Source organism: Sinorhizobium sp. NFACC03 (assembly GCF_900103435.1).
Taxonomy (GTDB): domain Bacteria; phylum Pseudomonadota; class Alphaproteobacteria; order Rhizobiales; family Rhizobiaceae; genus Ensifer.
The window spans coordinates 111,477-155,321 of the sequence record NZ_FMXF01000017.1 but is presented as its reverse complement, the minus strand read 5'-3'; the positions used below and the strand labels follow the sequence as shown (position 1 = coordinate 155,321).

At 62.8% G+C, this 43,845-nt stretch carries 51 protein-coding genes and 1 pseudogene (1 of these 52 cut by a window edge); 29 read left to right on the top strand and 23 right to left on the bottom strand.

Features of this window, described 5'->3' with window-relative positions; translation table 11 throughout:
- Window positions 1-229: 229 nt before the first annotated feature.
- From BLU35_RS21180 to BLU35_RS21160, 5 genes are all read left to right on the top strand, one after another.
- Window positions 230-988, top strand: a complete 759-nt coding sequence (locus tag BLU35_RS21180; protein WP_093234368.1) for an alpha/beta fold hydrolase — start codon at window positions 230-232, stop codon at window positions 986-988.
- A 156-nt stretch (window positions 989-1,144) separates the two neighbouring features.
- The gene (locus tag BLU35_RS21175) at window positions 1,145-1,474 is read left to right on the top strand and encodes an ArsR/SmtB family transcription factor (protein ID WP_057248239.1); all 330 of its coding nucleotides are present in this window, start codon (window positions 1,145-1,147) and stop codon (window positions 1,472-1,474) included.
- Window positions 1,471-1,938 carry an SRPBCC family protein gene (locus BLU35_RS21170; RefSeq protein WP_058324578.1) on the top strand — a complete coding sequence of 156 codons (468 nt, stop codon included), beginning with the start codon at window positions 1,471-1,473 and terminating at the stop codon, window positions 1,936-1,938. Before BLU35_RS21175 ends, BLU35_RS21170 begins: the two co-directional genes overlap by 4 nt.
- 123 nt (window positions 1,939-2,061) lie before the next feature.
- A complete protein-coding gene (locus BLU35_RS21165; protein ID WP_093234367.1) occupies window positions 2,062-2,475 on the top strand; it encodes a GFA family protein in 414 nt (137 codons plus the stop codon).
- A gap of 214 nt (window positions 2,476-2,689) precedes the next feature.
- Window positions 2,690-3,601: an alpha/beta fold hydrolase gene (locus BLU35_RS21160; protein WP_093234366.1), complete on the top strand. Its 912-nt coding sequence runs from the start codon at window positions 2,690-2,692 to the stop codon at window positions 3,599-3,601.
- Window positions 3,602-3,706: 105 nt separating this feature from the next.
- Here the strand turns inward: BLU35_RS21160 and BLU35_RS21155 are convergent, their stop codons facing one another.
- Window positions 3,707-4,333: a glutathione S-transferase family protein gene (locus tag BLU35_RS21155; RefSeq protein WP_093234365.1), complete on the bottom strand. Its 627-nt coding sequence runs from the start codon at window positions 4,331-4,333 to the stop codon at window positions 3,707-3,709.
- 172 nt (window positions 4,334-4,505) lie between these two features.
- Here BLU35_RS21155 and BLU35_RS21150 point away from each other — a divergent pair, with 172 nt between their 5' ends.
- Window positions 4,506-5,564, top strand: a complete 1,059-nt coding sequence (locus BLU35_RS21150; RefSeq protein WP_093234364.1) for a succinylglutamate desuccinylase/aspartoacylase family protein — start codon at window positions 4,506-4,508, stop codon at window positions 5,562-5,564.
- Window positions 5,565-5,605: 41 nt separating this feature from the next.
- On the opposite strand, the gene BLU35_RS21145 is transcribed toward BLU35_RS21150, so the two are convergent.
- Complete coding sequence (locus BLU35_RS21145) at window positions 5,606-6,088, bottom strand: Lrp/AsnC family transcriptional regulator (RefSeq protein WP_093234363.1); 483 nt, start codon at window positions 6,086-6,088, stop codon at window positions 5,606-5,608.
- Window positions 6,089-6,297: 209 nt separating this feature from the next.
- Here BLU35_RS21145 and tatA point away from each other — a divergent pair, with 209 nt between their 5' ends.
- From tatA to BLU35_RS21120, 5 genes are all read left to right on the top strand, one after another.
- Window positions 6,298-7,467 carry a tyrosine aminotransferase gene (tatA, locus tag BLU35_RS21140; RefSeq protein WP_093234362.1) on the top strand — a complete coding sequence of 390 codons (1,170 nt, stop codon included), beginning with the start codon at window positions 6,298-6,300 and terminating at the stop codon, window positions 7,465-7,467.
- Between the two features lie 7 nt (window positions 7,468-7,474).
- Window positions 7,475-8,107 (top strand): YitT family protein, encoded by a 633-nt coding sequence (locus tag BLU35_RS21135; RefSeq protein WP_093234361.1) that lies wholly within the window; start codon window positions 7,475-7,477, stop codon window positions 8,105-8,107.
- Between the two features lie 123 nt (window positions 8,108-8,230).
- Window positions 8,231-8,575, top strand: a complete 345-nt coding sequence (locus BLU35_RS21130) for an ArsC family reductase (protein ID WP_093234360.1) — start codon at window positions 8,231-8,233, stop codon at window positions 8,573-8,575.
- A gap of 21 nt (window positions 8,576-8,596) precedes the next feature.
- Window positions 8,597-9,070, top strand: a complete 474-nt coding sequence (ybaK, locus tag BLU35_RS21125) for a Cys-tRNA(Pro) deacylase (protein ID WP_093234359.1) — start codon at window positions 8,597-8,599, stop codon at window positions 9,068-9,070.
- 126 nt (window positions 9,071-9,196) lie between these two features.
- A complete protein-coding gene (locus BLU35_RS21120; protein ID WP_093234358.1) occupies window positions 9,197-9,784 on the top strand; it encodes a dual specificity protein phosphatase family protein in 588 nt (195 codons plus the stop codon).
- Window positions 9,785-10,070: 286 nt separating this feature from the next.
- Here BLU35_RS21120 and BLU35_RS21115 read toward each other — a convergent pair whose 3' ends face one another.
- A complete protein-coding gene (locus BLU35_RS21115) occupies window positions 10,071-10,526 on the bottom strand; it encodes a MarR family winged helix-turn-helix transcriptional regulator (RefSeq protein ID WP_286161577.1) in 456 nt (151 codons plus the stop codon).
- A gap of 82 nt (window positions 10,527-10,608) precedes the next feature.
- On the opposite strand from BLU35_RS21115, the gene BLU35_RS21110 reads away from it, so the two are divergent.
- The 3 genes from BLU35_RS21110 (at window position 10,609) to BLU35_RS21100 (ending at window position 13,593) form a co-directional block, all read left to right on the top strand.
- Entirely contained in the window at window positions 10,609-11,280 is a 672-nt protein-coding gene (locus BLU35_RS21110) for a glutathione S-transferase family protein (protein ID WP_093234356.1), read from the top strand.
- 93 nt (window positions 11,281-11,373) lie between these two features.
- On the top strand, window positions 11,374-12,252 hold the full coding sequence (locus tag BLU35_RS21105; RefSeq protein ID WP_176907348.1) for an MBL fold metallo-hydrolase: 879 nt from the start codon (window positions 11,374-11,376) through the stop codon (window positions 12,250-12,252).
- A gap of 87 nt (window positions 12,253-12,339) precedes the next feature.
- Window positions 12,340-13,593, top strand: coding sequence for an aminopeptidase (locus BLU35_RS21100; protein WP_093234354.1), 1,254 nt, complete (start codon window positions 12,340-12,342; stop codon window positions 13,591-13,593).
- Window positions 13,594-13,788: 195 nt separating this feature from the next.
- Here the strand turns inward: BLU35_RS21100 and BLU35_RS21095 are convergent, their stop codons facing one another.
- From BLU35_RS21095 to BLU35_RS21085, 4 genes are all read right to left on the bottom strand, one after another.
- Window positions 13,789-14,076, bottom strand: coding sequence for a VOC family protein (locus BLU35_RS21095; RefSeq protein ID WP_286161576.1), 288 nt, complete (start codon window positions 14,074-14,076; stop codon window positions 13,789-13,791).
- Window positions 14,077-14,097: 21 nt separating this feature from the next.
- Window positions 14,098-14,412 carry a hypothetical protein gene (locus BLU35_RS36210; RefSeq protein WP_286161575.1) on the bottom strand — a complete coding sequence of 105 codons (315 nt, stop codon included), beginning with the start codon at window positions 14,410-14,412 and terminating at the stop codon, window positions 14,098-14,100.
- 38 nt (window positions 14,413-14,450) lie between these two features.
- Complete coding sequence (locus BLU35_RS36205) at window positions 14,451-14,729, bottom strand: sigma factor (protein WP_244495499.1); 279 nt, start codon at window positions 14,727-14,729, stop codon at window positions 14,451-14,453.
- A 64-nt stretch (window positions 14,730-14,793) separates the two neighbouring features.
- Window positions 14,794-15,672 (bottom strand): EamA family transporter, encoded by an 879-nt coding sequence (locus BLU35_RS21085; RefSeq protein WP_093234353.1) that lies wholly within the window; start codon window positions 15,670-15,672, stop codon window positions 14,794-14,796.
- 101 nt (window positions 15,673-15,773) lie between these two features.
- On the opposite strand from BLU35_RS21085, the gene BLU35_RS21080 reads away from it, so the two are divergent.
- Window positions 15,774-16,256, top strand: a complete 483-nt coding sequence (locus BLU35_RS21080) for a MarR family winged helix-turn-helix transcriptional regulator (RefSeq protein WP_058324561.1) — start codon at window positions 15,774-15,776, stop codon at window positions 16,254-16,256.
- Between the two features lie 6 nt (window positions 16,257-16,262).
- Here BLU35_RS21080 and BLU35_RS21075 read toward each other — a convergent pair.
- The 4 genes and pseudogenes from BLU35_RS21075 to BLU35_RS21060 all read right to left on the bottom strand — a co-directional run bounded on the left by BLU35_RS21075 (window position 16,263) and on the right by BLU35_RS21060 (window position 21,104).
- A pseudogene (locus tag BLU35_RS21075) lies at window positions 16,263-16,853 on the bottom strand (NAD(P)H-dependent oxidoreductase).
- A gap of 101 nt (window positions 16,854-16,954) precedes the next feature.
- Window positions 16,955-17,488 (bottom strand): chloramphenicol phosphotransferase CPT family protein, encoded by a 534-nt coding sequence (locus BLU35_RS21070; protein WP_093234351.1) that lies wholly within the window; start codon window positions 17,486-17,488, stop codon window positions 16,955-16,957.
- A gap of 113 nt (window positions 17,489-17,601) precedes the next feature.
- Complete coding sequence (xseA, locus tag BLU35_RS21065) at window positions 17,602-19,206, bottom strand: exodeoxyribonuclease VII large subunit (protein ID WP_093234377.1); 1,605 nt, start codon at window positions 19,204-19,206, stop codon at window positions 17,602-17,604.
- Window positions 19,207-19,283: 77 nt separating this feature from the next.
- Entirely contained in the window at window positions 19,284-21,104 is a 1,821-nt protein-coding gene (locus tag BLU35_RS21060; protein WP_286161574.1) for a hypothetical protein, read from the bottom strand.
- Between the two features lie 149 nt (window positions 21,105-21,253).
- Between BLU35_RS21060 and BLU35_RS21055 the strand changes: the two genes are divergently transcribed.
- From BLU35_RS21055 to BLU35_RS21040, 4 genes are read left to right on the top strand one after another with little or no spacing between them, the layout of a single operon-like run.
- Window positions 21,254-22,294, top strand: a complete 1,041-nt coding sequence (locus BLU35_RS21055; protein WP_286161573.1) for a glycosyltransferase family 2 protein — start codon at window positions 21,254-21,256, stop codon at window positions 22,292-22,294.
- Window positions 22,291-22,995: a class I SAM-dependent methyltransferase gene (locus BLU35_RS21050; RefSeq protein ID WP_057247883.1), complete on the top strand. Its 705-nt coding sequence runs from the start codon at window positions 22,291-22,293 to the stop codon at window positions 22,993-22,995. Before BLU35_RS21055 ends, BLU35_RS21050 begins: the two co-directional genes overlap by 4 nt.
- Window positions 22,996-23,004: 9 nt before the next feature.
- Window positions 23,005-23,367 (top strand): DMT family transporter, encoded by a 363-nt coding sequence (locus tag BLU35_RS21045; protein WP_093234349.1) that lies wholly within the window; start codon window positions 23,005-23,007, stop codon window positions 23,365-23,367.
- A gap of 14 nt (window positions 23,368-23,381) precedes the next feature.
- Window positions 23,382-23,594 carry a hypothetical protein gene (locus tag BLU35_RS21040; protein ID WP_057247881.1) on the top strand — a complete coding sequence of 71 codons (213 nt, stop codon included), beginning with the start codon at window positions 23,382-23,384 and terminating at the stop codon, window positions 23,592-23,594.
- 43 nt (window positions 23,595-23,637) lie between these two features.
- Here BLU35_RS21040 and BLU35_RS21035 read toward each other — a convergent pair whose 3' ends face one another.
- Window positions 23,638-24,417 (bottom strand): helix-turn-helix domain-containing protein, encoded by a 780-nt coding sequence (locus tag BLU35_RS21035; RefSeq protein WP_093234348.1) that lies wholly within the window; start codon window positions 24,415-24,417, stop codon window positions 23,638-23,640.
- A gap of 17 nt (window positions 24,418-24,434) precedes the next feature.
- Here BLU35_RS21035 and BLU35_RS21030 point away from each other — a divergent pair, with 17 nt between their 5' ends.
- Entirely contained in the window at window positions 24,435-24,962 is a 528-nt protein-coding gene (locus BLU35_RS21030; RefSeq protein ID WP_286161572.1) for a hypothetical protein, read from the top strand.
- Between the two features lie 74 nt (window positions 24,963-25,036).
- Here BLU35_RS21030 and BLU35_RS21025 read toward each other — a convergent pair whose 3' ends face one another.
- Window positions 25,037-26,023, bottom strand: coding sequence for a Gfo/Idh/MocA family protein (locus BLU35_RS21025; protein ID WP_093234347.1), 987 nt, complete (start codon window positions 26,021-26,023; stop codon window positions 25,037-25,039).
- 200 nt (window positions 26,024-26,223) lie between these two features.
- Here BLU35_RS21025 and BLU35_RS21020 point away from each other — a divergent pair, with 200 nt between their 5' ends.
- Both BLU35_RS21020 and BLU35_RS21015 read left to right on the top strand, forming a co-directional pair.
- Window positions 26,224-27,174 (top strand): aldo/keto reductase, encoded by a 951-nt coding sequence (locus BLU35_RS21020; protein ID WP_058326223.1) that lies wholly within the window; start codon window positions 26,224-26,226, stop codon window positions 27,172-27,174.
- Window positions 27,175-27,193: 19 nt separating this feature from the next.
- A complete protein-coding gene (locus BLU35_RS21015; protein WP_093234374.1) occupies window positions 27,194-27,667 on the top strand; it encodes a GNAT family N-acetyltransferase in 474 nt (157 codons plus the stop codon).
- Here the strand turns inward: BLU35_RS21015 and BLU35_RS21010 are convergent.
- Window positions 27,619-28,254: a hypothetical protein gene (locus BLU35_RS21010; RefSeq protein WP_057247876.1), complete on the bottom strand. Its 636-nt coding sequence runs from the start codon at window positions 28,252-28,254 to the stop codon at window positions 27,619-27,621. The two genes, BLU35_RS21015 and BLU35_RS21010, sit on opposite strands and share 49 nt — an antisense overlap.
- 89 nt (window positions 28,255-28,343) lie before the next feature.
- The gene (locus tag BLU35_RS21005) at window positions 28,344-29,234 is read right to left on the bottom strand and encodes a LysR family transcriptional regulator (RefSeq protein WP_057247875.1); all 891 of its coding nucleotides are present in this window, start codon (window positions 29,232-29,234) and stop codon (window positions 28,344-28,346) included.
- 246 nt (window positions 29,235-29,480) lie between these two features.
- Between BLU35_RS21005 and BLU35_RS21000 the strand changes: the two genes are divergently transcribed.
- The 3 genes from BLU35_RS21000 to BLU35_RS20990 all read left to right on the top strand — a co-directional run bounded on the left by BLU35_RS21000 (window position 29,481) and on the right by BLU35_RS20990 (window position 31,441).
- Entirely contained in the window at window positions 29,481-30,476 is a 996-nt protein-coding gene (locus BLU35_RS21000) for an aldo/keto reductase (protein ID WP_093234346.1), read from the top strand.
- Window positions 30,477-30,683: 207 nt separating this feature from the next.
- Window positions 30,684-31,043, top strand: coding sequence for a nuclear transport factor 2 family protein (locus BLU35_RS20995; protein ID WP_057247873.1), 360 nt, complete (start codon window positions 30,684-30,686; stop codon window positions 31,041-31,043).
- The gene (locus BLU35_RS20990) at window positions 31,043-31,441 is read left to right on the top strand and encodes a VOC family protein (RefSeq protein WP_093234345.1); all 399 of its coding nucleotides are present in this window, start codon (window positions 31,043-31,045) and stop codon (window positions 31,439-31,441) included. The genes BLU35_RS20995 and BLU35_RS20990 overlap by 1 nt, the downstream gene beginning before the upstream one ends.
- Window positions 31,442-31,505: 64 nt before the next feature.
- Here the strand turns inward: BLU35_RS20990 and pheT are convergent, their stop codons facing one another.
- The 5 genes from pheT to infC form a co-directional block, all read right to left on the bottom strand.
- Window positions 31,506-33,932, bottom strand: coding sequence for a phenylalanine--tRNA ligase subunit beta (gene pheT / locus BLU35_RS20985; protein ID WP_093234344.1), 2,427 nt, complete (start codon window positions 33,930-33,932; stop codon window positions 31,506-31,508).
- 132 nt (window positions 33,933-34,064) lie between these two features.
- Window positions 34,065-35,147, bottom strand: a complete 1,083-nt coding sequence (gene pheS, locus BLU35_RS20980; RefSeq protein ID WP_057247870.1) for a phenylalanine--tRNA ligase subunit alpha — start codon at window positions 35,145-35,147, stop codon at window positions 34,065-34,067.
- A 272-nt stretch (window positions 35,148-35,419) separates the two neighbouring features.
- Window positions 35,420-35,824: a 50S ribosomal protein L20 gene (rplT, locus tag BLU35_RS20975; protein WP_025425551.1), complete on the bottom strand. Its 405-nt coding sequence runs from the start codon at window positions 35,822-35,824 to the stop codon at window positions 35,420-35,422.
- Window positions 35,825-35,863: 39 nt separating this feature from the next.
- A complete protein-coding gene (gene rpmI / locus BLU35_RS20970; protein ID WP_025425550.1) occupies window positions 35,864-36,067 on the bottom strand; it encodes a 50S ribosomal protein L35 in 204 nt (67 codons plus the stop codon).
- Window positions 36,068-36,385: 318 nt separating this feature from the next.
- Complete coding sequence (infC, locus tag BLU35_RS20965; protein ID WP_057247869.1) at window positions 36,386-36,922, bottom strand: translation initiation factor IF-3; 537 nt, start codon at window positions 36,920-36,922, stop codon at window positions 36,386-36,388.
- Between the two features lie 219 nt (window positions 36,923-37,141).
- On the opposite strand from infC, the gene BLU35_RS20960 reads away from it, so the two are divergent.
- A complete protein-coding gene (locus tag BLU35_RS20960; protein ID WP_093234343.1) occupies window positions 37,142-37,942 on the top strand; it encodes an alpha/beta hydrolase in 801 nt (266 codons plus the stop codon).
- Window positions 37,943-38,230: 288 nt separating this feature from the next.
- Window positions 38,231-38,851, top strand: coding sequence for a transglutaminase-like cysteine peptidase (locus BLU35_RS20955; protein WP_058326218.1), 621 nt, complete (start codon window positions 38,231-38,233; stop codon window positions 38,849-38,851).
- Between the two features lie 71 nt (window positions 38,852-38,922).
- Here BLU35_RS20955 and mbfA read toward each other — a convergent pair whose 3' ends face one another.
- A complete protein-coding gene (gene mbfA, locus BLU35_RS20950; protein ID WP_093234342.1) occupies window positions 38,923-39,906 on the bottom strand; it encodes an iron exporter MbfA in 984 nt (327 codons plus the stop codon).
- Window positions 39,907-40,069: 163 nt separating this feature from the next.
- Between mbfA and BLU35_RS20945 the strand changes: the two genes are divergently transcribed.
- Window positions 40,070-40,900 (top strand): C40 family peptidase, encoded by an 831-nt coding sequence (locus BLU35_RS20945; RefSeq protein WP_057247865.1) that lies wholly within the window; start codon window positions 40,070-40,072, stop codon window positions 40,898-40,900.
- Here the strand turns inward: BLU35_RS20945 and BLU35_RS20940 are convergent.
- Window positions 40,890-42,131, bottom strand: a complete 1,242-nt coding sequence (locus tag BLU35_RS20940) for an SAM-dependent methyltransferase (RefSeq protein WP_093234341.1) — start codon at window positions 42,129-42,131, stop codon at window positions 40,890-40,892. The two genes, BLU35_RS20945 and BLU35_RS20940, sit on opposite strands and share 11 nt — an antisense overlap.
- Window positions 42,132-42,296: 165 nt before the next feature.
- Window positions 42,297-42,866 carry an elongation factor P gene (efp, locus tag BLU35_RS20935; RefSeq protein WP_057247863.1) on the bottom strand — a complete coding sequence of 190 codons (570 nt, stop codon included), beginning with the start codon at window positions 42,864-42,866 and terminating at the stop codon, window positions 42,297-42,299.
- 160 nt (window positions 42,867-43,026) lie between these two features.
- Here efp and epmA point away from each other — a divergent pair, with 160 nt between their 5' ends.
- Window positions 43,027-43,845, top strand: partial view of an EF-P lysine aminoacylase EpmA gene (gene epmA / locus BLU35_RS20930; RefSeq protein WP_093234340.1) — the 5' portion only. 234 nt of this gene lie beyond the right edge of the window; the window shows 819 of its 1,053 coding nt (coding positions 1-819); it begins with the start codon at window positions 43,027-43,029; its stop codon lies beyond the right edge, outside the window.

Genomic DNA, 43,845 nt, shown 5'->3' with positions numbered 1-43,845 from the left:
ACAGGCTGGAAGCGTGACTGTCCCTCGATCATCACCTGCATCTCAGTGATCCGTTCTCTCAGTGGGCGGGCGCTCTTTCATGCCACCTCCTTGGCGCAGTTCGAACCTTGTGTTGCGAAAATCAATATCGCGATAAAAAGTATCTTTACAACGAAATCGAGTCGGCGTATACGATGATTATCGCGATAACGATTTTCGCGGAAACAAACTCAACCAAGGAGACCCGAAAATGATCAAGTCCATCATCACCGCCGCGGCTTTCGCCCTCTCCGCAAGCGCGCTGACGCCGGCTGAGGCCGCCCCCGCCACCAAGAATGTCGTGCTCGTTCACGGCGGCTTCGTCGATGGCTCCGGCTGGCAGGGCGTCTACAACATCCTCAAGAAGGACGGCTACAACGTCACCATCGTCCAGAACCCGACCCTGTCGCTTGCCGATGACGTCGCCGTCACCAAGCGCGCGATCGCCGCACAGGACGGCCCGGTCGTACTCGTCGGCCACTCCTATGGCGGCGTGGTCGTTTCCGAAGCCGGCACCGACGAAAAGGTGAAGGCCGTCGTCTATATCGCCGCCTTCGCGCCGGATAAGGGCGAGTCCGTTTCCACGCTGATCGCCAACCCGCCGGCCGGCGCCTCCGTTCCGCCGATCCTGCCGCCGGTCGTTGGTTTCCTGGCACTCGACAAGGCGAAATTCGCCGCCGCCTTCGCGGCCGACGTCGATCCCGAGATTGCAGCCTTCATGGCCGACTCCCAGGTGCCGTGGGGCGTGGAAGCGGCAGCCGGTGCCGTCACCGCGCCGGCCTGGAAGGAAAAGCCGAGCTTCTATCTGGTCGCCACCGACGACCACATGATCCCGCCGGCCGCCCAGCGCCAGATGGCAAAACGCGCCGGCTCCACCGTCGTCGAAACATCCGGCAGCCACGCCGTCTACGTCTCGAAGCCCGATGCCGTCGCAGCGCTTATCGAACAGGCCGCTCAAGCCAGCGAATAAGCAACCTCAACCGACAACAATACAAAGGGGGCGCACCTTGGGTGGCGCCCCGCGTCTCGAACCCAAACTCGGACGACAGCCTTATCGTTTCAGGAGCGCCGGGCGAAACAAATAGTGTTGACTAATCAATCAGCCTACACTAATGATTTAGCCATGATGATTGAAACCGCCCCCATCACCGCCGTCATGCGCGCCCTTGCCGACCCGACAAGGCGCGCCGTCTTCGAGCGCATCGCCAATGCCGAGGAAATCACCGTGGTCGAGCTCACCCGCGGCAGCGGCGTGACGCAGGGCGCGATTTCCCAGCACCTCAAATCGCTGAAGCAGGCGGGTCTCGTCGCCGAGCGTCCGGAGGGCCGCAACGTCTATTACCGCGCCGAGCCCGAAGGCCTGGCGCCGCTCGTCGACTGGATGAGCCACTACGGCACCTTCTGGCGCGAGCGCTTTGCCGACCTACGCACACTTCTCAAGGAGATTGATCCATGACCGACGCAGCAGTTCTGAAGTCCGAGACGCAAGACATCGTCGTCGACGAGGTGTTTCCGCATACGCCCGAGACGATCTGGAAGACGCTGACCAACGGCGACCTGATGGGCCGATGGATCATGCCGCCGACGGGCTTTCAACCCGTGGAGGGCACGCATTTCACCTTCCAGACGACGCCGGCCGGCGCCTGGGACGGGACGATCCGTTGCCAGGTGCTGGAGGTGCGTCCGCATGAGCGCTTCGTCTACTCCTGGCAGGGCGGGCACGAGGGCAATACCGGCTACGGCTCCCGCCTCGATACGGTCGTCACCTGGACGCTGGCAAAGGTCGACAACGGCACCCGTCTTCGCCTTGTGCATTCCGGCTTCGTCACGCCGAAGAACGACAGCGCCTACAAGAACATGAGCGAGGGCTGGACGAAGGTCCTGTCGCGCCTCGGCTCTGTCACCGACGAACAGCACTAAATGCTAAAGCCGGATCGTCACGGCGATCCGGCACCTCACCAACCCGAACGAGCAAAGAGAATGGTCGGCGTCGCCCTTACGGCCGCGCGCCAGGCTTTGCCGTGCCCGAAACAGGAGGAATGTATGAGCAAGTCCTATATCGGCGGATGCGCCTGCGGTGCGATCCGCTACGAAATCTCCGGAGAACCGGTTTTCTCCAACGACTGCCAGTGCCGCGACTGCCAGCAGGAGAGCGGAACCGGGCATGGTTCACATATGACGTTCCGCCGCGACGGGGTGAAGCTCGAAGGCGAAGCCACGCACTGGGACATGGTCGCCGAAAGCGGCCATGTGAAAACGCGCAGCTTCTGTCCCACCTGCGGCTCACCGGTCTACATGACCTTCTCGGCCATGCCCGAGTTCTTCACCATTCGCGCGGCAAGCCTCGACGATCCCAGCCGCTACAAGCCTCAGGTCGTGACCTACGGCATACGCGGCCATGACTGGGACCATCTCGACCCGGCCCTGACCAAATTCGAGAAGATGCCGCCGGCGTAGGACAGCCAATCGAAGGTTTCGCAGGGCGGGCCTTGGAGTGCCCGCCCACACCCATCTGGTCGCTACTCGCTGGGAACGAGGGCAAGACCGCACGGCGTTCGGCAAAGGCGAACAATAACTCCGCTTTTCGGCTACTAGTTCGAACAACGGCCCAATGTCATCTTCTGCTTATCGAAACGCCTCTTGGCACATACCGACAAACAGGAGAGACAGAATGCTCCGTTCCCTCATTGCCAGCACAGCCATCGCCCTTGCCGCCCCGGCCCTGGCCGACGTTCACCCCTACCCGGCGACCTTCACCACCGAGGACATCGCCACCAACGGTACCACCCTTCACGTCCGCATCGGCGGGTCCGGGCCAACCGTCGTGCTGCTGCACGGCTATGGCGAGACCGGCGACATGTGGGCGCCGCTTGCCGCCGAGCTTGCCCGCGACCACCGCGTCATCGTGCCCGACCTCAGGGGCATGGGGCTCTCTGAGAAACCGGCAACCGGCTACGACAAGAAGAACGAAGCAAAAGATATCGCCGGCGTGCTCGACGCCTTGAAGGCGGAAAAGGTCGACGTTGTCGCGCACGACATCGGCAACATGGTCGGCTACCAATTTGCCGCGCAGTACCCGTCCCGGACGACAAAACTTGTGCTCATGGATGCGCCGCTTCCCGGCATCGGCCCTTGGGAAGAGATCCTCAAAAACCCGCTGCTCTGGCACTTCCGTTTTGGCGGGCCTGACATGGAGCGCCTGGTTGCCGGCCGCGAGCGCATCTATCTCGATCGCTTCTGGAACGAATTCTCCGCCGACCCGAAGAAGTGGGACGAAGCATCGCGCGAACACTACGCCAAGCTCTATGCCCAGCCGGGGGCGATGCGCGCCGGTTTCGCCCAGTTCGCAGCCTTCGACCAGGACGCGACCGACAACCAGGCCCTCCTGAAGCAGGGCAAACTCGGCATGCCGGTTCTGGCCGTTGGCGGCGAAAAATCCTTCGGCCCCACGATGGCCGTCGTTGCCAGCGCGGCTGCCGAAAACGTCACGGGCGTGGTCATTCCGGCATCCGGCCACTGGCTGATGGAGGAGCAACCGGAAGCCACGGTGAAAGCGATCCGCAGCTTCCTCGACGCCGAGTAGCCGGAGCGCCTGAAGCCAGCCAGCATTGCCGATCGAGATCGCCGCGCGTCCTCTCCGACGCGCGGCATTGCTGCACTTTGCCGCTCGCCGGAGCGCGCTGAAGCCTCAAGCGGGCGGAATGAAAGGTTGGCTGATCGTCTGGAACACGGGGAGCGCTTCCAGCTTCTGCGCATGTGCCTGCAGATGAGGGTAGTTCGAGATCGCCACAAGATCGGTATGCACGTCGTTAAGGAACCGCAGGACGACCGCAACGGCGATATCGACATGACCGATGCGCTCCGAGAACCAGTATTCGCTCTGGCCTTGCGCACGGCTCGCCTCGAGCACGCCGAGCGTTTCCTCGATCTGGCGGCGGCAGCGATCGACCCAGAGCGCCGAGACTTCGCCATGCAGGCGTTTCTCGTAGAAAAGACTGACCGCCTTGTCGCCAAGGCCGGTCGCGAGCGTGGCGATCCGGAGTGCCCGATGTCGTGCCGGCTCGGTTCGCGGGAACATGACCTGATCGTCGGAAACGAGGCTATCGAGATAGTCGAGGATGATGTGGCTGTCGGTGAGCGCCAGCCCATCGTCCAGCACCAGGGTCGGCACGCGCGTCAGCGGATTGTGGGCTCGAATCTCGTCGTCGTTGCCGAAGGACGACCAGGGGCGGTGTTCGAAGGGGATACCGTAGAGCGTGAGCGCGATGCCCACGCGACGAACGAACGGAGAGTCGTATTGGCCGATCAGGATCATTTTGCCGTCTCCTGCCTGTGCTGGCGGTTTCTGGGAACAATAGGCCTTCCCCGGAGGTCAAAGCCAGAGCGACTTCGGCGCAACCCGATTCCGCACCCCAGTTCTTAGCGACTTGCGGAGCGCCGTTGGAATGCCGATAAGCGCCACCAACAAAACGATACGGGAGGAGCCCATGGACATTTCCGAAATCATCATCGCCGGCGATACGTCCGGCATCGAATGGCGCCTGCCTGTCTACCGCTTCAAGGGCAGGAATGCCGCGGCACCGAAGACCTATATCCAGGCGGCGCTGCACGCCAACGAGTTGCCGGGCACCGCGCTGGCGCATTTCCTGCTCGAAAAGCTGCAGCAGGCAGAAAAAGACGGCGCCATCCTCGGCGACATCACAGTCGTGCCGCAGGCAAATCCGATCGGCACGGCGCAATCGCATTTCGGCGAGTTGCAGGGCCGCTTCGACCTCGGCTCACGCACCAACTTCAACCGCGATTTCCCGCTGATCTCGCTTGCCGACCGGGACTACCTCATCGAGGATCTCGATCGTTATTCGGCGACCGACCGGCTGAAGCGCCAGCTGCTGCATATGGCGCTCGGCGCCGACCTGATGCTCGACCTTCACTGCGACGACGAGGCGCTGCAATACGCCTATATCGACGATGCCTTCTGGCCGGAGGCGGGCGACCTCGCTTCTGCGCTCGACATGGAAGCGGTCTTCCTCTCGGACGGCGAAAGTTCCGCCTTCGAGGAAGCTGTCGCCTATGCCTGGAAGTATGAGACCGGGCAGAAGAAGGCGCGTCTTCCGGGACGCCTCTCGGTCACCGTCGAGCTTCGCGGCACGCGCGACGTCTATCCGGAGCTTGCCCGTAAGGACGCAGAGGGTGTCTTCCGCTTCCTCGTCGCCCGCGGCGTCGTTACCGGTGACGAAGAGGCGATCGCGCCGTTCGCCGGCATCGTCGCCCCCCTCGACAACATCGAGATGATCCGCGCGCCGGAGGCGGGCGCCATCCTGTTCCATCGCGACATCGGCGAAAGCGTAAAGGCCGGTGACCTGCTCGCGACCATTCTCACCCGTCCCGGCCGGCTCGACGGCTCGCTCGACGTGCACGCTCCGCAGGATGGGCTGATCGTCACCCGCGTCTCGACCCGCCTTGCACGCCGACGTTCGGACCTGATGAAGATCGCCTGCGCTCAGCCCTCCAACGCCACGCGCAAGCCGGGACCGCTCGAAGCCTAAGCAATCCCGAGGAAGCGCGAAGCCGTCCCCAATCGCCTCATTCAGCGGCCGTCACCCAAGGTGGCGGCTGTCATCTTTGGGCTATCGAGAAGGATGGTCGAGCGCAGCGTCTTGATCTCGGCGATCTGCTCGAACTCGCTCCATAGCAGGCGCTTGTAGTCGGCGACATCGCGCACGGCGATCTTCAGGAGAAAATCGAAGTCGCCGGCAACCGTGTGGCATTCCACCACCTCAGGCATGCGCGAAACCAACTCGATGAAACGGTGACCGACCTTGCTCGCAGTGCGCTCCAGCGTGACCTCGACAAAGGCCTGAAAGCCGACACCGCCGGCCTTGGGATCGACCACGACCGTCTGGCGGATGACACCCGTCGCATAGAGCCTGGCGAGGCGGCGCGACAGCGGCGCCGGCGAGAGACCGACTCGGGCTGCGAGCTCGTTGTTGCTCAACGACGCATCCTCGACGAGCAGACGGATGATGCGTCGGTCGACCTGATCCAGTTCCATCGCCACCTTTTCAACCATCACCATGCTCCAACGCGCAAATCAGCAAATCAATTCCAGAGTTTTGCGCAAATAGCACGCTGTCGATATTGCTTCTGCGGCAAAAATCGCATCGATTTTGCGCTGATCCTGACTTAAGAAGGAAGCCGCAGGGCAAGCCGGAGGAACGGCGGCCGGCAGGCATTCTCGACCGATAACGCATCGCTGCCATTCAAGGGGGATTTTCCGGCATGTTCGACGCACTGACCCGCCAACCCGACGATCCGTTGCTGGCCCTGATCGGGCTCTACCGCAAGGACGAACGCCCCGGAAAGGTCGATCTCGGCGTCGGCGTCTACCGCGACGAAACCGGCCACACGCCGATCTTCCGCGCCGTCAAGGCGGCCGAGAAGCGGTTGCTCGAAACCCAGGACAGCAAGGCCTATGTCGGCCCGGAAGGCGACCTCGTCTTTATCGATCATCTCTGGACGCTGGTCGGCGGCGACACCGTCGATCGCAGCCACATTGCCGGCGTGCAGACGCCGGGGGGTTCCGGTGCTCTCAGGCTCGCAGCCGACCTCATCCATCAGATGGGCGGCAAGCGCATCTGGATCGGCCTGCCGAGCTGGCCGAACCATGCGAGCATCTTCAAGACGGCCGGCCTTGAAGCCGCCGGCTACCCGTTCTTCGATGTACCAACACAGACGGTGCTCTTCGACAACATGATCACCGCGCTGCAGGGAGCCTCCGCCGGCGACGCCGTATTGCTGCATGCGGGCTGCCATAACCCGACCGGCGGCGTGATTACCGAAGCGCAGTGGATGGAGCTTGCCGCCGTTATCGCCGAACGCGGCCTGTTGCCGCTCGTCGATCTCGCCTATCAGGGTTTCGGCCGGGGCCTCGACGAGGATGTCGCCGGCCTTCGCCACCTGATCGGCGTCGTGCCCGAGGCACTGGTTGCCGTTTCCTGCTCCAAGTCCTTCGGCCTCTATCGCGAGCGCGCCGGCGCGATCTTCGCGGTGACGACCTCGTCGTCCTCGGCCGATACGGTCCGCTCCAACCTCGCCGGCCTCGCGCGCACCAGCTATTCGATGCCGCCGGATCATGGCGCCGCCATCGTGCGTTTGATCCTTTCCGACGCGGATCTTCAGCGCGACTGGAAGGAAGAGCTCGAAACCATGCGGCTGCGCATCACCAACATCCGACGGGCGCTCGCCGAAGGCTTGCGCGACCGCTGGCAGGCGCTCGGCGCCGTCGCCAGCCAGGAAGGCATGTTCTCGCTGCTGCCGCTCACAGAGGCCGATGTCATGCGGCTCCGGAACGAGCACGGCATCTACATGCCCGGCTCCGGCCGCATCAACATCGCCGGCCTGAAGACGGCGGAAGTCGAGAGCGTCATCGCCAAGTTTAGGAACCTCTGAGGATAAGATGGCCGAGCGCAGCATCGACGTGTCCGAAGCCCCGGTAGAACGCCATCGCCTCTATGAGGATGCGCTAGCGATTCTCATGGGCACGCTGATCATGTCGCTCGGCGTCATCATCTACAGCAAGGCGATGCTCTTGACGGGCAGTACCTCCGGCCTGGCGCTGCTTTTGCAGTATGCAACCGGGGCCGAGTTCTGGCTGGTCTTCTCCCTCGTCAACCTGCCCTTCTACATCCTGGCGGTCAAACGGCTCGGCTGGATGTTTGCGCTGCGCACCTTCATCGCCGTCAGTCTGGTGTCGCTGTTTTCGCGGCTAACGGCCGGTTGGGTAGAGATCGCCCGGCTCGATCCCATCTATGCGGCGGTTGTTGGCGGCGGACTGATGGGCACGGGCCTGCTCATCCTCTTCCGCCATCGCACCGGGCTCGGCGGCATCAACATCGTAGCGATCTATCTCCAGGAAAAATTCGGCGTCCGCGCCGGTTACTTCCAGCTCGCGGTCGATCTCGCCATCCTTGCCGCCGCCTACTTCGTGCTGCCACCCGCAAACCTCGTGCTTTCGGTCGTGGGTGCAGCCGTCGTCAACATGACACTGGCGATCAACCACAGGCCGGGCCGCTACGCCGGCGTGACCTGAGGCAAGGTCAACGTCTTCCCTCGGGCTCTCCGGGACGCTATCAATCCGGCCACTCTTTGAAATTGCGCGATTCCGGACGGTCTCGTCCGGCCCGGAATTGCTCACAGCGGCTTGGGGCATGGAATGACGGTAACGGTTTACGGCATCAAGAACTGCGACACGATGAAGAAAGCGCGCACCTGGCTCGAAGGCCGGGGCATTGACTATCGCTTTCACGACTACAAGGCCGAGGGGATCGACCGCCCGCACCTCGAACGCTGGTGCAAGGAAGCCGGGTGGGAAACGGTGCTGAACCGCGCCGGCACGACCTTCCGCAAGCTCGACAACGCCGACAAGCAGGACCTTGACCAGGAAAAGGCAATTGCGCTGATGCTGGCGCAGCCCTCGATGATCAAGCGCCCGGTGCTCGAGGCCGACGGCAATCTCTTGATCGACTTCAAGCCTGACCTCTACGAGGCAGCGCTGTAACGCCTCAGCCGGAGCCAAACGATGTCGAAGACCACGCGCGCCACGCAGACGCTCTCGAAGGCCGGTGTCACCTTCAGCGTGCACAGCTACGACTACGACCCCAATGCCGAACGCGTCGGCCTGCAGGCGGCGGAAGCGCTCGGCGAAGATCCGAGCCGGGTGCTGAAGACGCTGATGGCAGAAGTGGACGGCAAGCCGGTCTGCTGCGTCGTGCCCTCCGACCGGGAGGTGAGCATGAAGAAGCTTGCTAGCGCCTTTGGCGGCAAGTCGGCCGCCATGATGAAGCCGGCCGATGCCGAGCGCCTCACCGGCTACCATGTCGGCGGCATCAGCCCGTTCGGTCAGAAAAAGCTCGTGCCGACGGCGATCGAGGAGGCCGCACTTGCCGAGGCGCAGGTCTATATCAATGGCGGCCAGCGCGGGCTGCAAGTGCGGCTCGCGCCGCGCGACGCACAGGCCGCACTGAGGGCGATCGCCGCACCGCTGATCGCCTGATCTTTGCCTTCAAAATATCTCGGATGGCCTATAGGAGCAGGCAAAGCGGGACGAGGAAAACATCCAAGGTTTTTCGCCCGCAGCCCGCTCACAGCTAGGAGCGTGGGGTCGCTTCGGAGTTGTTTCATGGCATCTGCAAGGTATCCGCGCGCGAAGCGTCTTTTGAAACGCCTCGTCGTCGTCACGGGTGCGCTTGGTGCAGCCTTGGCGCTCTATCTCGTCGGCCTGCAATGGACCGGCAATTTCCACACGCTCGTCGCTGGTGAGGTCTATCGTTCGGCGCAGCCAAGCCCTGAGGCGATCGCCGCCTATTCCAAGGGCTACGGTATCCGCACCATTCTCAACCTGCGTGGCGAGAAACCGGACGAGCGCTGGTACCGCGACGAGGTTGCCGCCGCCGAGCGTAACGGTATCCGGCTCATCAACTTTCCCATGTCCGCCTCGGCAGAGATCGACCGGAAGGAAACCGACGCGCTGATGGCGATCCTCCGGGACGCGCCGAAGCCGCTGCTGATCCACTGCAAGGCCGGCGCCGACCGCACCGGTCTCGTCTCGACGATCTACCTGCAACAGATCGCCGGCGTCGACGAAGAGACGGCCGAGTGGCAGCTTTCGCCGCTCTACGGCCATGTCGCGCTCCCCTATCTCTCGGGCACCTTTGCCATGGACGAAACCTGGGAAGCGCTGGAGAAGTCGTTCGGGCTGAATAGCTGAGGACGAAGGCGTCATAGATTGGCGCTTGCTGCCCCATGCCCCTCATCCGGCCTGCCGGCCACCTTCTCCCCGCAGACGGGGCGAAGGAGACTCGCGGCAACCGCTCACCTCAACAGCAAGTATCTCCGTCGATTTCCTCCTCACAGTGTCTCCGTTCGACAGCGTGGCACGTCCCCTCTCCCCGCCTGCGGGGAGAGGGCTAGGGTGAGGGGCAAACTTGCACACAGGCGGCAGTCCGATTACCTGGCATTGCGGAGACGCGAAGCCGTTGCACGCTTGAAACGCCTTACCTGAGCTTCGCCAGCAGCCCGGCCAAATGCCGCGCCTCCGCTTCGGTCAGTCTGGCGCCGACATGGGCCTCGATCGATGGGCCATAGGTCAGCCACATGCGCGCCCGCATCGCCCGTCCGGCCTCGGTGATCACCACCCACTGGCCCCGACCATCGGCGTCGAAGGTTTCGCGGCGGACGAGCCCTTCCTTCACCAGCCGATCGATCAGGCGCGAGAGATTGTATTGCGCAAGCAACGTGCGCGCCTCGATCTCGAAGGGACGCAGCCGGCCACCTTCCGCTTGCACCAGCTCCCACAACACGTCGTACCAGCCGAGCGGCGGCAAGCCTGAAGCCTTGAAATCGGCCTCGATCCGCGCAAGCACCCGCTCACGCGCACGCATCAGCCCGATCCAGGCTTCCGTGGTTTCCGGTCGGGGACGCTCTCGGTCGTTTTTTGTCTCATCTGCCATAGATGCAATTACATCCATCTTGAAAATCGAAGCAAGCCCACATACATGCAAATGCATCTACTTGTTCAACCGGGAGACTGCCATGCTTACCCTCGTCAGCCACCACCTCTGCCCCTATGTGCAACGTGCGTCGATCGCGCTCGACGAAAAAGGCGTTCGGTTCGAGCGGACCTATATCGACCTCAAAGCCAAGCCTGACTGGTTCCTGAAGATCTCACCGCTCGGTAAGGTGCCGCTGCTGCAGGTGCCGCAGCAAGGCGGCGAAACCGTGCTGTTCGAAAGCTCTGTTATCGCCGAGTACGTCGAGGAAAGCCAAGCCGGCCCGAAGCTTCACCCTGAAGATGCGCTGGAGCGCGCCCGGCATCGCGGCTGGATGGAGTTTGGTTCGTCGATCCTTTCGGATCTCTGGGGCTTCGAGACTGCCAAGGACCAGGAAACCTACGAGCAGAAGCGCAAGGCGCTCGCCGACAAGTTTGCGACCATCGAAGCGACGCTCGGCCACGGGCCCTATTTCGCCGGCACGAAGTTTTCGCTCGTCGATGCGGTCTTCGCGCCGATCTTCCGCTATTTCGATCTTTTCGACACGCTTGCCGATCACGGCATCTTCGACGGGCTCGATCGTATCAGCGCCTGGCGCAAGGCGCTTGCCGAACGGCCGAGCGTCAAGGCGGCGGTAACGGCCGATTACAGCGAGCGGCTGATGGCCTTCCTCAGGGATCACGACGCCTATCTGCTGCGTGCCCGCCGGGCGTAGGCCGATAAGTCTAGTCATGTCGTCCTTCAGTTTGGCGTGGGACTGCCCTATGACAGTGCCCAAGCCTTGCTGGAGGAGCGCAACGTGACGGACATGACTTCGACCTTGATGATTCTTGAGCCCTACCCCGGCGTCTATGCCTATTACGACGGGCGTGTCGCCGGCGTACGGCTTCATTCAGAGGCGCCGAACTGGCTTGATGACGGTGCCTATGAACTCGGCATCGCCTCCTATGCCATCGTCGACGGCAAGGAGGCGCTGGTCTATGACACGCATATTTCGCTCGACCATGCCCGGGCGATCCGCAATCACCTCGAAAGCCTCGGCGTCACCTCGATCCGCGTCGTGCTCAGCCATTGGCACAAGGACCACGTGGCCGGAAACGCGGTCTTTGCCGATTGCGAGATCATCGCGCTGAAGCTGACGGCGGAGAGACTTCACGAAAACCGCGAAAAGATCGAGGCGGCGACGCCACCGATCCAGCCCCTCGTCATGCCGAACCGGCTGTTCGAACGGACGCTCGCGCTTACGGTCGGCGAACGTCGGGTCGAGCTGCACCACTTCGCCATCCACAGCGCCGACGGCAACGTCATCTGGCTGCCCGAGGAAAAACTGCTGCTCGCCGGCGATACGCTCGAGGATACAACAACCTATATCAGCGAGGCTGACCAGACGGCGACGCATGTCGCCGAACTCGAGCGGCTGCGGCAATGGCCGATCGAAAGGATCCTGCCCGCTCACGGCGACCGCGAGCGCATCGCCGCGGGCGGCTACGGGCCGGAGCTCATCGATGCCAATCGCCTTTACATCGAACGGCTGACCGACGCGATCGCGGCCGGCACCCCTATCGGCACGCTCAAGGATTTCGCCGCCGAGGAGATCGCCTCAGGCGCGATCCTCCATTTCGAACCCTACGAGGCGGTGCACCGGAGCAATGTCGAACGGTTGCAGGCCGCTCTCAGGACGGATTAACTTGGGACCGCATGATGACCACCAACCTTCATTTTCGCCGCAAAGCGCTCTAAATCTTCTTCTTCCGATTCAATAGACAGGCAGATCATGACCTATCCCGCCAATACGCCCAATCCCATCGATCCGGTGAAACTCGACAAGCTTGCGGAAGTCGCGATCCAGGTCGGCCTGCAGCTGCAGCGCGGCCAGGACCTGGTGATGACCGCGCCGGTGGCGGCAATGCCACTCGTCCGCCTCATCACCAAGCACGCCTACAAGGCGGGTGCCGGACTGGTGACGACCCTCTACTCCGATGAAGACACGACGCTGGCGCGCTATGCCTACGCTCCCGACGAAAGCTTCGACCGGGCGAGCGACTGGCTCTTCGACGGCATGGCCAAGGCCTTTGCCGGCGGTGCGGCGCGCCTGGCGATCTCCGGCGATAATCCGATGATGTTGTCGACGCAGGACCCGGCCAAGGTCGCGCGCGCCAACAAGGCGAACTCGATCGCCTACAAGCCGGCGCTCGAAAAGATCTCGAACTTCGACATCAACTGGAACATCGTTTCCTACCCGAACCCGTCCTGGGCAAAGCTCGTCTTCCCGAACGATGCGGAAGACGTTGCTGTCGAGAAGCTTGCGAACGCCATTTTCGCCGCCTCGCGCGTCGATGTCGCCGACCCGGTCGTCGCCTGGAAAGAGCATAATGCCAATCTCGCCCGGCGCTCGGCCTGGCTGAATGGCGAGCGTTTCGCAGCACTGCACTTCACCGGCCCCGGCACCGACCTGACCGTGGGCTTGGCCGATGGTCACCTGTGGTGCGGCGGCGCATCGGAGGCCAAGAACGGCGTGACCTGCAACCCGAACATCCCGACTGAAGAAGTCTTCACGACGCCGCATGCGCTGCGCGTCGAGGGCCATGTCTCCTCGACCAAGCCGCTGTCGCACCAGGGAACGCTGATCGACAATATCCAGGTGCGCTTCGAAGGCGGCCGGATCGTCGAGGCGAAGGCCTCGCGCGGTGAGGAAGTGCTGAACAAGGTGCTCGATACAGACGAGGGTGCACGCCGGCTCGGCGAAGTGGCGCTGGTGCCGCATTCCTCGCCGATCTCGGCAAGCGGCATCCTCTTCTACAACACCCTGTTCGACGAAAACGCCTCCTGCCACATCGCACTCGGCCAGTGCTATTCCGGCTGCTTCGTCGACGATACCAAGCTGACGCCGGAACAGATCCGCGCCCAAGGCGGCAATTCGAGCCTGATCCACATCGATTGGATGATCGGCTCAGGCCAGGTGGATATCGACGGCGTGCGCGCCGACGGCAGCCGCGTCCCGGTCATGCGCCAGGGCGAGTGGGCCTGAGGCCTCCCTCCCGGAGTGGTCCCTTCTGACGGGCCTGCGGCCGCCGCAGCAAATGCGGCGGCCATTCTTCAACAAGCGTGGCCGCTTAGCCGTTGGCGGCACGCTTGAGGCGCGGCATCTCCGCCGACTGATAGAGTGACAGGACGTGTCCATCAGGATCGGCGAATTCTGCCGACCAACCGCCCGGCGCGTGGCTCACAGGCGTGACGATCGTGGTGCCTTTTTCAGCGAGACCACCGACCACGTCGTCGATACCGCCTTCAGCGAGATCGAAGACGACGATCGGCGTATTGCCGGCTTGCTTTCGGTGACAAAGAAGATCAGCTCGACGTTGTTTTCGATGGCGGCCATCAGCCAGACGCCGGCTTCATCGTCATCCATCCGCTGCACCTCAGGACCAAGCACATCGCGATAGAAGGCTTCCGTCCGGGAGATCTCCTGGACATAGTAGCACATGGCTCCGATACGTGGTTTCGACAGCATTGGTTGCTCCGTTTCTGTTGGTTACGCCGGCTTGTTGCCGCCGGCCGCCTTTTCGTGAGACGCACGCGAAGAAAAATTGACCGCGAAGAGGTGACCATCGGGATCGTGGCTGGCAAAGGCGGCACGGCCGCTGCGGGTGACCGGCAGCAATGCCTGGCGGATGCAGCCGCTTTCCAGCGGATAACGCAGCCCGGTAAGTTCCAGATTGGTCTCGAGGTGGCCGGCATCGCGCCAGGCTCGGCGCAGCAGCAGGATGCGCTGACGCAGCGCCTCGTCGGAAATCTTGAGGAGATGGCGGATCTCCAGTCGGTTATGACCGGCAATGGCGAGCAGCATCACGATCCTGAGACTGGGCGCGAGCGTGGCCGCAAAGCTTAGAGGATCGCTCGACGCCGCCGCGCCCTGCGTTTCCGGCTCAGGCGCCTATCGCTCGCGCCGAAGACGACGAGCGGCCGTGCGCGCCTGCATCGCGGCGAGCTTGCGAATGACACCGCGGAACCAGGCGCGATCACCAACGTGGGGAAGCGCTTTGCCTTGAGCGCCACGATCAACGCTTCATGCAGCAAATCCTCCGCTTCGGCCGCACGGCGGGTCTGGCGCTTGGCGAAGCGGAGGAGATCGAAATAGTGCGCCGGCGTCAGGTGCTCGGTCATCAGGGCTCAGGGATTGAGGTTCCCGGCAATGTGAAGCGCTTGCCCTATGGTTGCAAGACCACGCTCAGGCGCGGGCCGGTCGTACCTTCGGCATCATTTGTGCGCGCTGGCTGAGCCAGACACTGGCGAAGACGACGAGGATACCGAGGGCCTGGACCGACGTCAGATGCTCGCCAAGCACGCCCCAGCCGAGCAGGATGGCAACGACCGGGCTCAGGAAGCCGAGCGGCGATACGGCTGACGGTTCGAGGCGCGACAGGCCGCGGAACCAGAGCAGATAGGTGAAGGCGGCGCCGATCAGGCCGAGATAGGCAAGCCCGAGGACGTTGGCCGTGGTCAGCGGCGGTAGCGACGGCTCGAAGAACAGCGCCACCGGCACGAGCAGCAGACCACCCGCCGCCAATTGCCAGGCGGTGAAGGTGAGCGGCGGCACCGGTGGCGCCCAATGACGGCTCAGCACCGTGCCAAAGGCCATGGAGACGGCACCGGCGAGGCCAGCAAGAACGCCGAGCGGATCAAGCGTGGCGCCGGGTGTCAGCACCAGAAGGGCAACGCCGGCGATGCCCGCTAGACCGGCAACAACGCTGAGTACGCGGATCGGCGAGCCGAGAAAGACGCGCGACAGCAGGATGACGATCAGCGGCTGGACGGCGCCTACAGTTGCGGCGACGCCGCCCGGTAGCCTGTAAGCAGAGACGAACAGCAGCGCCCAGAAGAAGGAGAAGTTGAGAGCGCCCAGGATAAAAGTACGCGGCCACCAGATGCCTTCAGGGAGACGCCGGACGATGAGCAACAAGAGAAGCCCGGCTGGCAGCGCCCGCAGCATGGCGACCGTAAACGGATAGCCCGATGGCAGAAACTCGGTCGTTACGAGGTAAGTGCTGCCCCAGATGGCCGGCGCGAGTGCGGTCAAGGCGAGATCGACGTTACGGTTTTTGCTCATATCTTTATCTCAAGAATCTCTACATCAAGATAAATCGAGACTACCATAGTTTATCTCTACGTCAAGATACCCTATAGCTGGCGAAACGATGGAGGCTTCGAATGGATCGCGTCGACAGGATACTGGCCCAATGGCATCGCGAACGGCCGGATCTCGACGTGTCGGCCATGGGCCTACTCGGTCGCCTCTCGCGGCTTTCGACCCATGTCGCCCGGGAGATCGAGAAAAGCTTTTCCGAACGCGGCCTCAGCGCGTCGAGCTTCGACGTGCTGGCAACGCTGCGCCGCTCCGGCGCACCCTACCGGCTCTCGCCCGGCGAACTTCTGGATACGACCATGGTCAGTTCCGGCACGATGACCAACCGCATCGACCAGCTGGAGAAGGCGGGACTGGTCGAGAGGATCGCCAATCCCGAGGACAGGCGCAGCGTCATCATCGCACTGACGGAAGAAGGGTTGCGCCGTGTCGATGAGGCGGCAACCGCCCATGTGGCGAACCAGCATCGCGTTGTTTCCGAGCTCTCGCCGGAGGAGCGCGCGGCGCTCGACGGGTTGCTACGCAAATATCTTGCTGCCTTCGAGTAGCCGCGGCTAGATACGGGCGACGAGCCGGCGCACACGCGCCAGATGCGCCTTGCGCTTGGCGTCAGTCGCCCTGTCCATGTCGTGCAGGCTGAGCATGCGGAAATTCAGCCCCTTGGCACAGAAGGCGGCGATGCTACGCTTCAACAACCGCTTCACCGGATTGCCCATATAGAGGTGCACCACCCACTAGGGCGAGCCGGTCGTGGTCAGCGCCCAGAAGACTTTGATGTTGTGAAGGCGCGGGATGATGCGGCCACCGGCTGGGTCATTGTCGAAGGCGACGCCCGGTGCGAAGACCCGGTCGAAGAACCCCTTGAGGATCGCCGGGAAATTGAACCACCACTGCGGAAAGACGAGGACCATTCCATCGGCTGCCTGCAGCCGCTTTATCCAGTCGGCGGCTGCCGATCGATCATAGGCGTCGCTGAAATAGCTGCCGCGCTCCGCCACGCTCAGGCGCGGATCGAAATCCTCGCGATAGAGATCGAGCAGGTCGACGGAATGGCCGCTCGCCTCCAAAGCAGCACGCGCTTCACGCGCCATGCTCGCGGCAAAACTGTCTTCGAGCGGGTGAGCAAGCACGAGCAGAATATGCATCTGTTGTTCCTCATTCGTAGGCTGGGGCCGAAAACGAAGGCAAGCTTTTGCCCGGCTAACGAGGCGGAACGGCCTTTTTCGATCGAGCCTTGAGAGCGAGTTCATCGAAGACGGATGGCGACCGGCGCAAAGGCGGAGATGAGCTTAGCCGCGTTGTCTTCGGCCGCGTCTCGCGAATGAAGCTGAAGGTCGTAGCGCTGCCCCTCATGAATGCGGTGAAAGTCGTCTGCGGCGCTGCCAATTGGCCGATCGGACCGAAGCGTTTCTCGTCGCACGAGTTCCGCGAGCTCACAGTGAAGCGCGACAAAGTAGACATCGAAGGGTTCGAACATCACCGCCAAATCAGCCGCCCAGCCGGGCTCCTCGAGAATATGCTCCAGCAGGAGACTGTTGCCGGCCGAAGCATAGGCAACCACCGAGCGATGGAACCCTTCGAAGAAACGGGCACGATGGTCCCTCCAGCGAAAATCTCCGCGCCGAAATCTTTCCATCGGCAGCATGCCCGAGTCGCGCAGATGGTCGATCGAGACGTGCCAGAACGGTTCGCCGATCTGCGCCTGGACCGCGCGCGCCAGCGTGGATTTGCCGCTGCTGGAGGCACCATGGATGAAGATGATCTTGGCTCGTTCGACCATATCCGACTCAATCTCCGAGGGAGCGAACGCTGGCGTTATGCCACCTCCGTGACAGCAGGATGAAACGCGCTAGAGCGTCCTTTGTGCGTTCATCTGAACGCACAAAGGACGCTCTAGAACAGGCTACCCTGCTTTGGCGGGTCTGCCGCCGGCTCCGTGGGCTTCTGCTGCTTCTTGCGCGGCGCCGACGGCGGAGAAACCGGTTCGCTCTCCCCCTCGCCCGCAATCGCCGAAACGCGGCCATCGGCGAATTCCAGGCTGAGTGCCATGCCGGCGGAGACGGCCGCCGCTTGGCGCACAGGACCGCCATCGGCATCGCGAACCAGCGCGAAACCGCGCTGCAGGACGTTGCGATAGGAGAGCGACTGCAGGATGCGATCCTGGGCGACGATGACGCTGCGAAGGCGGCGCACGTCGGCGCGCACGGCAACGTCGGACCGGGCGGCAAGGCCTCCGACGCGATCGGAGGCGCGATGGATCTGGCCGATGAGGCGTGAGGGCAGCGCGCGCAGCGCAGCATCCGCCGCCTGGACCCGCGCCTCGCCGCGATGCACCTGCCGCTCGACGATGCGCTCGGCCTTGTTCATGGCATCGACCAGACGCTGGCGGCGCTCCGAGAATTTGCCTTTGAGAAGATCGGCACGCAGCTCAGGCGAGACGCGCTCGAACTGGCGGCGCTTGTTGGCGGTGTTCATCTGCAGGCCACGACCGAGGCCGAGGGCGGCCTCGTCGAAGCGGCGGCGCGGGAGCGCCAGAAGCTGATCGAGAGACGGCAGGGCGCGTGCCAGTGAACGCACCGCCTGGCGGCGATTGTCCATCTGCCGCCCGACCGCCGCCTTGAGACGCGCCGAAAGGCCGGAGACCCCGGCTTCGAGATCGGCCTTGACCGGTACCGCCATTTCCGCCGCACCCGTCGGCGTCGGCGCCCGCTGGTCGGCGGCGTGATCGATCAGCGTCCAGTCGGTCTCGTGACCGACGGCGGAAATCAGCGGGATCTCGGAGGCCGCCACAGCCCGGACCACCGCCTCGTCGTTGAAGCCCCAGAGGTCCTCAAGGCTGCCACCGCCGCGGGCAACGATCAGCACGTCTGGCCGGGCGATCGGCCCACCGGGCGCGATGTCGTTGAAGCCGCGGATCGCCGCCGCCACCTCGTCGCCAGAGCCGTCGCCCTGGACGCGCACCGGCCAGACGACGACATGCACGGGGAAACGGTCGGCAATGCGGTGCAGGATATCGCGAATGACAGCGCCCGTCGGCGAAGTGACCACGCCGATCACCTTGGGCATACAGGGCAGTGACCGCTTGCGGCCGGCATCAAACAGCCCTTCCGCAGCCAGCTTGCGCTTGCGTTCTTCGAGGAGCGCCATCAACGCGCCGGCACCGGCCGGCTCCATCGTTTCGATGACGATCTGGTATTTCGACGAACCGGGGAAAGTCGTGACCTTGCCGGTCGCGATCACTTCCATGCCCTCTTCCGGGCGGAAGCGCAGGCGCGAGAAAGTACCCTTCCAGATCACCGCATCGATGCGCGCCCGGTCGTCCTTGAGCGCGAAATAGGCATGGCCCGACGAGTGCGGGCCGCGATAGCCCGAGATCTCGCCGCGTACGCGCACCTGATCGAAGGCCTGCTCGACCGTTCGCTTGATCGAGCCCGAAAGCTCGGACACCGAATATTCGGTGAGGTTGCTCGGAGAATCGCTGTCGAAGAAAGAAGCCATGGCTTCTTTTACCGCACCCTTCGCCGAAGGCCAGCACATCCGTTGCGCTTTCCAACGCCCCAAGCGGCCGACGCCGCTTACGGTTTCAGCGCATAGAGGCGAATGGGCGAACCCTCGGAAACCGGAAGGGGCGAAAGGAACGCCGGCACGCGCCCGGCGGCAAGCTCAGCATAGAAGCCTTGTGGCGCCCGCGCGGCGATCATTCGCGCCTGCACGTCCGCAGCGCAGAAGGCCAGGACCGGATGTCCGAGCTGGCGCAACATGGCCGCCGCGTCCTCGGCCGGTGCCAGACCGATCTTCAGCTCCATGAGCATGCCGGCGGCATTGCGATGGTAGGGTGCGCTCAGCACGCGGTGCTGGGTGCGGCGAAGCAGGGTTGCACCGATATCCGATGGCCCGACAATGAACGACGGCGGCAAGCCTTCCAGATCGGTCAGCGATGACGTTGTCAGGCACGCCTTACCGTTCGAGGTTGCGGTTTCACCCGCCACAACTCCTCCGATTCCCCTGTCGACAAGAACCCCGGCAATGGCCCAAACCGCTGGAACCGAAATGAGAAGCGTGCCGACATAGAGCAGAGACGCGCCCACGCCTGCCGTTCCGCCGTTTGAGCGGGCACGCAGATTCGAGAGCAGCAACGCGATCGGTACGATCGCCAGGAGATTGGAAAAGGCCATTCCGCGTACCTGGATGAGCGCAATCATCAGGCTCGAAGACACAAGCGCGAAGAGGATGAGGTTGAGATCGACCCTGTCGCGACGCCAGATGCGCCAGGCACAGAGAAGCGCGGCAAAGGCACCGGTGAAGTAGTAGGCGCCGATGCTCGCGGGTTCCCCCGTTGCAACGGCTGCGAAAGAGCGCGCTTCGGTGACGTTGTCGAGCCACAGCTCGCGGAGCAACGGGTCAAGCGCTGCCAAGGGATTGCCCAGGCATTGCGGCGCCACCCACAGTGCCACGACAATGACCCCCAGGCCGCAAGCGCCAAGGGCAAAACACCGCACGACAGTCGACCGACGGCTTAGCGTGGCGGCGGCAAGCGCCAGCAGGCCGCCTCCGGTCAGCGCCAGCGAGTAGAAGGCGATCGAGAGGTTGTCGCAGGTTGCGGCCAGGTAGAGGCGCGGCGGTACCGTCACGAAGAAGAAGAGGCTCAGGCTTGCAGCGAGCGAAAGGCCAAAGGCAACGGTAGCCTGCGAAGCCTGTCGGCCGACCCAAACCCACTGGCAGGCAACGACCGCGCAGACCACAGCCACAAACGGCGTCGTTTCCGCACCAATGGCAATCGCCAGCGCCGCCGCCAATCCTGCAATGGCGTAGCTCGACGCGCGAAACTCTCGATCGACCAGCGTTGCTGCCATGGCTGCGACGAGTACCAACTGCACGTTGTGGTGATCGATCGAGCCGCCAAGGAAGCGATTGGTGGTGACGATGAAGATCGTGGTGAGTCCCAGGCAGAAATGCATCGCCGCCACGCCACCGGCACGACGGCCGGCCAGGCCCATGGCCGCCAGCAACGGGATCGCAAGCGAAATCGGCCAGAACCCCAAGGCCAATGTTTCAGCCTGCACCGTCCCGACGAACGGCCTGAAGACGGAAATGAGTGCGGCGATCGGCAGGTCGATGAGGCGTGACCAGTGCATCAGCGTGCCGCCTTCCAGGCCGAGGCGGGCTTGCGTCAGGTCGAACCAGCTCTGGCCACCGAGGAGATCGCGTACCTGAACCAGACGCATGACATCATCATTGTCGCGGCCAACATAGTCGGACGCCATCAGGTACCGGGCGACAAGGACGAGGATGGTGGGAGCGCCGTAGACGAACACCATCGAACGCAGGCTCGACCAGAACGGCCTCGGCGCGTTCTTCGAAATCGCCTCGGAAAGCGTCGCCGTCCCGTTCGCCATGGATCCTCGCCCGTCTCGATCACATCGCAACCTAACGACGAGCGCTCAAAAAAGCGTAAAGCCCGCGACAATTGGGGGAGCCTGCGCGCACGGACGTGGCCCTTGGCGTCTTGTTAACACCCTGATGCCTATGATGGCGCCGATCCAACATGAGCCGAGCCACCCGGATGTTCGACCGTTTCAACATCGCCGTTCTGCTGCCTTGCTACAACGAAGCGTCGACTATCGGGCAAGTGGTTCAGGGCTTCCAGGCGGCGCTGCCGTCAGCGCACATCTATGTCTACGACAACAATTCGACGGACGGCACGGCCCTGAAGGCCATGCTTGCCGGTGCGACCGTCGTGCGCGAGCGCCGGCAGGGCAAGGGGCACGTGGTGCGCCGGATGCTCGCCGATATCGATGCCGACATCTATGTCATGGCCGACGGCGACAGCACCTATTGCCCGACGGATGCGGAAGATCTGATCCGCACCTTGATCACAGAGCGCGCCGACATGGTCGTCGGGACGCGGCGCGGCGTCCACAACGACGCGGGCAGACAGGGTCATGCGCTCGGCAACAGGCTCTTCAACCTTCTCTACCGATCGATGTTCGGTACGGATTTCAACGACATCTTCTCCGGCTACCGGGTCTTCTCGCGGCGGTTCGCCAAGAGCTTCCCTGCCATTTCCAACGGCTTCGAAATCGAGACGGAGATGTCCGTCCATGCCTCGCGGCTGAAACTGCCTGTCGCAGAGCTTGAACTGGACTATGGCCGGCGACCCGACGGTTCCCATTCCAAGCTATCGACATACAAGGACGGCGCCAAGATCCTCTGGACCTTCGCAATGCTCATGAAAGAAACGCGGCCTTTCACGTTCTTCGGACTCATTGGCATGGCTTTCCTCTCGACGAGCGTCGGTTTCATGATGCCGGTGTTGCTCGAATATTTCGCCACCGGGCTCGTGCCGCGCATGCCGACCTGGGTCTTCGCGCTGGCCATGCTGATGGTGTCGATCATCATGTTCACGGCGGGCCTGATCCTCGATTCCGTCTCACGGGCCCGGACCGAGCAGCTTCGCCTTCACTATATCGCAACCGCCGCACGGGCCGCTCCCCTCGACAGCGCGAAGGGCGGCCTCGGTTTGTCCCAGACCGAGGATTTGGCGATCGGAACGCAGGCACGGATCGTTCGGGAACGTCACGGATGAACCGGGAAACAACCAACCGCATACGCTTCATCATCGAAGACGTCATACCGCCGATCCTCAGGGATTCGCGCCTGTTCAAGGGCATGGCGAGCCTCGCCTGGGGCAAGCACATCGCGCATCTCGCGGAGTTTCGCGCACGGGCGCCGTTCCTGTCGGCACGCGAATACGAAGACCTCTATCGGCGCCATCCGAGGGTTCACGAGGGAACGGACAATTCCGAAGCCTGCGTACGCAAGATCGCCGCAAGCATCGCCGGCGACAGCGTCTGCGACGTCGGCTGCGGAACCGGCGTTCTGTTGAAACGGATCCGCGCTGCCAATCCCGAGGTCAAGCGCCTGACAGGCGTCGACTTCGCCATCGACGACGCGGCCCGGATCGAGGGCGTGGAATATCACGCGGCGATGATCGAGGACCTGCCATTTGCGGATGGCGAGTTCGACACCGTCGTCTGCACCCATGTCATCGAACATATCCTCGACTATCGCAAAGCGATCTCCGAACTTCGACGGATTGCCCGCCGGCGCCTGATCATTGTCGTGCCACGCGAGCGCGAGTATCGCTACACCTTCAATCCGCACTTCAATTTCTTCCCCTATACCCACTCCTTCCTTCGCGCGGTGCATCCGGTGCCAGCCGAGCACGAGTGCATCGATATCGGCCGCGACATCTACTATCGCGAAGACAAAGCTCTGGCGGTGTGAGACGTGGCGATGAACCTCAATCTTCAGCCCGCCGTCTGTTTCGGACTGTTCTTCACGCCGGTGCTGATTTCGGCCGGTCAGATCCTCTTCAAGCTGACAAGCGCCAAGACCGGGGATGCCAACGCGCAAGGGCTGCTGGCGCTGGCCCTTAACCCGACATTGCTCACCGCCTTGGCCGTCTACGGCATCGGCACGATCATCTGGATCTTCACGATCAAGTCCGTGCCGCTGACGATCGCCTATTCGTTCATGGCGCTCACCTTCTGCATTGTGCCGCTGCTTGCCGCCGTCTTTCTCGGCGAGGCGGTAACGCTGCGCTACGCCCTCGGTGCCGCGCTGATCATCGGCGGCATGATCATCATCAACTCGTAAGGATACCCGGGACCATGATCGTCACCGCCTCCTTCCTCCTCGGCATCATCACATGCGGTCTGCGCTCTGCGCGTGTCTGCCTGCTGGTCGGTGCGGTGTTGCTGGCTTTGGCGGGTGCCAGCGGCAGCTGGGTCGAAGCGGCGGCAGCGATCGGCGCCTATAATATGGGCGTCGCGTTGATGCTATGCGGCGCCATCGCAGTCGGCCTGCAGCGCGACAGCCGCTAGAGCGCCGCGCGTTCAGACGAACGCACAAAGGACGCTTTAGCACTTATCCTTTTCGCTCGAAAAACGCCTTGGTCTCCTCGTCCGCAGGGAAGAAGGATTCGATCAGCACACCCTCCACCAGCGCATCCTGGGTCGAGCCGAAGGTCTGCAGCGTGGTGATGAAGCTCAGCCGCAGGCCGCCGACATCGAGTTCGATTGGAAGAACGGGAAAGCGGTCAGTATCCGGATGGTTCTCGACCGCGCGCACCACCGCAGGATTGGAGGCGACCTTCTCCAGGCGTTTGCCGAGGCGGCTGCGCGGTCCTTGCAGCCAGGCCTCCGTGCGCACGCGCTGGACGAGATCGGCGGCCGCCGGCTCCCAATTGACGACCAGCTTGCGCACATTGTCGTTGCCGAGGAAGGTGTCGAGGAAATTTTCTCCCGGCTGGAACGGAATGTCGGCGGCGACGGCCAGGCTCGCCAGCGCCGGGTTGACCACCAGCAACGTATATTCGTGGTCGAGCACCAGGCCGGGATAGGGATCGTGGCGCGCCAGGATGAGCCTGATGGCATTGGCGACGGCCGGCGGCATGGCGTCCAGGCCTGCGGCCGACCGCGTCGCCATGCGCGGTCGATAGCCGGCTGCCGAAAACAGTGTCCCCTGGTCGCGGGCCGGGACTTCCAGTACCGAGGCCAACCGCAGGATCATGCCTTCCGACGGTTTCGAGCGGCCGGTTTCGAGGAACGAGAGGTGACGCGCCGAAATGCCGGCGGCAACCGCTAGGTCGAGCTGGCTCATGCGGCGGTGTCCGCGCCATTCCTTCAGATGTTCGCCAAACTGCATGTGTCGTGATTCTCCATTTGTCCGGCAGACTGGCGCGCGGGCCGAGTAAAATCCATTACGTCAGAGGTAATTGGTTTGATGACGTCATCGGCGCAACATCCGGCCATCGACAAACGGATGGAGCCGAAGATGACCTCTCGAACCGCAGCCTGCTCAACAAGACCTTCCTCGCCGACGGCGCCTTCTCACTCGCCTCCGGTGCCGTGCTGATCCTCGCAGCAGTGCCGCTGGCTGCACTGGTCAATGCCGCCGCAACGCCCTTCATCACGCCTGTCATGTTGAAGGCGTTGGGTGCCGGTCTGTTGATCTGGGGGATATTCCACCTCTCGGCGGCGCGCAATGGCGGCCCGGTGGCGGCCTCGGCGCGCATCAGCATTGCCGGTGACGTGCTCTGGCAGGTGGCCAGCCTGGCGCTGCTGCTCACGGCCTATGCCAATCTTTCCGCCGCGGGCATCGCCCTCGTCATTATCGGTATGATCGGCGTCTCCGACTTCCTATTCTTCAAGCTGCGGGGACTGGCGCGCGAGCGCGCCGCAATCGCCTGACGAAATCGCCTCAAGAGATCAGGAAAGCGGTCCGCCGGTCATGCCGGCGGACCTTCTCGTATTCTTCGATGGCCTCAGATGGTCTCCCAGCCATCCTTGGCGCTCGCGCGATAGATCGCGTCGATGAATTTCTGATTGAGACGCGAATTCTCGAGCGTCACCACTTCCTCGTCCTCACCCTTGGCGGCGCGCGAGAAGGCTTCCGCCTGAAGCTTGTACTGGCGGGCATCCTGGAAGCGGAAGAGCTGGGACTGGGCGTGGTTCTGGTTCGTCAATTCCACCTCCTCACGGCCGTAACGATCGGCGTTGAAGGGCGACTTCACCTCGATGAAGCCCTTGTCGCCATGGAAGACCATGACCTGGCGGGCGGCGAGCTGGGTGGAAATATAGAAGCTCAGCTCGAAATCGCCGAAGTCTGCCCGCACGCTAGAATAGATGTCCGTGCCGAATTCCGGATCGCGATCGGTGCTTGCCTGTACCCGCAGCGGCTCCTTGGCCGTGACGAAGCGGGTGGTGATCGTCGGGTACACACCGATATCCGGCAGGCCACCGCCGCCGAGCGCCGGAATATTGCGCATATTGTTGGGGTCGCGGTTGAAATAGGTGAAGGCGCCCTGGACGTGGCGCAGCCGGCCGATCGCGCCATCGGCCAGCAGCGAGCGCACCTTGCGCCAGACGGGGCTGTAGGTGACCATGAAGGCTTCGGCGATCACGACGCCGTTGCGGTCCCGCGCCGCGATCAGCGCGTCGATCTCGGAGGCGCGCAGCGCAATCGGCTTTTCGCAAAGCACATGCTTGCCGGCGTTGGCGGCCTTGACCGACCATTCCACGTGCTGTGCCGTCGGGAGCGGAATATAGACCGCATCGATGACGTCGGACGCCAGCATCTCCTCGTAGGAACCGAAGGCATGCGGCGCGGAGAAGCGATCGGCCATCGCCCGGGCTTTTGCGAAGTCGCGGCTGGCTACAGCCGAAACGACACAGTTTTCCGCGTCCTGAATGGCCGGCACGACGAGGTCGCGGCCGATCCGGGCCGTGGACAGAATTCCGAAACGTAACATGGTGGAGCTCCCTGATTTTGCGGCCGAGACTAGCGCCGAGGTACGTACCTATCAAGCGATTGATACCGTTCCGGCCGAGATTCCCGTTTCGCAGAAAAAAGCCGGCAGACGGGTGACAATGTCAGCTTTTCTGCCCTATCTTTCCCTTCGCAATCCTCCCGATCGCGATATGCTTTCATCCAGTCCAATGGAGCGAAACCATGGAAAAACTGAGACTTGGCCGTACCGACCTGACAATTGCGCCCCTTGTCTTCGGCGGCAATGTCTTCGGCTGGACCGCCGACGAAAAGACCTCCTTTGCGCTGCTCGACGCCTTTTTCGATGCCGGGTTCAACGCCATCGATACGGCTGATGTCTACTCCTCCTGGGCGCCGGGCAATCAGGGCGGCGAATCCGAAACGATCATCGGCAAATGGCTGAAACAGTCCGGCCGGTCGCGCGACAAGGCCGTCATCGTCACCAAGGTCGGCTCCGAACTCGGGCCCGACCGCAAGGGGCTTTCGCGCCGCTGGATCCTGCAGGCGGTCGAGGATTCGCTGCAGCGGCTGCAGACCGACCATATCGATCTCTATCTCTCCCATTGGCCCGATCCGGAAACGCCCTACGAGGAGACGCTGACGGCCTACGACCAGTTGCTGACCGAGGGCAAGGTCCGGGCCATCGGCGCCTCCAACCTGAACTCGCTGCAACTGCGCGAGGCGCTCGACGTATCCGCAAACCAGGGCCTGCCGCGCTATCAGGTGTTGCAGCCGGAATACAATCTCTACGACCGCGACGCGTTCGAAGGGCCGCTGCGCGATCTCTGCATTGCCGAGGAGATCGGCGTCATCAGCTATTTCGGGCTGGCGCGCGGCTTTCTCTCGGGAAAGTACCGGACGCACAAGGACCTCGAAGGCTCGGCACGCGGCAGCGGCGTCGAGAAATATCTTGACGGGCGCGGCATGCGCATCCTCGGCGTGCTCGACGACATCGCCGCCGACACCGGAGCGACCCAGGCGGAAATCGCGCTCGCCTGGATCCGGACGCGCAAGGGCGTCACGGCGCCGATCGCCAGCGCCACCAGCCTCGCGCAATTGGAGAGCCTCATTCGTTCTGCCGCACTGGAGCTGTCGGATGAAGCGATCCGAAAGCTCAACGATGTGGGCGAATGACGGGAGCAAAACCAACCCGATGGCATTGACGACACGCGCTGCGACAGCCGGCGACGAGGCGGACTGGCGCCGCCTCTGGGCCGGCTATGTCGCCTTTTCCGGCACCGATCTCGCCGGGGACATCATCGACCTCACCTGGAAGAGGCTGACCGATCCCTCGACGCCGCTTTTCGCGCGCTTGGCGATCCTCGACGAAAAGACGGTGGGCTTTGCCATCTGCCAGGAGCAGCTCGCCACCTTCTTCCGGCAACCGATCTGCTACATCGAGGATCTCTATGTCGATCCCGCCGCACGCGGCCAGGGCGTGGCACGGGCAATGATCGACGATCTCATCGCGCATTGTCAGGAGAAAGGCTGGGACCGGCTCTACTGGTACACCGAGGCCGACAATGCCATGGTGCGGCGGCTCTACGACCGCTACTCCGGGACCGACGAGCACGTGCGCTACAAGGTCAATTTCGGCACGTTCCTCAAATCCGGAAATCCGGCATAGGCCTCCGCATGGCTACCGGCCTGATTTGCCATGCCGGCCTTCGTCAGCAGCCCGCGCGGTTGGATAAAACTCGATATCCGACGCGCCGGCCGCTCGTGCCACTGGATGTTGAAGGCCCATAACTTCGGGAAAAAGCAAAGCGAGGCATAGGGCAGATGGTCGTGGATCCACCAGGCGATCGACTGCCAGCCGCCGATATCGCCGCGGCGATCCCAGACCCAGGGGATGACGATGCAGGCGCTGGCGCCGATGCATCCGTCGGCATCGCGCATGTCCCAGATATGGTCGGCGGCCGAAGCGGCATTGGTCGAGCAGTTGAGACCATTGGCATTGCCGAAGCCGTTGACGGCGCGGTTGCGGTAGCCTGAGCGAATGACGAGGCGACCGAAGGTCGCCTCTAGCGGCTCCAGCAGCTCCTCGCAGAGGCGGCGCCCGGCCTCGATCGCGAGATCCGGATCGTCAGGAATGTTCGGGATGCGATAGAAATCGGCGATCTCCGAATGCAGAAAGTCGCGGAAGAAGAAATTCCTGGACAACCGAACCCGGCCGAGATCTTCAAGTCCCTTCATCGAACCGGGCTTCTTCATCGTTTTCCTTTCTCATCCGAACAAACGGAGTGCGAGACCAATGACATTCCAAATCCGGCCCAACGGCGCCACCCGTTTCCACACCGCGGCTATCTGCTGTGCCGGAAGAAATCGATGAAGGCGCGCAGTGCCGGCCGCATCTGCCTGCGGCTTGGATAATAAAGATAGGGGCCGGCATAGGGTGCGCACCAGTCTTCCATGACACGCTCCAGCCGTCCTTCGGCGATCGCCGTTTCCACCCGCGACAGGAAGAGATAGGCAAGGCCGGCGCCGCCCATCGCCGCCTTGATGATCGGCCGGTCCTCGCCGAGGATCAGCGGGCCCTCGACCGATACCGTCAGCTCCTCGCCGCCCTTCTCGAACTCCCAGCGATAAAGCGTGCCGTTGGAGAAGCGTCGGCGGATACAACGATGCTCCGCCAGGTCGCGTGGGTGCTGCGGCCGGCCGTGGCGCTCGAAGTAGTCGGGCGAAGCGACGACGGCGCTTTCCAGCTCAGGCCCAACTTTGACAGCGATCATATCGGCTTCCAGGCTTTCGCCGAGCCTGATGCCAGCGTCGAAGCCTTCTTCGACAATATCGGTGAAGCCATCCTCATTGGCGATCTCCAGGACGATCTCCGGATAGAGGTCCAGGAACGCGCCGAGCCTTGGCGCGAGGATCAGATCTGCTGCAAACCGCGGCGCCGTGATGCGCAGATTGCCGGCGGGACGCTCGCGGGCGTCGGCGGCCGCTTCCAGCGCATGGGCGATCTCTTCCAGCGCCGGCGCCAGCCTTTCCAGCAGCCGGCGCCCCACCTCGGTCGGCGCGACGCTGCGTGTGGTGCGCGCCAGCAGGCGAATGCCGAGGCTCGCCTCGAGGCTGCCGACGGCGTGGCTGACGGCCGACGGCGCCACGCCGAGTTCTCGGGCGGCCCCGCGAAAACTGCCATGGGCGGCAACGGCGGCCAATACCGCGAGTTGAGAAAGCTGCGTTCTGTTCATTGATCGAAATAATAGAACAGCCCGTGAGAATTAACAGTGATTTTCAGCCGCCGCGTATGGCCCTATTCTTCAATCGTCGCCAACGTCTGGACGAAGCGAGGAGCTCGTCTGCGATGGCAACGAGGAACCGTCGCCCGCCATTCAGGCGCATCGGCGGTGTCCAGCCACCAATTCATGCCTCGGACGATAGACGCGCCCTCCCAGCGCGTTCGTTCCGACGCGTGACAGCCAGACAAAGGAAACGACATGAAGACCCGCAAACTCGGGAACGACCTTACCGTCTCCACCATCGGCCTCGGCTGCATGGGCATGAGTTTCGCCTATGGCGCAGCCAATGAGGCGGAATCGATACGCACCCTTCACCGCGCCATCGACCTCGGCATCACCTTCTTCGACACGGCCGAAGTCTATGGTCCTTTCGAAAACGAGAAACTGCTCGGCAAGGCGCTCGGTTCCATGCGCGACAAGGTGACGATCGCCACCAAATTCGGCTTCCGCATCGAAGCCGGGGTGCCGGCGGCCCAGGCGATCAAGGGCGTCGACGGACGGCCGGAGCACGCGAAGGCGGTGGCCGAAGCCTCGCTCAAGCGGCTCGGAACCGATGTCATCGATCTCTATTACCAGCATCGTGTCGACCCGGAGGTTCCGATCGAGGATACCGTCGGCGCCATGGCCGAATTGGTGCGCGAGGGCAAGGTGCGGGCCCTCGGCCTTTCCGAAGCGAGTGCCGCCACCATCCGTCGGGCCCACAAGGTTCATCCGATCGCCGCTGTCCAAAGCGAGTATTCTCTGTGGTCGCGTGACCCGGAAGCGGACGTGCTCGCCACCTGCCGCGAACTCGGCATCGGCTTCGTGCCCTACAGCCCGCTCGGGCGCGGCATGCTGACCGGCGCGCTGCGCAAGGCCGATGATCTGGAAGCCGACGATTTCCGGCGCTCGCTGCCGCGTTTCCAGGCGGAGAATTTCGACGCCAACGTCCGGCTGGTCGAAACGCTTCAAGCGCTGGCTGAGGAAAAAGGCGTGACCGCGGCTCAACTCGCGCTCGCCTGGGTCATCAACCAGAGTGATTTCATCGTGCCTATCCCGGGCGCCCGCAAGCTCGACCATCTGGAGCAGAATGCGGCCGCGGCAGGCATCCCGCTCAGTGCTGAGGAATCCAGCCGCCTCGCCGAAGCGCTGTCGCCGGCACTTGTCGCCGGCAATCGCTACACGGACGCCTCGCTGGCGCTCACCAACCGTTGACCTTGAGCGTTTCCAGGAGAAACGGAGTCTTGGAAACGCTCTATCTCTGTGTTTTCACCGAATTTCCTGACGGAAAACCGCTTCGCACTTTTCCTGGAAATGCTCCATTTCTCCCCGTCTTCCGCAGATGGCGGGGAGATTTCCCATCGAAATTCACGCCGGACGCACTACCTCTCAACCAACGGCAACAAATCCGGAGGAGCGGGAATGTCCGACGAGCAGGCGATTAGCGCGGTGGTGCACCTCTATGTCGACGGCATGGCCTTTGCCAACGAGGGCGCGCTGCGCAAGGCGTTTCACCCCGATGCGGCGATTATCGGCAACTACAAGGGCGCGCTCGAATGGACGACGCGCGACGGCTTCATCAAGACGATCATCGAGACGGGTGCAGCCCCCCCTGGAACCCAGCCGGAGATGGACGTGCAGAAGATCGATATCACCGGTGACACTGCAACCGTGAGGGTGGTCGACAGTTTCGCCGGCGAACGCTATTCCGATCATCTGTCGCTGGTGAAGATCGACGGGCGCTGGGTGATCGTCAACAAGGTCTTCCATCAGCACGCGTGATGACGGCACCCCCAGAGAAACCCGAGCCGACGGGCAGGCTCATCGGCATCGACCATATCCAGCTTGCCATGCCGGCGGGTGCCGAACCGGCGGCACGCGGCTTCTACAGCGGTCTCCTCGGCCTCTCGGAGGTGAGCAAGCCGGCCAATCTTCTCGCGCGTGGCGGCTGCTGGTTCGAACAGGGCAGCATCCGCCTGCATCTCGGCATCGACCAAGACTTCAGGCCGGCACGCAAGGTTCACCCGGCCTTTCTCGTCGACAATCTCGACCGCCTGACGCTGCGGCTCGAAGCGGCCGGTGTGACGATCGCCCAGGACGAGCCGCTTGCCGGCTACCGCAGATGTTATGTCCACGATCCCTTCGGAAACCGCATCGAACTGATGCAGCGCGTGGATTGAACCGCAAAACGAAAAGGGCCGCTGGATCGCAGCGGCCCTTTCGATTGATACGTGCTTGAGCCGGTTACGCCCGCAGAACGCCGCCCGTCGACTTCGTCACATTGGCGACGATCTTGGCGGTGAGCGCTTCAAAATCCTCGTCGGTCAGCGTGCGCTCGACCGGCTGGATGGTGACCTCGATGGCGATCGACTTCTTGCCTTCGTCAAGCGAAGCGCCCTCGAAGACGTCGAAGACGCTGACGCCGGTGACCAGCTTGCGGTCGGCGCCGGAAGCGGCGCGCAGGATGGCGCCGGCCTCGACCGCCTTGTCGACGACGAAGGCGAAGTCGCGCTTGACCGCCTGGAACGGCGAGAGATCGAGCGCCGGCTTGGTGCGGGTCGCCTTCTTCTTCGGTTCGGGCATGGCGTCGACATAGATCTCGAAGCCGCAAAGCGCGCCAGAGACGTCGAGCGCTTCCAGCGTCTTCGGATGGAACTCGCCGAAGGTGCCGAGAACGATCTTCGGGCCGAGCTTGATCGTGCCGGAGCGGCCGGGATGGTACCAGGCGGGACCGCCCGGCTCGAACTGGACGTTGCCCATCGCCACGCCGCAGGCTTCAAGCACGGCAATCGCATCAGCCTTGGCGTCGAAAACGTCGACCGGCTTGCCACCGCCCTTGGCCGCGTTCGACCAGAGACGGCCGGCGCCGTTCAGCGCGGCCGTGCCGCGGCGGATGCCGCCGGCAACGCGGCGCTGCGCGTCCGGCGTATCGCCTTCATAGGTGCCCGAGACCTCGAAGATCGCAACGTCGCCAAAACCCTTGTCGGCATTGCGCTGGGCGGCCGTCAGCAGGCCCGGCAGCAGCGACGGGCGCATGTCCGACATGTCCGAGGCGATCGGATTGGCGAGCTTGAGCGCCGGCGCGCCGCCGCCGAAGAGCTTTGCCTGATCCTCGGAGATGAACGACCAGGTGACCGCTTCCAGCATGCCGCGGCTTGCAAGCGTACGCTTGGCAAGGCGCGTGCGGATCTGCAGCGTCGTCAGGATCTTGCCGTTGACAGTGCCATGGCTCGGCAGCGGGGCCGCAACGATGTTGTCGACGCCGTGGATGCGCATGACCTCTTCGACGAGATCGGCCTTGCCGTCGACATCCGAGCGCCAGGATGGAACCGAAACCTGGAAGCGCTCACCCGAACCTTCGACACCGAACCCGAGCTTTTTCAGGATCGAGACGCTTTCTTCCGAGGAAACCTCGAGGCCGGTCAAGCGCTTCACCTCGGAAACCGGGAAATCGACGATCTTCGGCTGATAGCCGGCATAGCCGACCACTTCCGCCTTGGCGGCCTTGCCACCGCAGAGCTCGAGCACGAGCTCGGTGGTGCGCTCAAGGCCGGGCACCATGTATTCCGGGTCGACACCACGCTCGAAACGGTAACGCGCATCGGTGATGATGCCGAGCGTGCGGCCGGTCTTGGCGATGTTCATCGGATCCCAGAGCGCCGATTCGATCAGCACGTCGGTGGTGTTCTCGTCGCAGCCGGAATGCTCGCCGCCCATGACGCCGCCGATCGATTCGATCGCCTTTTCGTCCGATATGACGACGTTGTTGGGGCCGAGCTTGTATTCGCGCTGGTCGAGCGCCAGCACCGTCTCGCCGTCCCTGGCGCGGCGGACCGTCAGGTTGCCCTTGACCTTGGCGGCGTCGAAGACGTGCATCGGTCGGCCCTGGTCGAAGGTCATGTAGTTGGTGATGTCGACCAAAGCGTTGATCGGGCGAAGGCCGATCGCCAGCAGCCGCTGCTGCATCCACTTCGGCGACGGGCCGTTCTTGACGCCGCGCACGAGCCGCAACGAGAAGCCGGGGCACAAGTGCCTGTCTTCGCCGAGGTCGAGCGTCAGCTTCACCGGCGTTTCGCCTTCGACGGCGAAGGAGGGCGCAGGCCGTGCTTTCAGCGTGCCGAGGCCGGAGGCTGCGAGGTCACGGGCAATGCCGTAGACACTGGTGCAGTCCGGGCGGTTCGGCGTCAGGTTGATCTCGATCATCGGATCGTCGAGACCGGCATAGGCGGCGTAGCTCGTACCGACCGGCGCGTCAGCCGGCAGGTCGATGATGCCGTTGTGGTCTTCGGAGATCTGCAGCTCCTTTTCCGAGCACATCATGCCGCGGCTTTCGACACCGCGGATGGTGCCGACGGCGAGCGTCACGTCGATGCCGGGCACGTAGGTTCCGGGAGCGGCAAAGGCGCCGACGAGGCCGGTGCGCGCATTCGGCGCGCCGCAGACGACCTGGATCGGGGCGCCCGAGCCGGTGTCGACCATCAACACGCGCAGTTTGTCGGCATTCGGATGCTGCTCGGCCGAGACGACCTTGGCGATGACGAAGGGCTTGAAGGCGGCCTTGTCGTCGACGTCCTCGACCTCGAGCCCGATCATCGTCAGCCGCGCGCAGATCTCTTCCAGCGAAGCGTCGGTATCAAGGTGGTCCTTGAGCCAGGAAAGCGTGAATTTCATGATTTCACCTGTGTCCTAGAGCATTTTGCAGTCAGGAGGCATTCACCTGACGGCGCACAAATGCGGCAAAACAAAAAGAAAGAGCGGAAGCGCAAACGAATGTGAGCGCATCCGCTCTGATCAGCTGCGCGATCAGGCCGAGAGACCACCGAACAGCGTCGGCATGTCCAGCGGGCGGAAGCCGTAATGGGTCATCCAGCGAACATCGGCGTTGAAGAAGTCGCGCAGGTCCGGCATGCCGTATTTCAGCATGGCGATGCGGTCGAGGCCCATGCCCCAGGCAAAACCCTGGTACTCGTCCGGATCAAGCCCGCCAGAGCGCAGCACGTTCGGATGCACCATGCCGCAGCCGAGGATCTCCATCCAATCGGTGCCCTCGCCGAACTTGACGATCGGGCCGGAGCGGTCGCACTGTATGTCGACTTCGAAGGACGGTTCGGTGAAGGGGAAGAACGACGGACGGAAGCGCATCGTCACCTGGTCGACCTCGAAGAAGGCCTTGCAGAACTCTTCCAGAACCCAGCGCATGTTGGCGACGTTCGCCGCCTTGTCGATCACCAGGCCTTCGACCTGGTGGAACATCGGCGAATGGGTCGCGTCGGAATCCTGGCGATAGGTCTTGCCGGGGATGATGATGCGGATCGGCGGCTGCTGCGCTTCCATGGTGCGGATCTGCACCGGCGAGGTGTGCGTGCGCAGCACCTTGCGGTCGCCCTTCTCATCCGGATTGAAGAAGAAGGTGTCGTGCATCTCGCGGGCCGGGTGGCCCTCCGGGAAATTCAGCGCCGTGAAGTTGTAGTAGTCGGTCTCGATATCCGGACCTTCGGCAATCGAGAAACCCATGTCGCCGAAGATCGCGGTGATCTCGTCGACGATCTGGCTGATCGGATGAATGCGGCCGCGCTCGGCGGGCGACGAGCGGACCGGCAGGCTGATGTCGACGGTCTCTCGCGCCAGGCGCTCGGCGATCGCCTGATCCTTCAGCGCCGACTTGCGGGCGGCGATCGCGTCTGCGACCGTGGTCTTCAGCGCATTGATCTGCGCACCGCGGGTCTGGCGCTCTTCCGGCGTCATGGTGCCCAGCGTCTTCAGGAGCTCGGAGATCGAGCCCTTCTTGCCGAGCGCATTGACGCGCACGGCCTCGATCGATCCCTCATCGCCTGCGGCATCGATGTCCGCCAGCAGTATCCGTTCCAGTGTTTCCAGTTCGCTCATTCTGTCCTGCCTCGATGCGGGAATGGGTTCGGTTCTATATCGGCTCAAGTCTTCAGGAATGTGATCGCGCCGCGGTCGCAAAGAATGCCAGTGCAAAGACGCAGGGACGACGAAGCCGGAGGCCCGGCTGAAGCGTCGTCGGAAGGTGGAACCGGGGCAGTTCCTTTCGATCGTCTCGCACGTTCATCTCGCGAAATAAGAAAAACCCGCGCTAGCCCTGCCAGCGCGGGTTTCCCAACGAATTTTAAGTACGGTTTTGGGAAAACGCTGGCTTAACGGACAGCGCTTTCAAACTCGTTTGTCGTGCCGGCTTCCTTGAGGTAGGCAAGCGCCTTCTTGGAAGCTTCGACGAGGGCGCCGAATGCTGCCGGCTCATGGATAGCCATGTCGGACAGAACCTTGCGGTCGACTTCGATGCCAGCCTTGTTCAGGCCGTCGATGAAGCGGCCGTAGGTCAGGCCGAATTCGCGGACGGCAGCGTTGATGCGCTGGATCCAGAGAGCGCGGAAGTTGCGCTTGTTGACCTTGCGGTCGCGGTAAGCGAACTGCTTCGAACGATCAACCGCAGCCTTTGCAGCGCGGATGGTGTTCTTGCGGCGCCCGTAGAAGCCCTTGGCTGCCTTGAGTGTCTTCTTGTGCTTGGCGTGAGCGGTTACGCCGCGTTTTACACGTGCCATGTCATGATCTCCTTAACGTGTCCAAAATGCCTGAAAGTCTTAGAGACCGTTGGGCAGGTAGTTCTTGATGACCTTCTTGCCATCAGGCTCCGCGAGAACCATGGTTCCACGTGCGTCGCGGATGAACTTGTTGGAACGCTTGATCATGCCGTGGCGCTTGCCAGCAGCTGCTGCACGAACCTTGCCGGTAGCGGTGATCTTGAACCGCTTCTTGGCAGACGATTTCGTCTTCATCTTGGGCATTTTGCTACTCCATTGTTCTTAAGAATTCGAAACGGACAGACGAGGTCCATTTCCAGCGTTAAGAACGGCCACGGCATGCCCTGCCGGACCGTTCGGACGGGGGCTTATAACCGTACATGCCGAAAAGCGCAACTGGGGAATCGAAGATGGCGCTGCAAGCGGTGGCCGAACGCTTCCCCACACATCTCTAGCACGTTCGTCAGCGCATGCTCCAGGCGGGATCGCGCGGTCTGCAGCGGCCGCCGCCGGCCTCGAAGAAAAAAGCCGCCCGGAAGGCGGCTTTTTCAATTTGGTCTTACGACTGACGGCAGCGGCGGCTTAGCGCGGCGCCAGAACCATCATCATCTGGCGGCCTTCGAGCTTCGGCTCGGCCTCCACCTTGGCGATCGCCTGGGTATCATCCTTGACCTGGAGCAGAAGCTTCATGCCCAGTTCCTGGTGGGCCATTTCGCGGCCGCGGAACTTCAGCGTGACCTTGACCTTGTCGCCGTCCTCGAAGAACCGGTTCATCGCCTTCATCTTCACGTCATAGTCATGCGTGTCGATGTTCGGGCGCATCTTGATTTCTTTGATTTCGACGATCTTCTGCTTCTTGCGCGCTTCGGCCGCCTTCTTCTGGTTGGCGTATTTCAGCTTGCCAAGATCCAGAATCTTGCACACCGGCGGTTCGGAGTTCGGTGCGATCTCTACCAGATCAAGACCTGCTTCTTCCGCCATGCGGAGCGCCTGGTCGATCGGGACGGCACCGATATTCTGGCCTTCGGCATCGATAAGCTGAACCCGGGGCACCCGGATTTCCTTGTTTGAGCGCGGTCCCTCCTTGACGGGGGCGTCCGTTTTGAACGGTCTGCGAATGGTCGTACTCTCCTCGAGCTATTTCCGAAATGTTGTTTAATTCGTTCGCCGGCGCGATCACAAACGAAGCGCCTGAATCTGTCACCGACGGCAATGTGTGAATTGCGGCGCGAGAGTCAATAGCACGGCTTTCAAGGAAAATCACCACCTGTCGATACCAAGGCGAATCTGTTTTAGAAAGAAAATCGCCAGTTAAACGGGCTTTTGGAGATTACGGGCATGCACAATACGCCAGCCGAGACGGAAATCAGCTTCATCGAGGTCGGCACGGATGCGGCTCAGCGCAGGATCGCGATGCGCGTGCGCCACCCGGAGAAGCCATCGGGACAGCCGACGCTCGTCTGGCTCGGCGGCTACCGTTCGGACATGACCGGCACCAAGGCGGTCGAGGTCGAGCGCTATGCCATGGAACGGGGCGCGGCCTGCGTGCGCTTCGACTATTCCAGCCACGGCGCCTCCGGCGGCGCCTTCACTGATGGCACGATCTCGCGCTGGCTCGAGGAGAGCCTTGCGGTCATTGATCGGGCGGCGCCGGGCCGCGTCGTGCTGATCGGCTCGTCGATGGGCTGCTGGATTGCGCTGCGGGTCATCCAGGAGCTCAGGCAGCGTGGCGACGGAAACCGTGTCGCCGGCCTGGTGCTGATTGCGCCGGCGCCGGATTTCACCGCCGAACTGATCGAACCCAACCTGACCGAAGCGGAGAGGGCCTCGCTTGCCGAACGCGGCTTTTTCGAGGAACCCTCCGAGTACAGCCCGGAGCCGAACATCTTCACCCGCGCCCTCATCGAAGACGGGCGCGTGAACCGGGTGCTTGAGGGCACGATCACCACCGGCTGTCCGGTGCACATTCTGCAAGGCATGCGCGACCCCGACGTTCCCTATACCCATGCGCTGCGGCTGATGGAGCACCTGCCCTCCGACGATGTCGTCATGACACTCATCCGCGATGGCGACCATCGCCTTTCGCGTGAAGAAGACATCGCTAAAATGAAGCAGGCCATCGGCACGATGCTCGCCTGAGCCCGGGCGGGAGAACGCCCCGCCCCTTCCGCCGCAAATTGCCCCAAAACCGCGCTGCCCCGTGGACCGCCCACGATGCAAGGGTTTTCGCGCGCGCGGCCCCGCTTTTAACCATAAAATCCGATGTCCCGATTCCGGCGATTGACTCTGCCGCGCCGACGCTATTAACTCTTTATTAACGATTAGAGCAGCGACGGGGACGAACCTAAAGAAGCTGCCTTCAACTCAGGATTGCGCGAATACGTCCGGACAGGAAGAGCCCGGCATACCGCGTTGCAGGGGACTTGTATGGCGTCTTGGACTGGAGTTAAGGGAAGTATCGCGGCGTTCTGCGCACTTTTCATTTCAGCAAACACGGCAATTCCTGCACAGGCAGGTTCTTCTCCATGGATGCAGACCGGCTCGGCGACATCGCAGCCGATCGGCCACTACGAATTCTGCCAGAAGTACAAGAGCGAATGCAATGTGCGCTCCAAGGGAACGGTTGCTCCGCGCGTGACCGAACGCGGCTGGGCCACCATCCGGCAGGTGAATGCTGCGGTCAATCGCGAGATCACGCCGGTCACCGACCTGGAACTGCACGGCAGGGACGAAGTCTGGTCCTATCCGGACAACGCCGGCGACTGCGAGGACTTCGTGCTTGAGAAGCGCAAGCGCCTGATGAGCAAGGGCTTCCCGGCGAGCGATCTCCTGATCACCGTCGTTCGCAAGCCCGATGGCGAAGGCCATGCGGTGTTGACCGTCCGCACGGCGCAGGGCGACTTCATTCTCGACAATCTCGAAAACGGGGTAAGGCTCTGGACCAACACGCCTTACCGCTACCTGAAGCGCCAGGCCTCGAACCACAGCGGCCGTTGGGTCACCATCCAGAACGGCGCCGAAGTCGTCGTCGGCTCGGTCGGCAACTGATCCAAAGCAAAGTAAAGAGTTTCAAAAAGGGCCGGTCAGACCGGCCCTTTTTCGTATTTGCCGCTCACCCGTCACGCGTTGCCGATCAGGATGCCGGCCGCGAGCACCAGGCCACCGCCGAGCACCACCTGGAATGCCGCCCGCAGGAACGGTGTTTCCATATAGCGGTTCTGGATGAAGGCGATCGCCCAGAGTTCGAAGAAGACGATCACCGCCGCCGTGGCGGTCGCCGTCCAGAAATGCGGGATCAGATAGGGGAGCGCGTGGCCGAGGCCGCCGAGTGCGGTCATGATGCCGGAGGCAAGGCCGCGCTTGATCGGCGAACCGCGGCCTGAAAGCTTGCCGTCATCGTGGGCCGCCTCGGTGAAGCCCATGGAGATGCCGGCGCCGACAGAGGCCGAGAGACCGACGAGGAAGGTCTGCCAGGTATCCTGGGTCGCGAAGGCGGCGGCAAAGATCGGCGCCAGCGTCGAAACCGAACCATCCATCAGGCCGGCAAGGCCGGGCTGTACGTAAGTGAGGATGAACTGACGGCGCGACGTCTGGTCCTCTTCGGCGCGCACGTCTTGGGGCGTGTGCTCTTCGCCAAGCCGCCGGGCGAGCGATTCATGCGATTTTTCCGCGATCGCGAGATCGCCGAGCAGCTTGCGGGTGGCGGCATCCTGGGTTCTCGCCGCGGCCTCGACATAGAAACGGTGCGCCGCTTCCTCCATCGCTTCGGCTTCCTCGCGCGCCTTTTCGATCGGCATTTCGGCAATCAGCCAGTCGGGCTTGCGCTCGGGGAAGTCACGCACGTGTTCGCGCCGGACAAGGGGAATTCGGCTGCCGAAGCGCTGGACGTGCAGATCGATCAACCACTGCCTGTGGTGGCTTTCTTCCTCCGCCATCTCCTCGAACACTTTTGCCGAGTGGGGATATTGCTGCCGGAGCGCATCGGCATAGGCGAGATAGATGCGTCCGTCGTCCTCTTCGGACGAGATCGCGAGCGCCAGGATTTCCTGCTCGCTTAAGGAAAGAAAGGGGCGTTTGGAACGGGAGAAGAGGCGCGAAAACATTGGGAGAAAACCTTCTTTAGAATAATTCTAAAAATAGAAAACCGAGACGGCAGCGTCAAGGCCAAAGCCATGCAATCATGCGACAATCTCTCGACAGAGTGTCGCGGCTCAGCCACGATGAAGGCTCTCGCGAATTCCCTTCATTCCCGGAGCGATCGCCTCGATGAGGACCATCTATCCGCTTTCCGAAAGCAAGGACACGTTACTGGATCGGCTTGGAGCCAGGCTTGCCGCGCGGCTGCAAGCGCAGACATCCGGCTACGAGCCCTATACCCCTTCCGATCAGGAAACGCTCGCGCGCACGCTGCGCCCGGGCGACGTTCTCCTGATCGAGGGCAACCAGAGGGTTTCGGCGGCGATCAAGTATCTGACGCAATCGACCTGGTCACACGCCGCGTTCTTTGCCGGCGACCAGATGCCGTTGACGCTCGACCAGGCAACGCTGCCGGTCATCGAGCGGCCGCAACTCATTGAGGTCAATATCGGCGAGGGCTGTGTTGCGGTGCCGCTGAAGAAATACGCGTCGTTCAACACGCGCATCTGCCGGCCGATCGCGCTGACGCCGGATGATCGCACGGCGCTCGTCGGCTTCATGATCTCACGGCTCGGGATGAAATATGACCTGAAGAACATCCTCGACATGCTGCGCTATTTCATGCCGACCCCGCCGGTGCCGGTGCGCTGGCGGCGGCGCCTGCTTGCCTTTGGCTCCGGCGATCCGACGCGGGCGATCTGCTCGACGCTGATTGCTGCCGCCTTCGAGCAGATCCGTTATCCGATCCTGCCCGAGGTCACCCGCGCCCCCGGCCGGGCGGCTGCTACCTCGACCTATTCGCGCGAGGAGATCCTGCACATCCGGCACCATTCGCTCTATACGCCCAGGGATTTCGACCTCTCGCCCTTCTTCGCGATCGTCAAGCCGACGCTCGAATTCGGCTTCGACTACAAGCGGCTGCGCTGGAACGGCGACGGCGATCACCCGTTCAAAGGTTGAGGGCGAGCGCCTTTTCGCGGGCCATGAAATCGCGCTGACGATCGGTGATGTAATCGCGCACGATCGGCGCCGCATCGCGCGAGCGCGAGAGCTGCATGTGAAAGACGAGCTGGCTGCCGGTGCGGAACATCATCTCGGCGCTGATCAGATAGAACTCCCACATGCGGGCGAAGCGCTCGTCATAAAGCCCGATCACCTTGTCGCGGTTGGCCTCGAAGCGCGCGCCCCAATGGGCGAGCGTCGTGGCGTAGTGCACCCGCAAGAATTCGAGATCCGTGACCCAAAGACTGTTGCGCTCGACCACCTCGAAGACCTCCGAGAGCGCCGGCGAATAGGCGCCCGGGAAGATGTATTTCCGAAGCCAGGAGCTCGCCATGCCGGGGGGGCTCATGTGACCGATCGAATGCAGCACCGCGAGGCCGTCATCCGGCATCAGCGCATTCAGCTTCTTGAAGAACTCGTCATAGTGATGCACGCCGACATGTTCGAACATGCCGACCGAAACGATGCGGTCGAAGGGGCCCTGAACATCGCGGTAATCCTTAAGCTCGAAACGCACCCGGTCCCCTAGACCTGCCTTCCGCGCCCGTTCGGTGGCAAGCGCCTGCTGTTCCTTAGAAAGCGTCACGCCGAGCACCTGCACATCCGCGAGCTCGGCAAGATACATCGCGAGATCGCCCCAGCCGCAGCCGATATCGAGCACCTTCATGCCGGGTTCCAGGCAGAGCTTGGAGGCGAGCAGCCTCAGCTTGTTGCGCTGCGCTTTTTCGAGCGTCTCGTTGGGCTCGCGGAAATAGGCGCAGGAGTAGAGCATGTTCTCGTCGAGGAACAGCTTGTAGAATTCGTTGCCGAGATCGTAGTGATGCGCGACGTTCTGCTGCGCCTTGCCCTTGGGATTGGCCTGCTGCCGCTTGCGGAACCGCATCTTCACCGCCCGCAGAAGTTTCTGGATCGGATAGGACCCGAGCGACAACCGATTGATCGAGAAAAGCGTCAGGAAGTCCCTGAGCGTCGAGCCCTCCTCGAAGCGCATGGTGCCGTCCATATAGGCTTCGCCGGCGGCGAGTTCGGCGTTGAAGACGAGGCTGCGGTAGAGCTTCTTGTCCGTGAGCCGCATCGTCACCTCCGGTCCGGGCGTGCCGGAAAAGACGTGGCGCTTGCCGTCGGCGTCGATCACCGTCAGGCGACCCTTGCGAATGAACGACTTCATCATATGCGACAATGGAAACATGCAGGCCCTCTTGAGACAACTGTCGTATCAGCGCCGGCATCCTAGCACCCGTTTTTCGAAATGCTCCCCTTAAATTTCTGGTTGCTCATCAAGCTCTCACCGGAACGAAAACGGGGACGGCAGCCTTCGCCACCGTCCCCGTTCAACTGTTATTCGGCGTTAGCCTCAGTCCTTGGCGCGCTCGACGTAGGAACCGTCTTCCGTCGCGATGACGACGCGGGTGCCGGCCTGGATGTGCGGCGGAACCAGCGTGCGAACGCCGTTCGAGAGAACTGCCGGCTTGTAGGACGACGATGCCGTCTGGCCCTTGACGACCGGCTCGGTCTCGGTGATTTCGAGCGTCACATGACGCGGCAGGTCGATGGCGATCGCCAGACCTTCGTGCACCGAAAGAATGCAGGCCATGCCTTCCTGCAGGTAGGCCTTGAGGTCGCCGATGTCGTCGGTGCTCATGACCAGCTGGTCATAGCTTTCCGGGTTCATGAAGTGGAAGCCTTCGGCGTCTTCATAAAGGAAGGTGTGCTCGCGGTCTTCGACGAAGGCGCGCTCGACCTGTTCGGTCGTGCGGTAGCGCTCGGAGACCTTCACGCCGTCGGAAATGCGGCGCATATCGACCTGGGTCACCGGCGTGCCCTTGCCCGGGTGGAAGTTCTGGGCGGTAAGCACGACATAGAGCTTGCCGTCGACGTCGAGAACGTTGCCCTTACGGACAGATGAAGCGATGACCTTGACCATTAGTCTTCCTTGTAACAGAGGTATGCGCGACACTGCGGGCCGGAAACACTGGCCCTGAAGGACGCGGAAAGAAGGATTTCGCGCCGCAACTACCCTAATTTCGTGCAAATAGCCAGCCTGAGCCGCTGTCTGCGCGAAGAAAGCCTGGACTGAACCGATCATGTCGCATGCCTCACCCTGGTGGACACCCGATGTCCATGCCGACCGGCGCCCGCTTCTTCTCGGCCGCAACCGGATCCAATCGGCGTTGCGCCGGTTCTTCGAGACACGCGATTTCATCGAGGTGGACACGGCAACGCTGCAGGTCTCGCCCGGCAACGAGGCGCATCTGCACGCCTTCGCGACAGAGGCTCTCCATCACGACGGATCGAGCCATCCACTCTATCTGCACACCTCGCCGGAGTTCGCCTGCAAGAAGCTGCTTTCCGCCGGCGAACGGCGCATCGCCTGTTTCGCCCATGTCTACCGCAACCGCGAGCGTGGACCGCTGCATCACCCTGAATTCACCATGCTCGAATGGTACCGCGCCGGCGAAAGCTACGAGGCGCTGATGCGCGACTGCGCCGAGATCCTCGCGCTTGCGGCAGAGACCACCGGCACCAAACAGTTCATCTTCCAGGGACAGGCCTGCGATCCCTTCGCGACGCCGGAGCGACTGAGCGTCGCGGAAGCCTTCGCGCGCTTTGCCGGCATCGACCTCCTGGCCTCGATCGCGGCGAACGGTGAAACCGATCGCAACCAACTGGCCGCGGCCATGACTGCAGCCGGACTTCGGGTCGCGTCCGATGACACCTGGGCCGATCTCTTCAGCCGCGTGCTCGTGGAAAAGATCGAGCCGCACCTCGGCTTTGGCCGCGCGACGATCCTCGACGAATATCCGACTGCCGAAGCGGCGCTGGCGCGACCGGCCGCGCGCGACCGGCGCGTCGCCGAGCGCTTCGAGCTCTATGCCTGCGGCGTCGAGCTCGCCAATGCCTTC

What these genes read in the sequence shown, in the direction of transcription:
- BLU35_RS21180 (WP_093234368.1), top strand. Translation starts at nt 230, where the DNA reads ATGATCAAGTCCATCATCACCGCCGCGGCTTTCGCCCTCTCCGCAAGC.
- BLU35_RS21175 (WP_057248239.1), top strand. Translation starts at nt 1,145, where the DNA reads ATGATTGAAACCGCCCCCATCACCGCCGTCATGCGCGCCCTTGCCGAC.
- BLU35_RS21170 (WP_058324578.1), top strand. Translation starts at nt 1,471, where the DNA reads ATGACCGACGCAGCAGTTCTGAAGTCCGAGACGCAAGACATCGTCGTC.
- BLU35_RS21165 (WP_093234367.1), top strand. Translation starts at nt 2,062, where the DNA reads ATGAGCAAGTCCTATATCGGCGGATGCGCCTGCGGTGCGATCCGCTAC.
- BLU35_RS21160 (WP_093234366.1), top strand. Translation starts at nt 2,690, where the DNA reads ATGCTCCGTTCCCTCATTGCCAGCACAGCCATCGCCCTTGCCGCCCCG.
- BLU35_RS21155 (WP_093234365.1), bottom strand. Translation starts at nt 4,333, where the DNA reads ATGATCCTGATCGGCCAATACGACTCTCCGTTCGTTCGTCGCGTGGGC.
- BLU35_RS21150 (WP_093234364.1), top strand. Translation starts at nt 4,506, where the DNA reads ATGGACATTTCCGAAATCATCATCGCCGGCGATACGTCCGGCATCGAA.
- BLU35_RS21145 (WP_093234363.1), bottom strand. Translation starts at nt 6,088, where the DNA reads ATGGTTGAAAAGGTGGCGATGGAACTGGATCAGGTCGACCGACGCATC.
- tatA (WP_093234362.1), top strand. Translation starts at nt 6,298, where the DNA reads ATGTTCGACGCACTGACCCGCCAACCCGACGATCCGTTGCTGGCCCTG.
- BLU35_RS21135 (WP_093234361.1), top strand. Translation starts at nt 7,475, where the DNA reads ATGGCCGAGCGCAGCATCGACGTGTCCGAAGCCCCGGTAGAACGCCAT.
- BLU35_RS21130 (WP_093234360.1), top strand. Translation starts at nt 8,231, where the DNA reads ATGACGGTAACGGTTTACGGCATCAAGAACTGCGACACGATGAAGAAA.
- ybaK (WP_093234359.1), top strand. Translation starts at nt 8,597, where the DNA reads ATGTCGAAGACCACGCGCGCCACGCAGACGCTCTCGAAGGCCGGTGTC.
- BLU35_RS21120 (WP_093234358.1), top strand. Translation starts at nt 9,197, where the DNA reads ATGGCATCTGCAAGGTATCCGCGCGCGAAGCGTCTTTTGAAACGCCTC.
- BLU35_RS21115 (WP_286161577.1), bottom strand. Translation starts at nt 10,526, where the DNA reads ATGGCAGATGAGACAAAAAACGACCGAGAGCGTCCCCGACCGGAAACC.
- BLU35_RS21110 (WP_093234356.1), top strand. Translation starts at nt 10,609, where the DNA reads ATGCTTACCCTCGTCAGCCACCACCTCTGCCCCTATGTGCAACGTGCG.
- BLU35_RS21105 (WP_176907348.1), top strand. Translation starts at nt 11,374, where the DNA reads ATGACTTCGACCTTGATGATTCTTGAGCCCTACCCCGGCGTCTATGCC.
- BLU35_RS21100 (WP_093234354.1), top strand. Translation starts at nt 12,340, where the DNA reads ATGACCTATCCCGCCAATACGCCCAATCCCATCGATCCGGTGAAACTC.
- BLU35_RS21095 (WP_286161576.1), bottom strand. Translation starts at nt 14,076, where the DNA reads ATGCTGTCGAAACCACGTATCGGAGCCATGTGCTACTATGTCCAGGAG.
- BLU35_RS36210 (WP_286161575.1), bottom strand. Translation starts at nt 14,412, where the DNA reads ATGCTGCTCGCCATTGCCGGTCATAACCGACTGGAGATCCGCCATCTC.
- BLU35_RS36205 (WP_244495499.1), bottom strand. Translation starts at nt 14,729, where the DNA reads ATGACCGAGCACCTGACGCCGGCGCACTATTTCGATCTCCTCCGCTTC.
- BLU35_RS21085 (WP_093234353.1), bottom strand. Translation starts at nt 15,672, where the DNA reads ATGAGCAAAAACCGTAACGTCGATCTCGCCTTGACCGCACTCGCGCCG.
- BLU35_RS21080 (WP_058324561.1), top strand. Translation starts at nt 15,774, where the DNA reads ATGGATCGCGTCGACAGGATACTGGCCCAATGGCATCGCGAACGGCCG.
- BLU35_RS21070 (WP_093234351.1), bottom strand. Translation starts at nt 17,488, where the DNA reads ATGGTCGAACGAGCCAAGATCATCTTCATCCATGGTGCCTCCAGCAGC.
- xseA (WP_093234377.1), bottom strand. Translation starts at nt 19,206, where the DNA reads ATGGCTTCTTTCTTCGACAGCGATTCTCCGAGCAACCTCACCGAATAT.
- BLU35_RS21060 (WP_286161574.1), bottom strand. Translation starts at nt 21,104, where the DNA reads ATGGCGAACGGGACGGCGACGCTTTCCGAGGCGATTTCGAAGAACGCG.
- BLU35_RS21055 (WP_286161573.1), top strand. Translation starts at nt 21,254, where the DNA reads ATGAGCCGAGCCACCCGGATGTTCGACCGTTTCAACATCGCCGTTCTG.
- BLU35_RS21050 (WP_057247883.1), top strand. Translation starts at nt 22,291, where the DNA reads ATGAACCGGGAAACAACCAACCGCATACGCTTCATCATCGAAGACGTC.
- BLU35_RS21045 (WP_093234349.1), top strand. Translation starts at nt 23,005, where the DNA reads ATGAACCTCAATCTTCAGCCCGCCGTCTGTTTCGGACTGTTCTTCACG.
- BLU35_RS21040 (WP_057247881.1), top strand. Translation starts at nt 23,382, where the DNA reads ATGATCGTCACCGCCTCCTTCCTCCTCGGCATCATCACATGCGGTCTG.
- BLU35_RS21035 (WP_093234348.1), bottom strand. Translation starts at nt 24,417, where the DNA reads ATGCAGTTTGGCGAACATCTGAAGGAATGGCGCGGACACCGCCGCATG.
- BLU35_RS21025 (WP_093234347.1), bottom strand. Translation starts at nt 26,023, where the DNA reads ATGTTACGTTTCGGAATTCTGTCCACGGCCCGGATCGGCCGCGACCTC.
- BLU35_RS21020 (WP_058326223.1), top strand. Translation starts at nt 26,224, where the DNA reads ATGGAAAAACTGAGACTTGGCCGTACCGACCTGACAATTGCGCCCCTT.
- BLU35_RS21015 (WP_093234374.1), top strand. Translation starts at nt 27,194, where the DNA reads ATGGCATTGACGACACGCGCTGCGACAGCCGGCGACGAGGCGGACTGG.
- BLU35_RS21010 (WP_057247876.1), bottom strand. Translation starts at nt 28,254, where the DNA reads ATGAAGAAGCCCGGTTCGATGAAGGGACTTGAAGATCTCGGCCGGGTT.
- BLU35_RS21005 (WP_057247875.1), bottom strand. Translation starts at nt 29,234, where the DNA reads ATGAACAGAACGCAGCTTTCTCAACTCGCGGTATTGGCCGCCGTTGCC.
- BLU35_RS21000 (WP_093234346.1), top strand. Translation starts at nt 29,481, where the DNA reads ATGAAGACCCGCAAACTCGGGAACGACCTTACCGTCTCCACCATCGGC.
- BLU35_RS20995 (WP_057247873.1), top strand. Translation starts at nt 30,684, where the DNA reads ATGTCCGACGAGCAGGCGATTAGCGCGGTGGTGCACCTCTATGTCGAC.
- BLU35_RS20990 (WP_093234345.1), top strand. Translation starts at nt 31,043, where the DNA reads ATGACGGCACCCCCAGAGAAACCCGAGCCGACGGGCAGGCTCATCGGC.
- pheT (WP_093234344.1), bottom strand. Translation starts at nt 33,932, where the DNA reads ATGAAATTCACGCTTTCCTGGCTCAAGGACCACCTTGATACCGACGCT.
- pheS (WP_057247870.1), bottom strand. Translation starts at nt 35,147, where the DNA reads ATGAGCGAACTGGAAACACTGGAACGGATACTGCTGGCGGACATCGAT.
- rplT (WP_025425551.1), bottom strand. Translation starts at nt 35,824, where the DNA reads ATGGCACGTGTAAAACGCGGCGTAACCGCTCACGCCAAGCACAAGAAG.
- rpmI (WP_025425550.1), bottom strand. Translation starts at nt 36,067, where the DNA reads ATGCCCAAGATGAAGACGAAATCGTCTGCCAAGAAGCGGTTCAAGATC.
- BLU35_RS20960 (WP_093234343.1), top strand. Translation starts at nt 37,142, where the DNA reads ATGCACAATACGCCAGCCGAGACGGAAATCAGCTTCATCGAGGTCGGC.
- BLU35_RS20955 (WP_058326218.1), top strand. Translation starts at nt 38,231, where the DNA reads ATGGCGTCTTGGACTGGAGTTAAGGGAAGTATCGCGGCGTTCTGCGCA.
- mbfA (WP_093234342.1), bottom strand. Translation starts at nt 39,906, where the DNA reads ATGTTTTCGCGCCTCTTCTCCCGTTCCAAACGCCCCTTTCTTTCCTTA.
- BLU35_RS20945 (WP_057247865.1), top strand. Translation starts at nt 40,070, where the DNA reads ATGAGGACCATCTATCCGCTTTCCGAAAGCAAGGACACGTTACTGGAT.
- BLU35_RS20940 (WP_093234341.1), bottom strand. Translation starts at nt 42,131, where the DNA reads ATGTTTCCATTGTCGCATATGATGAAGTCGTTCATTCGCAAGGGTCGC.
- efp (WP_057247863.1), bottom strand. Translation starts at nt 42,866, where the DNA reads ATGGTCAAGGTCATCGCTTCATCTGTCCGTAAGGGCAACGTTCTCGAC.